53 protein-coding genes are annotated in these 55,942 nt (G+C 71.4%); 28 read left to right on the top strand and 25 right to left on the bottom strand.

Annotation, left to right across the window (positions count from 1 at the left end):
- The first annotated feature begins 444 nt into the window (after positions 1–444).
- The 3 genes from ACWEPL_RS29285 to ACWEPL_RS29275 all read left to right on the top strand — a co-directional run bounded on the left by ACWEPL_RS29285 (position 445) and on the right by ACWEPL_RS29275 (position 5,376).
- Entirely contained in the window at positions 445–1,728 is a 1,284-nt protein-coding gene (locus ACWEPL_RS29285) for a YcaO-like family protein (RefSeq protein ID WP_452438035.1), read from the top strand.
- Positions 1,729–1,796: 68 nt separating this feature from the next.
- The gene (locus tag ACWEPL_RS29280) at positions 1,797–3,971 is read left to right on the top strand and encodes an NACHT domain-containing protein (RefSeq protein ID WP_363982160.1); all 2,175 of its coding nucleotides are present in this window, start codon (positions 1,797–1,799) and stop codon (positions 3,969–3,971) included.
- 16 nt (positions 3,972–3,987) lie between these two features.
- Positions 3,988–5,376, top strand: a complete 1,389-nt coding sequence (locus ACWEPL_RS29275; protein WP_363982163.1) for an amino acid permease — start codon at positions 3,988–3,990, stop codon at positions 5,374–5,376.
- 50 nt (positions 5,377–5,426) lie between these two features.
- Here ACWEPL_RS29275 and ACWEPL_RS29270 read toward each other — a convergent pair whose 3' ends face one another.
- Positions 5,427–6,704: a poly(ethylene terephthalate) hydrolase family protein gene (locus ACWEPL_RS29270; protein WP_452438034.1), complete on the bottom strand. Its 1,278-nt coding sequence runs from the start codon at positions 6,702–6,704 to the stop codon at positions 5,427–5,429.
- A gap of 180 nt (positions 6,705–6,884) precedes the next feature.
- Between ACWEPL_RS29270 and ACWEPL_RS29265 the strand changes: the two genes are divergently transcribed.
- Positions 6,885–7,304: a CoA-binding protein gene (locus ACWEPL_RS29265; protein WP_350740982.1), complete on the top strand. Its 420-nt coding sequence runs from the start codon at positions 6,885–6,887 to the stop codon at positions 7,302–7,304.
- A gap of 19 nt (positions 7,305–7,323) precedes the next feature.
- On the opposite strand, the gene ACWEPL_RS29260 is transcribed toward ACWEPL_RS29265, so the two are convergent.
- Genes ACWEPL_RS29260 through ACWEPL_RS29250 form a run of 3 tightly spaced genes read right to left on the bottom strand, consistent with a single transcriptional unit; the run spans position 7,324 to position 11,281 of the window.
- Complete coding sequence (locus tag ACWEPL_RS29260) at positions 7,324–8,823, bottom strand: carboxyl transferase domain-containing protein (protein ID WP_452438033.1); 1,500 nt, start codon at positions 8,821–8,823, stop codon at positions 7,324–7,326.
- Positions 8,808–9,974 carry a CaiB/BaiF CoA transferase family protein gene (locus tag ACWEPL_RS29255; RefSeq protein WP_452438032.1) on the bottom strand — a complete coding sequence of 389 codons (1,167 nt, stop codon included), beginning with the start codon at positions 9,972–9,974 and terminating at the stop codon, positions 8,808–8,810. The genes ACWEPL_RS29260 and ACWEPL_RS29255 overlap by 16 nt, the downstream gene beginning before the upstream one ends.
- Positions 9,971–11,281: an SLC13 family permease gene (locus ACWEPL_RS29250; protein ID WP_363982175.1), complete on the bottom strand. Its 1,311-nt coding sequence runs from the start codon at positions 11,279–11,281 to the stop codon at positions 9,971–9,973. Before ACWEPL_RS29250 ends, ACWEPL_RS29255 begins: the two co-directional genes overlap by 4 nt.
- 99 nt (positions 11,282–11,380) lie before the next feature.
- Here ACWEPL_RS29250 and ACWEPL_RS29245 point away from each other — a divergent pair, with 99 nt between their 5' ends.
- The 6 genes from ACWEPL_RS29245 to ACWEPL_RS29220 all read left to right on the top strand — a co-directional run bounded on the left by ACWEPL_RS29245 (position 11,381) and on the right by ACWEPL_RS29220 (position 15,982).
- Positions 11,381–12,019: a FadR/GntR family transcriptional regulator gene (locus ACWEPL_RS29245; RefSeq protein WP_350740974.1), complete on the top strand. Its 639-nt coding sequence runs from the start codon at positions 11,381–11,383 to the stop codon at positions 12,017–12,019.
- Positions 11,970–12,554, top strand: coding sequence for an esterase-like activity of phytase family protein (locus ACWEPL_RS29240; protein ID WP_452438031.1), 585 nt, complete (start codon positions 11,970–11,972; stop codon positions 12,552–12,554). The genes ACWEPL_RS29245 and ACWEPL_RS29240 overlap by 50 nt, the downstream gene beginning before the upstream one ends.
- A 107-nt stretch (positions 12,555–12,661) precedes the next feature.
- Positions 12,662–13,549, top strand: coding sequence for a DNA-3-methyladenine glycosylase family protein (locus ACWEPL_RS29235; protein WP_452438030.1), 888 nt, complete (start codon positions 12,662–12,664; stop codon positions 13,547–13,549).
- Between the two features lie 65 nt (positions 13,550–13,614).
- Positions 13,615–14,139 (top strand): EXLDI protein, encoded by a 525-nt coding sequence (locus ACWEPL_RS29230; RefSeq protein WP_185072484.1) that lies wholly within the window; start codon positions 13,615–13,617, stop codon positions 14,137–14,139.
- Positions 14,140–14,231: 92 nt separating this feature from the next.
- On the top strand, positions 14,232–15,188 hold the full coding sequence (locus ACWEPL_RS29225) for an ATP-binding cassette domain-containing protein (RefSeq protein WP_363982184.1): 957 nt from the start codon (positions 14,232–14,234) through the stop codon (positions 15,186–15,188).
- On the top strand, positions 15,185–15,982 hold the full coding sequence (locus tag ACWEPL_RS29220; RefSeq protein ID WP_452438029.1) for an ABC transporter permease: 798 nt from the start codon (positions 15,185–15,187) through the stop codon (positions 15,980–15,982). The genes ACWEPL_RS29225 and ACWEPL_RS29220 overlap by 4 nt, the downstream gene beginning before the upstream one ends.
- A 28-nt stretch (positions 15,983–16,010) precedes the next feature.
- Here ACWEPL_RS29220 and ACWEPL_RS29215 read toward each other — a convergent pair whose 3' ends face one another.
- Positions 16,011–16,571: a helix-turn-helix domain-containing protein gene (locus ACWEPL_RS29215; RefSeq protein ID WP_363982190.1), complete on the bottom strand. Its 561-nt coding sequence runs from the start codon at positions 16,569–16,571 to the stop codon at positions 16,011–16,013.
- An 89-nt stretch (positions 16,572–16,660) separates the two neighbouring features.
- Between ACWEPL_RS29215 and ACWEPL_RS29210 the strand changes: the two genes are divergently transcribed.
- The 3 genes from ACWEPL_RS29210 to ACWEPL_RS29200 all read left to right on the top strand — a co-directional run bounded on the left by ACWEPL_RS29210 (position 16,661) and on the right by ACWEPL_RS29200 (position 18,840).
- Positions 16,661–17,410, top strand: a complete 750-nt coding sequence (locus tag ACWEPL_RS29210) for an SDR family NAD(P)-dependent oxidoreductase (RefSeq protein ID WP_355211140.1) — start codon at positions 16,661–16,663, stop codon at positions 17,408–17,410.
- A 78-nt stretch (positions 17,411–17,488) separates the two neighbouring features.
- Entirely contained in the window at positions 17,489–17,689 is a 201-nt protein-coding gene (locus ACWEPL_RS29205) for a ferredoxin (protein WP_350740959.1), read from the top strand.
- The gene (locus ACWEPL_RS29200; protein WP_452438028.1) at positions 17,686–18,840 is read left to right on the top strand and encodes an NAD(P)/FAD-dependent oxidoreductase; all 1,155 of its coding nucleotides are present in this window, start codon (positions 17,686–17,688) and stop codon (positions 18,838–18,840) included. Before ACWEPL_RS29205 ends, ACWEPL_RS29200 begins: the two co-directional genes overlap by 4 nt.
- A gap of 35 nt (positions 18,841–18,875) precedes the next feature.
- On the opposite strand, the gene ACWEPL_RS29195 is transcribed toward ACWEPL_RS29200, so the two are convergent.
- Positions 18,876–20,324 carry an MFS transporter gene (locus ACWEPL_RS29195; RefSeq protein ID WP_452438027.1) on the bottom strand — a complete coding sequence of 483 codons (1,449 nt, stop codon included), beginning with the start codon at positions 20,322–20,324 and terminating at the stop codon, positions 18,876–18,878.
- 138 nt (positions 20,325–20,462) lie between these two features.
- Between ACWEPL_RS29195 and ACWEPL_RS29190 the strand changes: the two genes are divergently transcribed.
- Positions 20,463–20,858 (top strand): MarR family winged helix-turn-helix transcriptional regulator, encoded by a 396-nt coding sequence (locus ACWEPL_RS29190; protein ID WP_452438026.1) that lies wholly within the window; start codon positions 20,463–20,465, stop codon positions 20,856–20,858.
- A 44-nt stretch (positions 20,859–20,902) separates the two neighbouring features.
- Here the strand turns inward: ACWEPL_RS29190 and ACWEPL_RS29185 are convergent, their stop codons facing one another.
- The gene (locus ACWEPL_RS29185) at positions 20,903–21,955 is read right to left on the bottom strand and encodes a zinc-binding dehydrogenase (RefSeq protein WP_363982201.1); all 1,053 of its coding nucleotides are present in this window, start codon (positions 21,953–21,955) and stop codon (positions 20,903–20,905) included.
- 28 nt (positions 21,956–21,983) lie between these two features.
- Positions 21,984–23,123: a mandelate racemase/muconate lactonizing enzyme family protein gene (locus ACWEPL_RS29180; RefSeq protein ID WP_452438025.1), complete on the bottom strand. Its 1,140-nt coding sequence runs from the start codon at positions 23,121–23,123 to the stop codon at positions 21,984–21,986.
- A gap of 191 nt (positions 23,124–23,314) precedes the next feature.
- Between ACWEPL_RS29180 and ACWEPL_RS29175 the strand changes: the two genes are divergently transcribed.
- From ACWEPL_RS29175 to ACWEPL_RS29150, 6 genes are read left to right on the top strand one after another with little or no spacing between them, the layout of a single operon-like run.
- Positions 23,315–24,436, top strand: coding sequence for a cellulase-like family protein (locus ACWEPL_RS29175; protein WP_452438024.1), 1,122 nt, complete (start codon positions 23,315–23,317; stop codon positions 24,434–24,436).
- A gap of 14 nt (positions 24,437–24,450) precedes the next feature.
- A complete protein-coding gene (locus tag ACWEPL_RS29170) occupies positions 24,451–25,734 on the top strand; it encodes an extracellular solute-binding protein (RefSeq protein ID WP_452438023.1) in 1,284 nt (427 codons plus the stop codon).
- Positions 25,731–26,600 carry a carbohydrate ABC transporter permease gene (locus ACWEPL_RS29165; protein WP_452438022.1) on the top strand — a complete coding sequence of 290 codons (870 nt, stop codon included), beginning with the start codon at positions 25,731–25,733 and terminating at the stop codon, positions 26,598–26,600. Before ACWEPL_RS29170 ends, ACWEPL_RS29165 begins: the two co-directional genes overlap by 4 nt.
- A complete protein-coding gene (locus ACWEPL_RS29160; protein WP_350740941.1) occupies positions 26,597–27,406 on the top strand; it encodes a carbohydrate ABC transporter permease in 810 nt (269 codons plus the stop codon). The genes ACWEPL_RS29165 and ACWEPL_RS29160 overlap by 4 nt, the downstream gene beginning before the upstream one ends.
- On the top strand, positions 27,403–28,530 hold the full coding sequence (locus tag ACWEPL_RS29155; RefSeq protein ID WP_363982216.1) for an ABC transporter ATP-binding protein: 1,128 nt from the start codon (positions 27,403–27,405) through the stop codon (positions 28,528–28,530). Before ACWEPL_RS29160 ends, ACWEPL_RS29155 begins: the two co-directional genes overlap by 4 nt.
- Positions 28,527–29,342 carry a FadR/GntR family transcriptional regulator gene (locus tag ACWEPL_RS29150; RefSeq protein WP_350740937.1) on the top strand — a complete coding sequence of 272 codons (816 nt, stop codon included), beginning with the start codon at positions 28,527–28,529 and terminating at the stop codon, positions 29,340–29,342. The genes ACWEPL_RS29155 and ACWEPL_RS29150 overlap by 4 nt, the downstream gene beginning before the upstream one ends.
- On the opposite strand, the gene ACWEPL_RS29145 is transcribed toward ACWEPL_RS29150, so the two are convergent.
- The 4 genes from ACWEPL_RS29145 to ACWEPL_RS29130 all read right to left on the bottom strand — a co-directional run bounded on the left by ACWEPL_RS29145 (position 29,314) and on the right by ACWEPL_RS29130 (position 32,539).
- A complete protein-coding gene (locus ACWEPL_RS29145; RefSeq protein WP_363982222.1) occupies positions 29,314–30,174 on the bottom strand; it encodes a glycerophosphodiester phosphodiesterase in 861 nt (286 codons plus the stop codon). The two genes, ACWEPL_RS29150 and ACWEPL_RS29145, sit on opposite strands and share 29 nt — an antisense overlap.
- Before the next feature lie 175 nt (positions 30,175–30,349).
- The gene (locus tag ACWEPL_RS29140; protein WP_452438021.1) at positions 30,350–31,195 is read right to left on the bottom strand and encodes a hypothetical protein; all 846 of its coding nucleotides are present in this window, start codon (positions 31,193–31,195) and stop codon (positions 30,350–30,352) included.
- 1 nt (position 31,196) lies between these two features.
- Complete coding sequence (locus tag ACWEPL_RS29135) at positions 31,197–31,697, bottom strand: SigE family RNA polymerase sigma factor (RefSeq protein ID WP_355211169.1); 501 nt, start codon at positions 31,695–31,697, stop codon at positions 31,197–31,199.
- A gap of 68 nt (positions 31,698–31,765) precedes the next feature.
- Positions 31,766–32,539 (bottom strand): FadR/GntR family transcriptional regulator, encoded by a 774-nt coding sequence (locus ACWEPL_RS29130; RefSeq protein ID WP_363982231.1) that lies wholly within the window; start codon positions 32,537–32,539, stop codon positions 31,766–31,768.
- A 124-nt stretch (positions 32,540–32,663) separates the two neighbouring features.
- Between ACWEPL_RS29130 and ACWEPL_RS29125 the strand changes: the two genes are divergently transcribed.
- From ACWEPL_RS29125 to ACWEPL_RS29110, 4 genes are read left to right on the top strand one after another with little or no spacing between them, the layout of a single operon-like run.
- The gene (locus ACWEPL_RS29125; protein ID WP_363982234.1) at positions 32,664–34,013 is read left to right on the top strand and encodes an ABC transporter substrate-binding protein; all 1,350 of its coding nucleotides are present in this window, start codon (positions 32,664–32,666) and stop codon (positions 34,011–34,013) included.
- A complete protein-coding gene (locus ACWEPL_RS29120) occupies positions 34,010–34,882 on the top strand; it encodes a carbohydrate ABC transporter permease (protein WP_350740925.1) in 873 nt (290 codons plus the stop codon). The genes ACWEPL_RS29125 and ACWEPL_RS29120 overlap by 4 nt, the downstream gene beginning before the upstream one ends.
- Complete coding sequence (locus ACWEPL_RS29115; RefSeq protein ID WP_363982240.1) at positions 34,869–35,750, top strand: carbohydrate ABC transporter permease; 882 nt, start codon at positions 34,869–34,871, stop codon at positions 35,748–35,750. Before ACWEPL_RS29120 ends, ACWEPL_RS29115 begins: the two co-directional genes overlap by 14 nt.
- Positions 35,751–35,770: 20 nt before the next feature.
- The gene (locus ACWEPL_RS29110) at positions 35,771–37,672 is read left to right on the top strand and encodes a hypothetical protein (protein WP_452438020.1); all 1,902 of its coding nucleotides are present in this window, start codon (positions 35,771–35,773) and stop codon (positions 37,670–37,672) included.
- An 8-nt stretch (positions 37,673–37,680) separates the two neighbouring features.
- Here the strand turns inward: ACWEPL_RS29110 and ACWEPL_RS29105 are convergent, their stop codons facing one another.
- A complete protein-coding gene (locus ACWEPL_RS29105; RefSeq protein ID WP_452438019.1) occupies positions 37,681–38,868 on the bottom strand; it encodes an SGNH/GDSL hydrolase family protein in 1,188 nt (395 codons plus the stop codon).
- A gap of 148 nt (positions 38,869–39,016) precedes the next feature.
- On the opposite strand from ACWEPL_RS29105, the gene ACWEPL_RS29100 reads away from it, so the two are divergent.
- The gene (locus ACWEPL_RS29100) at positions 39,017–39,940 is read left to right on the top strand and encodes a TIGR03619 family F420-dependent LLM class oxidoreductase (protein WP_452438018.1); all 924 of its coding nucleotides are present in this window, start codon (positions 39,017–39,019) and stop codon (positions 39,938–39,940) included.
- Between the two features lie 10 nt (positions 39,941–39,950).
- On the opposite strand, the gene ACWEPL_RS29095 is transcribed toward ACWEPL_RS29100, so the two are convergent.
- The 9 genes from ACWEPL_RS29095 to ACWEPL_RS29055 form a co-directional block, all read right to left on the bottom strand.
- On the bottom strand, positions 39,951–40,322 hold the full coding sequence (locus tag ACWEPL_RS29095) for a winged helix-turn-helix transcriptional regulator (protein WP_363982253.1): 372 nt from the start codon (positions 40,320–40,322) through the stop codon (positions 39,951–39,953).
- A gap of 98 nt (positions 40,323–40,420) precedes the next feature.
- Positions 40,421–40,648 carry a hypothetical protein gene (locus tag ACWEPL_RS29090; protein WP_452438017.1) on the bottom strand — a complete coding sequence of 76 codons (228 nt, stop codon included), beginning with the start codon at positions 40,646–40,648 and terminating at the stop codon, positions 40,421–40,423.
- A 349-nt stretch (positions 40,649–40,997) separates the two neighbouring features.
- Positions 40,998–41,690 carry a TetR/AcrR family transcriptional regulator gene (locus tag ACWEPL_RS29085; RefSeq protein WP_363982260.1) on the bottom strand — a complete coding sequence of 231 codons (693 nt, stop codon included), beginning with the start codon at positions 41,688–41,690 and terminating at the stop codon, positions 40,998–41,000.
- Positions 41,691–41,697: 7 nt separating this feature from the next.
- Positions 41,698–42,903: a cytochrome P450 gene (locus tag ACWEPL_RS29080; protein WP_363982263.1), complete on the bottom strand. Its 1,206-nt coding sequence runs from the start codon at positions 42,901–42,903 to the stop codon at positions 41,698–41,700.
- Positions 42,904–43,268: 365 nt separating this feature from the next.
- Entirely contained in the window at positions 43,269–44,777 is a 1,509-nt protein-coding gene (locus tag ACWEPL_RS29075) for a glycoside hydrolase family 43 protein (RefSeq protein WP_452438016.1), read from the bottom strand.
- Positions 44,774–47,050: a glycoside hydrolase family 3 N-terminal domain-containing protein gene (locus tag ACWEPL_RS29070; protein ID WP_452438015.1), complete on the bottom strand. Its 2,277-nt coding sequence runs from the start codon at positions 47,048–47,050 to the stop codon at positions 44,774–44,776. The genes ACWEPL_RS29075 and ACWEPL_RS29070 overlap by 4 nt, the downstream gene beginning before the upstream one ends.
- Before the next feature lie 20 nt (positions 47,051–47,070).
- Positions 47,071–47,901, bottom strand: a complete 831-nt coding sequence (locus ACWEPL_RS29065; RefSeq protein WP_452438014.1) for a carbohydrate ABC transporter permease — start codon at positions 47,899–47,901, stop codon at positions 47,071–47,073.
- Positions 47,901–48,848 (bottom strand): carbohydrate ABC transporter permease, encoded by a 948-nt coding sequence (locus ACWEPL_RS29060; RefSeq protein ID WP_452438013.1) that lies wholly within the window; start codon positions 48,846–48,848, stop codon positions 47,901–47,903. The genes ACWEPL_RS29065 and ACWEPL_RS29060 overlap by 1 nt, the downstream gene beginning before the upstream one ends.
- A 7-nt stretch (positions 48,849–48,855) precedes the next feature.
- Positions 48,856–50,139: an ABC transporter substrate-binding protein gene (locus ACWEPL_RS29055; RefSeq protein WP_452438012.1), complete on the bottom strand. Its 1,284-nt coding sequence runs from the start codon at positions 50,137–50,139 to the stop codon at positions 48,856–48,858.
- A 278-nt stretch (positions 50,140–50,417) separates the two neighbouring features.
- Between ACWEPL_RS29055 and ACWEPL_RS29050 the strand changes: the two genes are divergently transcribed.
- Entirely contained in the window at positions 50,418–51,449 is a 1,032-nt protein-coding gene (locus tag ACWEPL_RS29050) for a LacI family DNA-binding transcriptional regulator (protein WP_363982280.1), read from the top strand.
- A 36-nt stretch (positions 51,450–51,485) separates the two neighbouring features.
- Here the strand turns inward: ACWEPL_RS29050 and ACWEPL_RS29045 are convergent, their stop codons facing one another.
- A complete protein-coding gene (locus tag ACWEPL_RS29045) occupies positions 51,486–52,148 on the bottom strand; it encodes a dioxygenase family protein (protein ID WP_452438060.1) in 663 nt (220 codons plus the stop codon).
- Positions 52,149–52,364: 216 nt separating this feature from the next.
- Positions 52,365–52,910, bottom strand: a complete 546-nt coding sequence (locus tag ACWEPL_RS29040) for a MarR family winged helix-turn-helix transcriptional regulator (RefSeq protein ID WP_452438011.1) — start codon at positions 52,908–52,910, stop codon at positions 52,365–52,367.
- 122 nt (positions 52,911–53,032) lie between these two features.
- Here ACWEPL_RS29040 and ACWEPL_RS29035 point away from each other — a divergent pair, with 122 nt between their 5' ends.
- On the top strand, positions 53,033–53,407 hold the full coding sequence (locus tag ACWEPL_RS29035; RefSeq protein WP_452438010.1) for a DoxX family protein: 375 nt from the start codon (positions 53,033–53,035) through the stop codon (positions 53,405–53,407).
- A 15-nt stretch (positions 53,408–53,422) separates the two neighbouring features.
- On the opposite strand, the gene ACWEPL_RS29030 is transcribed toward ACWEPL_RS29035, so the two are convergent.
- The gene (locus ACWEPL_RS29030) at positions 53,423–54,457 is read right to left on the bottom strand and encodes a LacI family DNA-binding transcriptional regulator (RefSeq protein WP_350740890.1); all 1,035 of its coding nucleotides are present in this window, start codon (positions 54,455–54,457) and stop codon (positions 53,423–53,425) included.
- A 232-nt stretch (positions 54,458–54,689) separates the two neighbouring features.
- Here ACWEPL_RS29030 and ACWEPL_RS29025 point away from each other — a divergent pair.
- The coding region (locus ACWEPL_RS29025; protein ID WP_452438009.1) for an ABC transporter substrate-binding protein at positions 54,690–55,942 on the top strand (1,253 nt) is incomplete at its 3' end.

Genomic DNA, 55,942 nt, shown 5'->3' with positions numbered 1-55,942 from the left:
GCCAGATGTACTTCAAGGTACGGATGCGAAGAAACATCACGAATGGCGGGTTGACTCTTTGTCAGCACACGGTTCGTGACCGTAACGGCTGTCATCTCACTCAGAGTGACGATCTTGGGACTCCGGATGACAGGGGTGGGTACCCACCCCGGCCGCGGCCATCCCCCAGAAAATGTAAATAAGTCCGCAAATAGCCTTTCTAGGCTTTTGCAGAGGCGGCGCTACAATTAAGGCCGAAAGGAAGGGGGAGGCTCATGGGAAATGTCGTGGACTATATCGTGACCGAGTCGCTGGATCGCGCGACCCAGCACCTGACCCAGGCCGAACTCGACCGGCTGGGCGAGCTGCTGTCCGCCACGACCGGCGATGGCAGAAGGTAGGCCGCGTCGATTTCCGAAATCCCCGCGACGGGCGGGGCGGCCGTTCTGCGCGGCGGAACGAGCGGTGCCGCTGGACGAGGCCGGGAGGCGGGCGTCCGCGGCACTGACCGCGCTCGGCCTGCGGGCGGAGCTCGTGGACGCGGGCGACGGCCGCGACCCGACCGCCTGGTGGTGCCGCCTATTCGGCGACGCGGGGGAGCTCTCGCCGGTCGCGTGCGGGATGGGCAAAGGACGCCCGGACGAGGCCCGCGTGGGCGCTCTGTTCGAGGCCGTCGAGCACTACCTCACCGGCCCGGCCGGGTTCGACCCCGCCGCCGTGCGGCCCGTCGCGCCCGCCGCCCTCGCCACGGGCCCGCTGCGCGGGGACGCCTGCGCGCTGCTGCTGACCGGGACGCCCGGCCGGCGGATGGCCTGCCTGCGCTATCGCCTCCTCGACGGGCCGCCCCTCCCCCACAGGCGCGTCGACGCGCTGGTGCCGCTGTTCCTGTCGGCCCCCTGGTACGCCGAGACCGGCGCCGCGCCGCTGCGCGAGCTGGCCGGGGACGACTGCGACTACGCCGACCTGATGCGCTACAGCTGCAACAGCGGCTCGGCCGTCGGCATCACCGCCGCCGAGGCGCTGCTGCACGCCCTCAACGAGGCCGTGGAGCGGGACGCCCTGTCGCTGCTCCTCGTACGCGCCTTCCTGGGCGGGGACGGCTTCCGGCTCAGGCTGATCGACCCGGGGACGCTTCCGCACGGCCTCGCGCGGGCCTACGCGACGGCGGAGGAGCTGACCGGGTCACCGGTGCACCTGCTGGACATCACCAGCGACCTCGGCGTGCCGACGATGCTGGCGTACACGGCTCCGGCCGACCGCCGTCCGCACCGGCGCGGCGGCGGCACCTCGCTGGACCCGGCGTACGCCGCCTGGCGGGCGCTCACGGAGCTCGTCCAGGCCACGCTCGGCGAGGGTCTGCCGCACTCCGGAGCCGTACGCGGCGATCTGGCCGGGCTGGCGGCGCACCCCGCGTTGCACGCGTGCGGACGGTTCGACCTCACCGACGCCCTGCGGGAGGCGCAGGTGGTCCCCTTTCCGCAGGCCGCCGCGGCGGCCGGGACTCCCGGCGCCCAGCTGCGGAAGGTGGCCGCGATGCTGGCCGCGCGGGGCCACCCGGCCTACCACCGCATGGTGCGCGTCCTCCCCTGCGGGATCACCGCCGTGCACGTGATCGTGCCGGATCTGGAGCGGTTCATGCTGGTCACCGACGGCAACCTCGTCCTGCCCGGCCGCAGGGGGCTGGCCGTCGCGGCCGGACGGGTTTCCGAAACGCTGCCACAGGATTGGCGGCCCCCATCAATGAGGTGAATGGTTTTTCCGTTTTATCGACCTTGCGTGGAGAATTACCAGCCTCTTTATCCGCACATACTGGATTTATGGGCGCACGATATTGGCAGAATCGCCAGGCCAAGATGTCGGTGGTGCTCGGCGTTCTGCTCCTGGCCCTGGCCACCATGATCCTGACCGTGGCCACCCGATTGCCGAAGGACTGGGGGATCACGGCCGGATCCGCTCAGATCATCGCGGCGGTGACGGGCGCGATAGGGCTGGGCAACGGCCTGGTGCAGTTCCTGACCTGGTGGCGCAAGCGGGGCGCGGCCGCCGCCGCCCCCACCTCGGCCGACGTCGCCACCGCGAAGGACGTCCTCTCCGGGCTGGTGACCCAGCAGTGGCGCGACGAGACTGTCCTGCGCTCGCTGTGCGATCCCGAGCCCATGCCGCTGCCCTGGCACTCGACCGAGCGCCGCGAGCTCGCCGACCGTCCCGAGATCATCGCCAAGGGCACCGTGGCCTTCCCCGGCCTGGACGTGCACATCGCGGACATGGCACGCAACTTCCGCGCCCTGCGCTGCCGCCGGCTGGTCATCCTGGGCGGCCCGGGCACCGGGAAGACGACCCTGGCCGTGCAGCTCGTCCTCGAACTGCTGCGCACGCGGGAGCCGGAGGAGCCCGTCCCGGTGCTGCTGTCGGCCGCGCGCTGGGACGACCGCCTCTACGGGCGGCTGCAGGACTGGCTGGCCGCGAGCCTGGCGCTGGACTATCCGGCGCTGCGCGCGGAGGGCCTCGGCACGGACATGCCGGAGACGCTCGTGGCCCGGGGCGAGGTGCTGCCCGTCATCGACGGCCTGGACGAGCTGCCCGACACCGCCCGCGCCGACATGCTGACCTCGCTGAACCGGTCGATGTACGAGACCGACCAGCTCATCCTCACCTGCCGTACCGACCAGTTCGCCGAGTCCGTCGAGGAGATCGGCGACGCCCTCACGGCGGCGGCGGTCATCGAGCCACAGCCGATGTCCCCCGCCGCGTCGGCCGACTACCTGGAGGCGTGCCTGCCGCCGGTGCCCCACTCCGTCTGGCCCCAGGTCCTGGAGGAGCTGCGCAAGGGCACCGTCCCCGCACTGTCCGAGGTCACCTCGACGTCTCTGGGGCTCTGGCTGGTCCGCGCCACCTACATCGCGCCGCGGGTGGATCCGACGCCGCTGCTGGCGCTCGGGCGCGGCAGCGCGGCGACGTTGCACGACCATCTGTGCGACCAGCTCATCCCGGCTCTGGTGAGCACGCGTACGCCCGCCGAGGGCCCGCCGCAGCCCTTCCGGCCCCAGCACGCCTGGACGCCGGAGCAGGTCGACCGCTGGCTCACGTACCTGTCCCGCCAGCTCGAACGCAACGAGGAGGACCCGCGCGACGTCGCGTGGTGGCATCTGGCCCGCTACACCTCCAGCCGCACGGTCCGGTTCGGGGCCGCCGCCGTGATCGGGGTCGTGGTCGGGCTGGCCTTCGGGCTGCTGACGAAGTCGCTCTTCTTCAGCGCGATGGCCGGCCTGTTCTCCGCGCTCGTGGCCGAGACCCTGATCGGCTCCTGGTTCACCGAGTCGCCGGGCCACGCCGACTTCCACCTGCGCGGCAGGCTCGCCGAGCTCCTTCCCGCCCTCCGGGACGGGCTGATCGTCGGTGCCCTGGGGGCCATCGTCGGCTGGCTCATGGCCTACGCGAGCGGGAAGCCGGTCTTCGCCCTGAGATCCTCGGTGCAGATCGGGCTGCTGTCCTTCGTCGGGTTCGTCGCCCTGCTCAGCCTGATCCGCTGGGTCGAGAGCCCCACCGCCGACCTGACGGCCAGATCCCCGCGCTCGACCTGGCAGGCCGACCGGAACCTGACCGCCATCCGGATCATCGGCGGGCTCGTGGTCGGGCTCGCCACCGCGGGCGTCCTGCTGTATTCGGGGATCCCCCCGGACATGTCGATCCTGGTCGGCCTGGTGCTGGGGCTGCTGTTCGGGCTCGTCCTGGGCCGCCACCACGCCTGGCTGGCCTACAAGCTGACGATCCCCCGCCTGGCCACCCGGGGGAGCCTGCCGCTGCGGGCGATGGACTTCCTGGACGACGCCCACCGGCTGGGCCTGCTGCGCACGGAGGGGCCGTACTACCAGTTCCGGCATGTCGAGCTGCAGCAGCACCTCGCGGACGGGCGGCACGTGGCGCCCGTGACCCCGCCCACCAGGGCTCCTTCGCATAGGGACGGCCCTGGTGGGCAGGACGGACGCACATAGTCGCATCGGGGGCGTCATGACAACTTCAGGAGGCGTCTTCAGACGCAAACCGGTGGAGCTCATCGCCACCGAGCACGAGGGCGAGCTGGCCAGGTCGCTCGGGTTGTGGCAGCTCACCGCCATCGGCGTGGGCGGCATCATCGGCGCGGGCATCTTCGCCCTGGCCGGCGCGGTCGCCAACCAGACCGCGGGGCCGGCCGTGCTCGTCTCGTTCCTCATCGCTGGGATCGCCAGCGCCGCCGCCGCGTTCTCGTACGCCGAGTTCGCGGGCCTGATCCCGAAGGCCGGGTCCGCCTACACCTACGGGTACGCGGTCCTCGGGGAGGTCGTCGGCTGGTGCATCGGCTGGGACCTGCTGCTGGAGTACACCGCCATCGTCGCGGTCGTGGCCATCGGCATCTCCGGCTACTTCGGCTTCCTCGTGGAGCAGCTCGGCTTCACGCTGCCCGCGTGGATGCTCGGCGCGCCCGGTACCGGCGCGGGGCACGTGGTGGACCTGTTCGCGGCGATCCTGTGCCTGTTCATCGCCTTCCTGCTGAATCTCGGGATCCGCGCCGCGGCCAGGTTCGAGACGTCCGTGGTGGGCATCAAGGTCGCCGTCGTGCTGCTGGTGATCGTGGTCGGCTTCTTCTACATCAACCCGTACAACTACACGCCGTTCTTCCCGTTCGGGGTCGGCGGGGCGATCACCGGTGCCGCCACCGTGTTCTTCGCGGTGTTCGGCTACGACGCGATGAGCACCGCGGCCGAGGAGTCACGGGACGCGCAGCGGCACATGCCGAAGGCGATCATCTACTCGCTGGCCATCTCCATGGTCCTGTACGTGCTGGCCACGCTCGTGCTCACCGGCATGCAGAACTACCGGGAGATCGATCCCGAGAGCGGCTTCTCCTCGGCGTTCGCCTCCGTCGGGCTGCCCGGGCTCGCGTCCCTGATCGCGGCGGGCGCCGTGGTGGGCATCCTCACGGTCATGTTCACGTTCATGCTCGGCGTCACCCGGGTCTGGTTCTCGATGAGCCGGGACGGGCTGCTGCCGCACTGGTTCGCCAAGCTGCACCCGGTGCGCCGGGTGCCCACGCGGGTCACCTGGATCGTGGGCGTCGCGTCGGCGTTGATCGCCGGGTTCCTGCCCATCCGGGAGGCGGCCGAGCTGACGAACATCGGGATCCTGCTGGCGTTCGTGGTCGTGTGCGTGGCGGTGATCGTGCTCCGCTACCGGCAGCCCGACCTGCCGCGCCAGTTCCGCCTGCCGGGGATGCCGGTGGTGCCGGGCGTCGGGGCGCTCTTCTCGATCTGGCTGATCACGTTCCTGAGTCCGGTGACGTGGCTGCGCTTCGCCGTCTGGTTCCTGATCGGGCTGGTCATCTACTTCGCCTACAGCCGGCGCCACTCGGCGCTCAATTAGCCCGGGCCGGGCGCGGCCCCCTCTCGGGAGCCGTGCCCGGGTCACGTCGTTCAGAACGGGCAGGTGTCCGTCCACTGGGTCACCAGCGAGGTGTTGTTCCGGTCGGCGTCGCGCACGCTGCCGCACAGGAACGGGGTGAAGCGGGCGTCGTCGCGCAGCCAGCGGCTGAAGAACGACACGATCCACTTGCCCTGCTTGGCCTTGTTGCCGTAGCCGGTCATCGGGCAGAGGTGGTCGCCGGGGACCTCGATGTACAGCTTCTCGGCCTGCGTCATGCTGTTGTACCAGGGCCTGGCGTACGTGCCGCCGGGCGCGGCGACGTCGCTCGCGCAGGTCAGGAAGAAGGTCGGCTTGGCGACCCCGGCGAAGCTCCCGCTCTGGTGGTAGGGCGCCAGCGGCACGCCCGCCCTGAACCGGGCGTCGTCGCGCAGCGCCACCATCGTGCCGCCGCCGCCCATGGAGTGGCCCGCGGCGCCGAGCACGCCGTTCAGCTTGCCCGAGATGGGGTTGCCGGTGGCGTTGCCGAGGTTGAGCAGCTGGGTGCCGGCCGCCCTGATCTGGGTGCCCCGCTGGTCGGGGCTGTCGGACAGCGCGTTGGTGTCGACGTTGAGGACGACGAAGCCCCAGGACGCCAGGCGCGGGCCGAGCCAGCTCAGGTTCTGCTGGGTGCCCTGGTAGCCCGGCATGAGCACGATGCCCGGGTACGAGCCACTGGCCGTCGGGTACGTGATCGTGCCCGCCTTGTAGCCGCTGGGGTTGGGGACGGTGTAGGTCGCGGTGGCCAGCGGGCCGGTGGTCGCCTCCAGCGACTGGGTGGTCGGGTCGGGGATGGTGCCCCCTGGAGGTGGCGTGGTGCCGCCCATCGTGCCGTAGACCTGGAACTCGAACAGCGAGTAGCCGTAGGCCGTGCCGCGGGAGGTGCCGTACATCCGTACGTACCGCCCGTTCCCGGTCACGGCGAGGGTCTGCGTCCCGCCGGTGCCGGTGCCGGTCGCGTAGACGGTGGTCCAGGTCAGGCCGTCGGCGGAGGTCTGGATCTGGAACGCCCGGCCGTACGCGGACTCCCAGCTGAGCACCACCTGGCTGATGACGGCGGTGCCGCCGAGGTCGACCCGCAGCCACTGCGGGTCGCCGAAGGCGCTCGACCAGCGGGTGGCGGCGTTGCCGTCCACGGCCGCCGAGGCGGGCGTGCCGGCGTTCTCGGCGGACGACGCGGTGACGGGCTTGCCCTGGGACAGCAGCGGGTCGGCGACCGCCTGGGCGCTACCCGCGCCGCCGACCAGCGCGGCGGCGAGGGCCAGCGCGACGAAAACGAGAGAAGATCTCATGCTCTACCTCTGTGGAACGGGCGTGGCTTTCGCCAGCACGCGGACAGAAAGGCCGGTCGCGAGAGCGCTCTTCAACGCTCTGGACCATATGCGGCGGTCGACGGCGTCGAAAGCGCGGCAACCGCTGAGCGGAAGATGAATGCGGGAAGTTCCGGCGGGCGCGCCGTGTTGGTGCCGAGCATGGGAGACCGCTTCGCCGACGGCGACGTCATCAAGCGCCTGCTTCACGGGGCGCGGCACTGGGCCTTCGTGGGCCTGAGCGACAACCCGGAGCGCACGGCCTATGACCAGGCCCGGCTGCTCCAGGCCCGGGGCAGACGGGTCATTCCCGTCCATCCGGCCGCCGAGACCGTGCTGGGCGAGCCCGGGTACGCGTCGCTGGCCGAGGTGCCGGACCCGCTGGACGTGGTCGCCGTTTACCGGCGGGCCGAGCTGGCGGGGGAGTCGGTGGACGAGGCGATCGCGGCAGGGGCCAAGGCGATCTGGCTCCCGCTTGGCGTCATCGACGAGGCGGCCGCCGAACGCGCCCTGAGCGCCGGCCTCGACGTCGTCATGGACCGCTGTCCGGGCGTCGAATGGGCACTGCGCAGAGACGCCTGAATGAGCGGTTGGGGCGCTTCTAGCCGGCCGCCCGGGCCCGGTCGCGGGTGGTGCCGAGGGCGCGGTAGCGCCGGAGCCGTTCGGTGAGCAGGTCGGGGCGGCGGCGCGGCAGCATCACGGCGAGCTCCCGCTCCAGCTCGCGCCCGACGCGGCGGCAGAACGCCTCCGGTTCGTCGGCCGCGTCCGGGCGCTCGGGGACGATCCGGTCCGCGATGCCGTCGGCGACCAGGTCGGCGGAGCGCACACCCTGCGCGGCCGCCAGCTCCGGGGCGTGCTCGACGTCGCGGTGCACGATGGCGCTGGCGCCCTCGGGCGGCAGCGGTGACAGCCAGCCGTGCTGGGCGACGAGCACCCGGTCGCACGGGATCAGCGCGAGCGCGCCGCCGCCGCAGCCCTGGCCGAGCAGGATCGACAGCGTCGGCGCCTCAAGGGTGACGAGCTCGGACAGGCACCGGGCGATCTCGCCGGCCAGCCCGCCCTCCTCCGCCTCGGGGCTGAGCGCCGCGCCGGGGGTGTCGATGACGGTGACGAGCGGCAGGTTCAGCTCGTGCGCCAGGCGGAAGCCGCGCCGGGCGGCGCGCAGGGCCGCCGGGCCCATCGGCCCCACGTCGGTCTGGGTGCGGCGGTCCTGGCCGAGCAGCACGCACGAGACGCCGCCGAAGCGGGCCAGCGCCAGGTACAGCCCCGGGTCCTGCTCTCCCTCGCCGGTCCCGTTCAGCGGCAGGACGTCCGAGGCGGCGTAGCGGAGCAACTGCCGGACGCCGGGCCGGTCGGCCCGCCTGGAGCGGATGATCGACTCCCACGCGGGCACGTCCGGCAGCGGCTCGGACGGCGGCTCACCCAGAGCCGGCTCCACCGGTGGCGCGAGCAGGATGCGCAGCGCGCGGTCGGCGATCCCGGCCAGCGCCTGCGGCGGCAGCACGGCGTCGACCAGGCCGTGCCGGTACAGGTTCTCGGCGACCTGGACACCCTCCGGGAACGGCTCGCCGTACAGGGACCGGTAGACGCGCGGGCCGAGGAAGCCGATCATCGCGCCGGGTTCGGCGGCCGTGACGTGGCCGAGCGAGCCCCACGAGGCGAGCACGCCGCCGAGGGTGGGGTCGCGCAGGTAGACCAGGTACGGCAGGCCCGCGGCCTTGTGCTGCGTGACCGCGGCCGAGATCTTCACCATCTGCAGGAACGCCACCGTGCCCTCCTGCATCCTCGTGCCGCCCGAGGCGGGCGCGGCGAGCAGCGGCAGCCGCTCGGCGGTCGCCCGCTCCACGGCCGACACCAGGCGTTCGGCGGCGGCGACCCCGATGGACCCGGCGAGGAACCCGAACTCGCAGGCGACGACGGCCACCCGGCGGCCGCGCAGCAGCCCCTCCCCCGTGATCACCGCCTCGTCCAGGCCCGTGCGCTGCCTGGCGGCGGTCACGTCGGCGTCCTCCACCGGCCCGAGCGGCCGGTCCCAGCTGCGGAAGGAGCCGTCGTCGAGCGCGAGTTCGACGAGTTCGAGCGCGGTCATCCGGCCAGCCACGAGCGGATCTCCTCCTCGTCGGCATTCAGCACGGGAGGCGCGGCGTGGTCGGTCCGGGTGGTCTCGACCTCGCCTTCCGGCCCGGCCGGGTCGAAGAACCGCAGCGGCGGGCCGGGCAGCGTGATCCCGCCGATGCCCGCGTGCTCGACGTCGATGAGCAGGCCCTGCGACCTGGTCTGCGGCCAGTCGTACACCTCGTCCAGGCTGCGCACCCGGCCGGCGGGCACGCCCGCGGCGGCCAGCCGGCGCAGCAGCTCGTCCGCGCCGAAGGAGGCGAAGGCGGCCTCGATCAGCTCGACCAGCCGCCGGCCCGCGGCCACCCGCTCCGCGTTCGTCGCCAGGCCGGGCTCCCGCGGGTCCAGGCCGAACTCGGCGCAGAAGCGCTGCCACAGTCCCTCGCTGCCCACCGCGATCTGCACGTGGCCGTCCCCGCACCGGAACAGCCCGTACGGGGCGATGGAGGGGTGGTGGTTGCCCTGGGCGCGCCCGACCTCGCCGGCCACGGTCCAGCGGGTGCCCTGGAAGGCGTGCACCCCGACGATGCCGGCCAGCAGCGAGGTGCGCACGACCTGGCCGCGGCCGGTCCGCTCGCGTTCGAGCAGCGCGGACACCACGCCGTACGCGCCGTACATGCCGGCCAGCAGGTCGCCGATCGGCACGCCGACCCGCTGCGGGTCGTCGGGCCCGGACCCGGTGAGCGACATCAGCCCGGCCTCGCCCTGCGCGATCTGGTCGTAGCCGGCCCGCCCGGCCTCCGGCCCGTCGTGGCCGAACCCGGTGATGGACAGCACGACCAGCCGCGGGTTGAGTTCGAGCAGGCGGGCGGTGGTGAAGCCGAGCCGGTCGAGCACGCCGGCGCGGAAGTTCTCCAGCAGCACGTCCGCCTTGCGGATCAGGGCCTCGAGGGTGGCCCGGCCGTCCTCGTCCTTCAGGTCCAGGGCGATCGACTGCTTGTTGCGGTTGCACGACAGGAAGTACGTGGACTCGGAGCCGGCGAACGGCGGGCCCCAGCCCCGGGTGTCGTCGCCGCTCCCGGGCTGCTCCACCTTGATCACCCGCGCGCCCAGGTCGCCGAGCATCATCGCGGCGTGCGGCCCGGCCAGCGCCCTGGTCAGGTCGACGACGACGTAACCCGCGAGCGGGCCGCTCATGACAGGCTCCCCGGCACGACGAGGATCACCCAGCACAGCACCGGCGCGACCACCATGATGGTCATGCCCCAGGTCATCAGGCGCTTGAAGACGTTGTCGCGTTCGGACACGTCCGCGTTCGCGACGACCAGGGCCCCATTCGTCGAGAACGGGCTGCAGTCGACCACCGAGGAGGAGATCGCCAGCGCCGTGACCAGCCCGACGGCGCCGACCTGGCCGGTCTGCAGGAACGGCACGGCGAGCGGGATGAGCGCCCCGAGGATGCCGGTCGTCGAGGCGAAGGCGGAGACCACGGCGCCGATGAGGCAGATCAGGAACGCGGCCACGAGCGGGGCGCCGACGTGGGCGACCCCGTCGCCGAGCCACTTCACCGTGCCCTGGTCCTCCAGCAGGGAGACGTAGGTGACGATGCCTCCGACGAGGAGCACCGTACCCCAGCTGATCTTGTCGACGGTGCCGCGGGCCGCGGAGGGGAAGATCAGCGTGAGCGCGACCGCCACCGCCAGGGCGAGGAAGCCGATGTCGAGGTCGAAGACGAGCGCGCCCACGGCGAGCACGAGCAGGCCGACCAGCGTGAGGGAGCGCTGCGCGTCGAGGCGGGGCAGGGCGTCGTCGGCGGGGTCGGGGTCACCTGCGGATCCGGTGGAGGCGCCCGCGCGCGCGAGGGTCGCGACCTGCTGCTTCGGCGTCTCGCGGTCGCGCTGCAGCAGCTTCGTGCCGCCCAGGGTGAGGAAGCCGACCAGGCTGATCAGCGCGCAGGCGCCCATCGCGCTGAAGAACAGCACGGCCGGGTTGCCCGGAAGGTGGCTCTTGTCCACGACGCCGTTGGTGATCGCGCCGAAGATGCCGATCGGCGAGAAGCTTCCGCCGGTGGCGCCCTGCACCACCATCAGGCCCATCATGACCGGGTTGATCCGGTAGCGGGCGGCGAAGCCCATGGCCACCGGGGCCACGATGGCCACCGCGGCCGGGCTGGCGGCGCCGATCGCCGTGATCGCCGCGCACACCACGAACATCACCCACGGCATCAGAGCGACGCGCCCGCGTACCGCGACCACGGCCCGGTGCACGATCCAGTCCACGGTGCCGTTGTTCCTGGCCAGCGCGAACAGGTACGTGACGCCGACCAGGATGACGAACAGGTTGGCCGGGAAGCCGCCGAGGACGTCCGACACCTCCACGCCGAACACCGCGGTGCCCACGACGAAAGCCGCCACGAGCGCCAGCGCCCCCATGTTGATGGACCTGACGGTGGCTATCAGGAACACCAACACCAATACAACCAACGCAACGACTTCCGCTGACATCGGCGACTCCTCGGGTCAGGTGACTCTCCGGTTACGTGCGTGTTTCCGGATTGGCCTAGCCTCTGCGCCACTGCGCCGGATGTCAATAGACTGTCCCCCGTGACCAAGAAGCGCCCGCAGACCGCCGCGGTTCCCGAGCGGATGGAGCGTCCCCGCCTCTACGTGCAGCTGGCCGACCACATCGCGCGCTTCATCGAGGCTCAGGGGCTCTCCCCCGGCGACCGGCTGCCGCCCGAGCGTCGCCTGGCCGCCGAGCTCGGCGTCAGCCGGGCGACCCTGAGCCGCGCCCTGGTGGCGCTCGAGGTCCAGGGCATGGTCGAGGTCCAGCACGGCAACGGCGCCGTGGTGCTCGCGCCGGCGCTGCAGGAGACGCGGCAGGAGTCACCGCTGGATCCGGCGTTATCGCTGGCCGAGCGCGACCCGATGGAGCTCGCGCGGGCCCGCGAGGCGATCATGGCGGGGCTGGCGCGCAGCGCGGCGGCGCATCCCGACCGCAGCCTCCGGCTCGCCCTGCTCGACGCCGACGGCCGGCCGGTGCGCTTCTCCGACACCTGGCCCTGCGTGCGCAGGCTCGCGGGGGCGAGCCTGCTGGCCGATCTCGACGACCTGCTCTCGGAGGCCGCGCCGCTGGACGACGCCCGGGTCTCGGCCGAGCGCCTGACGGCTCTCGCCCGGGCCGTCGTGATCGGTGACGCCGACGCGGCGGCGGCCGCCTGCGCCTCCCTGCTCCGGGTCTGACCCACCGCGCGCCCAGGCGCCGTCACGCGGCGGCGCCTCAGGTTGCCGTGCGGTGACGTCAACGCGCGTTCATGTGCGCTTCGGCGGCTGGACATCGAACCTCTGTAGGTTCCACCCTTTCGACCCGGCCGCCGAGCAGGGCGATATGAAGATCTCCGCGCTCAGCGTGCTGAAGCCCGGCCGCCTGCTGCTCCAGGAGCGCACCGACGCCGTGGCCCGCCTCTACACCGTCGACCTCCGCAAGGCGACCGGCCTCCTCGGCGGCCGCCACGACGACCCGGCGACCACGCCGTCGCTGGAGGCTTCCCTTCCCGCGGACGTCACCGTGGCGGCCAAGTCGCTGACCGTGGACCTCGCGGCGATCGACGGGCTGCCCGGCAAGATCGAGGGTGTCGCGGTGCTCGACCCGAGGACCATCGCCATCGCCAACGACAACGACTTCGGCGTCGGCACCTTCGACGCGAACGGCCGCCTGGTGGACACCGGCATCCCCAGCCGCATCCTGACGATCCGCCTCCCCCGCCCGATCGGCTGAGCACCGCGGCCGGCCGTCCCGCTCGGCCCGACGGCCGGCCGGCCCGGACGCCTGTCATGCGGCCGCTCCGGTGCGTGACCGTCCTTGCCGCCGCCTACTATTCGCGCATGACCACGCACGGATTCACGCTCGCCGCCGAGGGCCCGTTCGACTTCGACGCCTCGCTGCGCTTCATCGAGGACTGGCCGGCCACCAGCGCGCTGCCCTCCGACGGGCGGGCGATGCGCTTCGCCTACAGCGCGGAATCCGACTGGCTGCCGATCGGCGTCACCGTGACGGGCGCGCCGGGCGGGGTCGCCGTGGCCACGACGCGGCCCGCCGGGCCGGGGATCCGGGGGGAGGTGGCGCGGATCCTGTCCCTCGACGTCGACGGCACCGGCTTCGCCAAGCTCGGCGAGGCCGACCCGGTGCTCGGCGACCTGCAGCGGCGCAGCCCCGGCCTGCGGCCGGTGTGCTTCTGGAGCCCGTGGGAGGCCGCGTGCTGGGCGGTGATCGTGCAGCGTTCGTCGATGCTCATCGCCTCGCGGATCAAGCAGCGCATCGCGGACCGGTACGGCGCGAAGGTCACCGTCGACGGGCAGGAGCAATCGGCCTTCCCCCCGCCCGTGTCGCTGCTGGAGGCCGGGGGTCTCGGGCTGCCGGCGCAGAAGGAGGAGTGGCTGCGCGGCCTGGCGCGGGCGGCGCTCGACGGCGTGCTCACCACCGAGCACCTGCGCGCGCTCGACCCGCAGGATGCCCTGGCCGAACTGCGCGCGCTGCCCGGCGTGGGGCCGTTCTCCGCGGGGCTGATCCTGATCCGCGGCGCGGGCGCGCCGGACGCGTTCCCCGGCGACGAGCCGCGCCTGTTCGCGATCCTGCGCGAGGCGTACGGCCTGCCGGAGGACGCGCCGCCGAGCGCGTACCGGAAGCTGGCCGAGGCGTGGCGGCCCTACCGGTCCTGGGCCTCCTTCCTCTTCAGGGCCTCCTCCTACGGGACCGTCGACGACCGCGACTGAGAGCCCCGTTGCCATCCGCTTCCCGTATACGTAGACTCATACGTATACGGGATGAGGGTGAGACGATGCCGAACAAAACGATCTACGTCTCGGACGAGGATCTGCCGATCTTCCAGCGGGCACAGGAGCTCGCCGGCGGCAAGCTGTCGACCGCCATCAGCGTGGCGCTGCGGCGCTACGTCGAGATGGAGGAGGGCCGCCAGGAGGGCTACGAAGAGATCATCGTGCAGGTCGGCCAGGGCGCCGGGCGCAAGCAGCGCTTCTCCGGCGTGCTGCTCGGCGAGTGGGGCCGCACCAGCCGCAGCGGGCGGGTGGAGATGTTCCGGGTGTACCGCTCGCGCAAGGGCAAGTTCGTCCTGCACGTCGACCGCTCGCCCGACTGGGTGAGCGGTTCGGAGTCCGACGACTGGGTGAGCACCTGGCGGGGCTACCTCGGCCTGGGCGAGACGAGATGGGGCTTCGTGCAGGGCGCGGCCACGCTGGACGTCTTCGACACGGTCGAGGAGCTGCGCGGCAAGATCCCTGACGAGTTCTACGACCTGATCGCCGACCTGGCCGAGCGGCCCGCCGTCGAGGACCTGGACATCTAGCACCCGCTGATCGAAGCGGGCGGGCGACCGTCCGCCATCCCGTCATGCCCATAAATCATGGTTAACCTCCCAATAAAAGGAGAAATCCCGCGATGCCCCCCGCCATTCACGCCGAGGGCCTGGCCAAGAAGTACGGCGACGTCGTCGCCCTCAACGGGATGGACCTGTCCGTCCCCGAGGGCACGGTGCTCGGCCTGCTCGGCCCCAACGGCGCAGGAAAGACCACGACGGTACGGATCCTGACCACCCTGGTGAGACCGGACGCCGGACACGCCACCGTCGCCGGCCTGGACGTCGTCACGCAGGCCGACCGGCTGCGCTCGCGCATCGGCGCGTCCGGCCAGTACGCGGCGGTCGACGACCACATGACCGGCGCCGAGAACCTGGAGATGGTCGGCCGCCTCTACCACCTGGGCGCCGGGCGCAGCAGGCAGCGCGCCCGGGAACTGCTGGAGCGCTTCGACCTGACCGGCGCGGCCGACCGCCCGGTGCGGGGCTACTCCGGCGGCATGCGGCGCCGGCTCGACCTGGCCGGCGCGCTGGTGGCCGACCCGCCCGTGCTCTTCCTCGACGAGCCCACCACCGGCCTGGACCCCCGGGCCCGCGCGGGCCTGTGGGACGTCATCTCCGAGCTCGTCGCGGGCGGCACGACCGTGCTGCTCACCACCCAGTACCTGGAGGAGGCCGACCGCCTCGCCGATCGGATCGCGGTGGTGGACCACGGTCACGTGATCGCGCTCGGCACCGCCGACGAGCTGAAGGACCAGGTCGGCGGCGACCGGATCGAGCTGACCGTGGCCGGCGCCGGCGACCTGGCGGCCGCGCGGCACGCCCTGGCCTCCTTCGGCGAGGTGCGGATCGACCCCACCGCGCTGCACGTGACGGTCCCGGTCACCGGCGGCACCGCCGCGCTCACCACCGCGCTCGGCCTGCTGGCCGCCGAACGCGTCACGGTCCGCGACGCCGGGCTGCGCCGCCCGACCCTGGACGACGTCTTCCTCACCCTCACCGGCCACGAGGTCACCGCCGAGAAGGAGTCCGCCCGATGAACGCCCTGCAGATCGCGCTCGCCGACGGCGTGACGATCACCAAGCGCAACGCGCTCAAGATCAGACGAGCCCCGGACCTGCTCGGCGGCGCGGTCATCCTGCCGATCGTGTTCGTGCTGCTGTTCGCGTACGTCTTCGGCAGCATGATCGAGCTGCCGGGCATGTCCTACCGCGAGTACATGATCCCGGGCATCTTCGTCCAGACCATCGTCACCAGCGCGCAGATCACCGGCTACACCCTCACCCAGGACCTGCAGAAGGGCATCTTCGACCGGTTCCGCACGCTGCCGATGGCTCCCTCGGCGGTGCTGGTCGGCCAGACCGTCTGCGACGCGCTCATGAACGTGACCAGCATCGTCGTGATGGCGCTGGTGGGCCTGGCCGTCGGCTGGCGGATCCACACCTCGCCGCTGGAGGCCGCGCTGGGCTTCCTGCTGCTGCTGTTCTTCGCGTACGCCTTCTCCTGGGTGACGGCGGCGGTGGCGCTGGCCCTGCGCACGCCCGAGGTGTTCAACAACGTCGCCACCATCGTGTCGATGCCGCTGGTCTTCCTGTCCAACGCCTTCGTCGACACCGGCCGCCTGCCGGGGCCGCTCAGGGCCGTCGCCGAGTGGAACCCCGTCTCGACCGTGATCCAGGCCGCCCGCGAGCTGTTCGGCAACGCGGCCGCGACCCGCCCGCAGGCCTGGCCGCTCCAGCACGCGGTGGCGGTGTCGCTGTCCTGGTCGGTGCTGATCCTGGTGGTGTTCGTGCCGCTGGCCACGCGCCTGTACAAGCGGGCGGTCAGCCGGTGACCCCTCCCGGCGACGGGCGCGGGCTCGCTCAGGGCGCGATGCCCTCGCGCAGCAGCGCCCACACCCGGTCGGCGGTGGCGCGCCGGTCGGGTGCCGGGGTCTTGGCCAGGACCCCGGCGAGCATGCCGATGGCCAGCACCAGGTCGTCGGCCGAGACGCCGTCACGGACGTCTCCCGCGCGCCGGGCGTCGCCGAGCACGCCCGCCAGGACTCCCGCCACGCGATCGCGTACGTCGATGATGCGGGGATCGGGCTCGCTCGGCCGCGCGCTGACCAGCTCGATGAACGCGGTCGAGGCGATGGCCTGCTCGGTCAGCAGCGCCAGCAGGTCGTCGAGCGTGGTGCCGGGCCGGGCCGCCAGCGCCTCCAGCTCCGTGACGCCGTCCTCGAAGACGGCCATCGCGAGGCTGATCCGGTCGGGGAAGTGCCGGTAGAGGCTGCCCTGCCCGACCCCGGCGGCGCGGGCGACCGTGCTCAGCGGCGCGTTGAATCCGGCGCTGGCGAACACCTCACGGGCGGCCGCGACCAGCGCCGCCCGGTTCTCGGCTGCGGCGCTCGGTCCTCTGTTCGGTCGACGTGACTCCGGCACAGCGGGTATCGTAGCAACCGGACAACATCGTCCGGTTGCCGTGCCGCAAGCATGGCGGGCCGGAGGACGGCTGGCGAAAGGACGGGCTCTTGAGCACATTCGACGATCGCGTCGCCCTGATCACAGGTGCGGGGTCCGGAATCGGCCGGGCGATGGCCGTGGCGTTCGCCAAGGCGGGCGCCCGTGTCGTGGCCTGCGACATCGACAAGGAGTCGGCCGGGCGGACCGCCGAGGAGATCGGCGAGGCGGCCGTCGCGGTCTCCGCCGACATCTCCGACGAGGCGTCGGTGGCCGCGCTGACCGAGGCGGCGATCGGCGCGTACGGCCGCATCGACGTGCTGTGCAACAACGCCGGGATCATGGACACGATGGCGCTGCCCGCCGACATCCCGGTGGAGCTGTGGGAGCGGGTCCTGCGGGTGAACCTGACCGGCACGTTCCTGGTCACCCACGCGGTGCTGCCGCACATGCTGCGCCAGGGATCCGGCGCGATCGTCAACACCGCCTCGGAGGCCGGCATCCGAGGCGGGGCGGCCGGCGCCGCCTACACCGCGTCCAAGCACGGCGTGGTCGGCCTGACCCGCAGCGTGGCCTGGGCGCACGCCAAGGACGGCATCCGCTGCAACGCCATCCTGCCCGGCCCCACCATGACCAACATCGCCACGAACGCCTCCTTCGACCCCACCGGCGCCGCCCGGCTCAGCCCTGTGCTCGCCCTCGGCGAGCGGCTGGCCCAGCCGGAGCAGATGGCCGACGCCGCGCTCTTCCTCGCCTCGGACGCCGCCTCGTTCGTCAACGGCGCGATCGTCCCGGTTGACGGCGGCTGGTCGGCGGCCTGACCGCCGAGGAGCTGAAGCGCCTCGAAGGGCTCGTCGTCGGCGGCCTGCGGCGCTGGTAGAACCGAAAGGAACCCTCTGATGAACGTCACCGTCGACACGGACAAATGTTGCGGGGCAGGCAGCTGCGTGCTGATCGCCCCCGAGGTGTTCGACCAGGGTGAGGACGACGGCATCGTGATCCTGCTGGACCCGTCGCCGGCCGAGCCCCTGCACGCCGCCGTACGCGAGGCGGCCGCCGTCTGCCCGGCCGCCGCGATCACCCTGGACGGGCAGTCTTGACGGACGTCCTGATCGTGGGCGCCTCCGCCGGCGGCCTGGCCGTCGCGGAGGCGCTGCGCCGCAAGGGCCACCAGGGCGGCCTGACCGTCCTGGGCGCCGAGCCGCACCCGCCCTACGATCGCCCGCCGCTGTCCAAGCAGGTGCTGGCCGGCATGTGGGAGAGCGAGCGGGCGCACCTGCGGGCCGAGACCGAGCTGGACAAGCTGGGCGCGACGTTCATCCTCGGCGACCCCGCGGTGCGGCTGGACCCCGAGGCGCGGGAGGTGTCCGCCGCCTCCGGGCGGACCCTGCGCGCGCAGGCCGTCGTGCTGGCCACCGGGCTGACCCCGTCCCGGCTGCCCGGCCAGGACGGGCTGGCGGGCGTGCACGTGCTGCGCACCCTGGACGACGCGCTCGCGCTCCGCGCCCACCTGCTCGAAGGACCGCGCCTCGTCGTCGTGGGCGAAGGCGTGCTGGGGGCGGAGGTGGCCGCCACCGCGCGCGGTCTCGGCCTGGACGTCACCCTCGTCGGCCTCGGCCGCGCGGTCCTGGCCGACCAGCTCGGCGACCCGGCCGCCGCGCTGCTCACCAGGAAGCACGCCGAGCACGGCGTCCGGCTGCGGCTCGGCATCGGGGTCCAGGGCCTGGCCTCCGAGGGCGGCCGGGTGACCGGGGTACGCCTGGCGTCCGGCGAGCTGCTGCCCGCCGACGCGGTGGTGGTGGCGATCGGCTCCCGCCCCGCGACCGGGTGGCTCGGCGACAGCGGGCTGGCTCTGCGCGACGGCGTGGAGTGCGACTCCCGCTGCCGCGCCGGCGACGGCGTCTACGCGGTGGGCGACGTGGCCTCCTGGCAGCACGAGGGGCTCGGCCGGCGGCTGCGGCTGGAGAACCGGACCAACGCCGTCGAGCAGGCCCAGGTCGTGGCCGCCAACATCCTCGGCGAGAACCTGGCCTACGCGCCCATCCCATACTTCTGGACCGACCAGTACGACGTCAAGCTCCAGGTCCACGGGCTGCCGTCGCCCGAGGCGGAGGTGAGCGTGGTCGAGGGCGACCCCGAGCAGAACCGCTTCGTCGCCCTCTACCGGCTCGACGGCGTGGTCACGGCGGTGCTGGGCTGGAACATGGCCAAGGCCGCCCGCCTGCGCCGCGGCCAGCTGGGCACGACGTAACCCGCGTGGGGTGGCGGCCTGCCACCCCACGTGGGTCAGCGGGTGCGGACCTGCTGGTCGGTGTCGGTGGGCAGGCCGGCCGGCTGCGGCTGCGCGGCGCGGCGGCCGGGGATGGTCAGCACGATGAGCGCCGCCACCACGGCGACCCCGCCGCCGATGAGGAAGCCGGCGCGGAACCCGGCCTCGGACGGCAGCGTCACGGACCCGAACGTGACCGTCAGGTTGGCCAGCACCGCCCCGAGCACGGCACTGGCACAGGACGTGCCGATCGAGCGCATCAGGCTGTTGAGCCCGTTGGCGGCGGCCGTCTCGGTACGCGGCACGGCGCTCATGATGATGGACGGCATGGCCGCGTACGCGAAGCCGATCCCGGCGCTGACCACGGACGAGAAGACGAGGACGCCCCACGCGTGCCCCATCAGGACGAGGGCCAGGAGGTAGCCGGAGGCGATGATGAGCGTCCCGAGCAGCAGGGACGTCTTGGGCCCGCGAGCCCCCGACAGGCGGGCGGCCACCGGCGAGATCGCCATCATGACCAGCCCGGCCGGGGCCATCCACAGCCCGGCCTCGACCATCGACCGGCCCAGGCCGTACCCGGTGGCCTCGGGCAGTTGCAGGAGCTGCGGCGTGATCAGCGACATCGCGTACATGCCGAAGCCGATGACGATGGAGGCCAGGTTGGTCAGCAGCACCTGACGGCGCGCGCTGGTGCGCAGGTCGATCAGGGGCGCGGACACGCGCAGCTCCCACCAGCCCCACAGCAGCAGGATCACCGCCGAGGCGGCGAACATGCCGAGCGTGGTGCCGCTCGTCCAGCCCCAGTCGCTGCCCTTGGAGACCGGCAGCAGGAACAGGGCCAGACCGGCCGCCAGCCCCACCGCACCCACGAAGTCGAAGCGCCCCGGCGACTTGACCGGCGACTCCGGCACGATCATGAAGATCAGCACGCTCATCACCACGCCGAGCGCGGCGGCCCCCCAGAACAGCGCGTGCCAGCTCACGTACTGGGCGACGAAGGCGGCGGCGGGCAGGCCCAGCGCTCCGCCCACGCCGAGCGAGGAGCTCATCAGGCCGATGGCCGAGCCGAGCCGCTGCGGCGGCAGCACGTCCCGCATGATGGCGATGCCCAGCGGGATCACGCCCATCCCGAGTCCCTGCAGCGCGCGGCCGATCACCATGGGGGCCAGCGAGTTGGCGGGGGCGCACACCAGGGAGCCGACGGCCAGCAGGACCGCGCTGACGATCATGACGCGGCGCTTGCCGTACAGGTCGCCGAGCCGGCCCGAGACGGGCATGGCGACCGCGCCGGCCAGGAGGGTCGCGGTGATGGCCCAGAAGGCGTTGGCGGCCGTGGTGTGCAGGAGGGTCGGCAGGGTCGCGATCAGCGGCACCATCAGGGTCTGCATCAGCGAGACCGTGATGCCCGCCGCCGCCAGCACGCTGATGATCGCTCCACTGGACGGTGCGGCACGCGTTGAACTCATGAGTTCTCCCGTATCTCGCAGAATTATATGCACGATGCATATGGTATGTATCCTACACATCACCATATAGAGGGATATTCTGACCGCCGTGGGGAGGTAATCATGCGCGAGGAGATCGTTGACATCGAGCGTGAGCTCATGCTCATCGGCCGATATAAGGAGCTGGCGTCGTCGGCCGCGCCTGCTTCGGAACGCCGCCTGGAGCGTGGCAGCAGCTACATCCTGCTCAGCCGGCTGGAGGCCGAGGGGCCGATGTCGATCGGCCAGCTCGCGCAGGCGTTCAGCCTGGACACCTCCACCGTCAACCGGCAGACCGCCGTCCTGCTCCGCGACGGGCTCGCCGAGCGCATCCCCGACCCCGAGGGCGGGATGGCCCGCAAGCTCCGCATCACCGAGGAAGGGCTGCGGCGGGTCGCCGGGGAGCGCGAGTACCGGATCCATGGGCTCGCCACGGTCCTGAAGGACTGGACCCCGGAGGAGCTGGCCGCGTTCGCCCGGGGCCTGGCCCACTTCAACGCCAGCATCGAACACTGAGCATCGAACGCTGACGGCGGCACGCGGGGCGGCGTGCCGTCCGCTCAGGCGCTTGTGACGGTGACGATGGTCTTCAGGACGTCGCGGGGCGGGTCGGCCAGGCCGCGCCGTACGGCGTCCTGGAGCGAGACGGTCTGGACGGGGAGCCGATCGACCCGAATGTGACCGGCGTGCAGCAGGGCGACGGCGGCGCGTACGTCGGTGTCCCATCGGTGCGAGGCCGACCCCACGATGCGCTTCTCCCCCAGCACCACGTCCAGCGTGGACAGGACGGCGGGCTCCGGGGTGACGCCGAGCAGGACCGTGGTGCCGCCGCGGCGGCACAGCGAGAGCGCGTCCGTCACCGCGGCGGGCGTTCCCGCGCTCTCCACGACCACGTCGGCCCCACGGCCGCCGGTCAGCTCGCGGACGGCGTCCGCCGCCTCGCCGGGCGCCGCGCCGGTGAAGCCGCACGAATCGGCCAGCGCGCGGCGGCCCGGGTCCGGGTCGACCGCGATGACGGCCGCCGCCCCGCGACAGGCGGCCACCTGGGCGACCAGCAGCCCGATGGCGCCGGACCCGACGACCGCGACCACGACCCCGGACACGTCACCGGCCTTGTCGAGCGCCCGTACGGCGACCGCCGCGGGCTCGGCGAAGACGGCGACCTCGGCGGGCATGCCCTCGGGCAGCGGGACGCAACGGTCGGCCGGCGCCACCAGGTACTCGGCCAGCCCTCCGTCGTCCTGCAGTCCGAGCGCCGCCCCGCGTTCGCACAGCGGGTAGTCCCCGCGGGCGCACCACCAGCACCGGCCGCAGCCCAGCACGACGTCCGGGACGACCGGGGTGCCCGGGGCCAGGTCGACGCCGGGGCCGGGGCGGGCGACCACGCCGACGACCTCGTGCCCCAGGGTGAGCGGGGCCGTCCGGCCGGTCAGCGGGTGCGGCGTGACCGGCACGACGATCGGTCCCGCCCGGTACTCCTCGACGTCGCTGCCGCAGATGCCGCAGAGCGTCACCGCGATCAGGACCTCGCCGGGACCGGGGCTGGGGATCTCGGTCTCGACCAGCCGCACATCGCCGCGCCCGTACCAGCGCAACGCCGCCATCCGCGTCATCTCCGCACCCCGCTCCGCCGGGCGCGGCTCATGGGCGGGTGCCGGTCAGGCGGGTGGTGACGCCCGGGCGGCTGGTGAGGCCGTCGGTGAGCTCCACGCCCAGGCCGGGCCGGTCCTCCAGGCGCACCCGGCCGTCCTCCACGAGCGGCAGGCCGGTGGCCAGCTCCCCGTACCAGGTGTGGCGGAAGGCGCGCACGCTCTCCTGCACCAGCGCGTTGGGCTGGCTCAGGGCCAGGTGTACGCACGCCGCGAACGAGATCGGCCCGGTGCAGTCGTGCGGCGCGAACGGCAGGTCGTACGAGTCCGCGAGCGCGGCGATCTTGCGGGCCTCGGTCAGCCCGCCCGTCCAGCCGATGTCCACGATGGCCACCCGGATCCCCGCGCGTTCCAGCAGCCCGCGGAACGCGCGCTGCCCGGTCAGCGTCTCGCCGGTGGCCAGCGGCACCGGCGTCGCGGCCTGCAGCGTGGCGTACGAGGCCAGGCTGTCGGACCGCAGCGGGTCCTCGACCCAGTACGGGCTGAAGCGTTCGAGCTCCTTGACCAGCCCGAGCGCGGCATGCAGGCTCCACAGGCCGTGCAGCTCGACCATGACGTCCATCTCGGGGACGGCGTTCTTGATGTCGTCGAGCACCTTCAGGCCGGCCAGCAGGTCGGCCCGCTCCAGCCGCATGCCGCCGGTGCGCTCGGCCGCCTGGTCGAACGGCCACACCTTCATGGCGCGCAGTCCCTCGTCCCACAGCTCCTTGGCCAGCTCGCCGGGCCGTTCGAGGAAGCCGCGCAGGTCCTCGTACCGTGACGTGTCGGCCAGGCCCCAGTTGGAGACGGCCTGGCGCGGCTCGTTCTTGACGTAGGAGGGGCCCGCGCAGGTGTTGTAGACGGGGAGGCTGTCCTGGTAGGGACCGCCGAGCAGGGTGGCGACGGGCTGCCCGGTGGCCTTGCCGAGCAGGTCCCACACGGCGATGTCGACGGCCCCGTTGCCCCGGGTCTCGACCCCGCTGCCCTGGAAGCCCACATGGCCGGTGAGCAGCCGGCGCAGCCGCTCGGGGCTGGGCAGCGGCGCTCCCACGAGGAGTGGTGCGACGGTCTCGTGCAGGTAGGCCTCGACCGCCTCCGCCCCGAAGAACGACTCGCCGAGGCCGGTGAGGCCGTCGTCGGCGTATAGCCGCATCAGGAGCACGTTGGGCTGAATCGGGCATCGGATGGTCTCCAGGCCGGCGACGGCTCGGGTGCTCATGGTCCAAGAACGCTAGCTGGTTAGACCAGTAACCCGCAAGGACCAAGAGGAGCCTTGACAGTCACGCTTCTGCCAGCCACGATCTACCAATCTGGTAAGACCAACATCGAACGGATGTTGAGACTATGACGTTGACCACCAGTCCCCTAGCGATCACCATGTGGGACTTCTCCTGGCTCGAACGGCGCTGGGACGGCGCCGGCTACCAGGACTGGGACCGCGCACTCGACGAACTGGCCGAACGGGGCTACGACGCGGTACGCATCGACGCCTTCCCCCACCTGGTGGCGGCCGATCCGGAGCGGACCTGGCGCCTGCTCCCCGTGTGGCACTTCGAGTCCTGGGGCGCCACCGAGCCGGTCTCCGTACGCGTGCTGCCCGGCCTGCTCGACTTCATCCGGGCATGCGCGGACCGCGGGCTGCGGGTCGCGCTGTCCTCGTGGTTCAGGAAGGACGAGCACGACGTCCGCTCGCGGATCAGGACCCCGGCCGACCTGGCCCGGATCTGGGATGTCACCCTCTCGGCGATCGAGGACGCCGGCCTCGCCGACGCCATCTACTTCGTCGACCTGGTGAACGAGTGGCCGCTCGCGATGTGGGCGCCCTTCCTGTACGGCAACGACGCGAGCGCCGAGACCCTGTCCCGGGGCGACACGGCCGTACAGACCTGGGCCAACGAGGCGATCTCCACCCTGCGCGCGGCCCACCCCCGCTACCGCTACACGCTGTCCGGCTGCACCGAGACCACCGGCGCCCCGGGCGAGGACCTGTCCGAGCTGGACCTGCTCGAACCGCACGTGTGGATGACACCGCAGGCCACCACCGACTTCTACGCGGAGATCGGCTACGACCTGCACCACTCCCAGTTCGACCCGCGGGCCTACGAACCGCTGTCCGGCCCGGCCGAGCGCCTGTACCGGTCCGACCCGCAGCGGTGGGCCGGCCGCCTGACCGAGCACATCGGGGAGGTCGCGGCGTGGTCGCGGGCGGCCGGCAAGCCGCTGGTGACCACCGAATGCTGGGGGATCGTGAACTACAAGGACGGCCCCGGCCGCGACTGGGGCTGGGTCAAGGAGCTGTGCGAGATCGGGGTACGGGCCGCGCTGGCCACCGGGCGCTGGGAGGCGCTGGCGACCAGCAACTTCTGCGGCCCCCAGTTCGACGGCATGTGGCGCGACATCGCCTGGCACCGGCGCATGACCGACGCCATCCACGCGGGGGTCACCGAATTCACGACCGTCCCCTGAGAGGAACCGGACACATGAGTGATATCCCCCGTCGAGACCTCCTACGCGGCGCCGCCCTGCTGAGCCTGGCGACCCCGCTGGCCGCCTGCGGGTCGAGCGGCGCCCCGGTCGGCTCCAAGGAGTCCGGGCCCCAGGGCACGGTCAACGTCTGGATGCACGAGGAGCAGGCGAACACCAAATACTTCAACGCCAAGATCGCCGAGTATCAGCGCCAGTTCCCGAAGGTCACCGTCAAACCGCTGTACATCCCCATCGCCAACCTCGACACCAAGCTCTCCACCGCGTTCACCACGGGCTCGCCACCGGACCTGATCAAGGTCGGCGCCTGGACCCTCGCCGAGCGGGCGTCCAAGGGACAGGTCGCGCCGCTGCCGCCGGCGGAGTTCGGAGCCGGCTCCATCGACGAGCTCAAGACCAGGTTCGACACGAACGCCTTCGCCGCCCTCACCTACAAGGACCAGGTCTACGGCGTCCCGATCGACTTCAACTCGGTCCACCTCTGGTACCGCCGCGACCGCTTCGAGCAGGCCGGGCTCGACCCCGACAAGCCTCCGACGACCTGGGAGGAGGTCGAGGAGTTCAACGCCAAGCTCACCACGGGCTCCCAGGTCGGGCTCCAGTGGCAGCTCGCCGACAACATCTGGGCGATGCTGAACTTCATCCCGCTGATCAACGGCCTCGGCGGGAAGATCGTGGACGGGAGCACGGGACGCGGCGGGCTGAACACCCCGGCGGGCCTGCAGGCGCTCGAATACTACGGCCGCCAGGGCAACCCCAAGCTGAACGACCCGGTCGGCGCGTTCGGCCTGTTCGCCAAGGGCACGGCGGCCATGCTGGTGTCCGGCCGGTTCACCTCCAGCCTCATCCCGGCGCTCAATGCCAAGGCCGAGCTGGGCAAGACCTTCGACAGCACCGTCGTGCCGAACTGGGCGGGCAGGGAGAAGGTGGCCTCCGGCTACTCATGGGGGTGGATGGTCGCCAAAAAGGCGAAAAATCCGTATACGGCTTGGCATTTCGTTAACTGGCTGTCCACGTCCGAGCATGTCGACCAGCAGCTGGCCGCCACCGGCCTGGTCACCCCGGCGGCCGGCTGGCAGAAGCTGCCGAGCGCCCGCGACAAGGCCAGCCAGCAGTTGGAGGAGCAACTCCCGTACACCGACTTCGGCCCGGTCCTGCCCCAGTGGACCGAGACGATGAAGGCGCTGCTCGACGCGCTGGAGTCGGTGATCCACAAGCAGCGGTCCGCCCAGGAGGCCGCGGCCGCCTTCGACGCCGCGGTGGGGCGGATTCTCAAATGACCGCCGCACGGCGGGCCACCATGGCCGGGGTCGAGGCCCGCGCGGGCGCGGGCCTCGCCGCCCCGGCGATCGTGTACTTCGTCCTGTTCTGGGCGCTGCCCGCGCTCGCGGCCCTCTACCTGAGCTTCACCTCGTACGACCTGTCGGGCACCCCGCAGTGGGTGGGCCTGGACAACTACCGCGAGATGGCGACCAGCGCGGAGTTCTGGAGCAGCGTGTGGGTGACCGTGCTCTACACGGTCTTCGCGGTGGGCCCGACCATCGTGATCGCGCTGGTCGTGGCCGTGCCGCTGGCCAAGCCCGGCCGGCTGCGGGCCTGGCTGCGCGGCCTGATCTTCGTCCCCGCGGTGATGCCGCTGGTCGGCGCCACCGTGCTGTGGCAGGTCATCTACTCCACCGGCGGGCTCGCCGACACCCTCGTCGGGGCCCGCCCGTGGCTCACCGACTCCGGCTACGCCATCTGGGCGCTGCTCGTGATGGTCATCTGGAAGTACGTCGGCCTCTATGTGATCATCTTCGTGGCCGGGCTGCAGGCCCTGCCGGCCAACGTCTTCGAGGCCGCGGCCATCGACGGCGCCCGCACGCTGCGGACGTTCTTCCTGATCACCGTGCCGCTGCTGCGCCGCACCTTCACCTTCGTGATCGTGGTGGCCGTCACCGGGGCCATGCAGTCGTTCGTGCCGGCCTACCTGCTCACCAAGGGCGGGCCCGTCAACGCCACCCAGGTGCTGCCGCTCTACCTGTACAACAACGCGTTCTCCTTCTCCCGGTTCGGCTACGCCTCGGCGATCGCGATCGTGCTGCTCGTGGTGCTGCTGGTCTTCGCCTTCACCCAGTTCAAGCTGATCAGGAGTGACGAGGAATGAGAATCCGCCGCTCGCTCACCGTCGTGGCCCTCGTCGGCTTCGTGGCGCTGATGCTGCTGCCGCTCTACTCCATGGTCGTGCTCGCCTCGGCACCCGACGACAGCGACCTGTCCGGGCTGCGCTTCCACGGGTTCGCGCTGTTCGACAACCTCGGCGAGATCATGACCGACGGCCGGTTCCCGCGCTACCTGCTGAACAGCCTCGTCATCGCCTCGGCGGTCTCCGTGCTGGACGTGGCGATCTCGGCGGCGGCCGGGTACGCGCTGGCCCGGCTGCGCTTCCCGGGGCGGGCCGCGCTGCTCAACCTGGTGATCATCGCGCTGTCGCTGACCCCGGCGGTCGTCATGATCCCCGTGTTCGTGGCGCTCAGCGAGATCGGCTGGCTCAACAGCTACCAGGGCCTGATCGCGCCGTTCGTGGCCAGCGCGCTCGGCGTCTTCCTGGTCCGGCAGTTCGCGCTGGGCATCCCCGCGCAGATGCTGCACGCCGCGCGGGTGGACGGCGCCGGCGAGCTGCGCATCTTCTTCCTCATCGCCGTCCCGCTGCTGCGCCCGGCCCTGCTCACGGTGCTGCTGCTGCAGTTCCTGGCCCAGTGGGACAACCTCATCTGGCCGCTGATCGCGGCCAGCGAGCAGGAGCTGTGGACGTTGCCGCTCGCGCTGTCGTCCTTCGAGGGGGAGCACGGGATCGTCTACCACCTGCAGACCGCGGCGGCGCTGCTGTCGATCCTGCCGCCGCTCGTCCTGTTCGCCCTGCTGCAGCGCTACTACGTCTCGGGCCTCACCCTCGGAGGAGTCAAGCGATGACCGACGGCATCCGCATCGAGCGGGTCACCAAGCGGTACGGCGGCCAGGTGCTGTTCGCCGACGTCGACCTGCACGTCCGCGACGGGGAGTTCCTGGTGATCGTCGGCCCGTCGGGGTGCGGGAAGTCCACGCTGATGCGCATCGTCGCCGGGATCGAGCCGGTCAGCGCCGGCCGGGTCACGGTCGGCGGCAAGGACGTCACCCACGCCCACCCAGGCGACCGCGGGATCGGCATGGTCTTCCAGGACTACGCCCTCTACCCGCATCTGAGCGTCGAGGGCAACCTGGCGTTCGGGCTGCGTGCCCATCACGTGCCGAAGGACGTCATCCGGCAGCGGATCGAGGACACCAGCCGCGTGCTCGGGCTCGCCGACCAGCTCAGGAAGAAGCCGGGCCAGCTCTCCGGCGGCCAGCGGCAGCGGGTCGCGCTCGGGCGCGCCATGATCCGGGAGCCGGCCGCGTACCTCATGGACGAGCCGCTGTCGAACCTGGACGCCGCGCTGCGCGTGCAGATGCGGGCCGAGCTGATCGAGTTCCACCGCCGCACCAAGGGGACCGTCCTGTACGTGACCCACGACCAGGTCGAGGCCATGACCATGGGCGACAGGGTCGCGGTGCTCAACGAGGGCGAGTTCGCGCAGATCGGCACCCCGACCGAGATCTACGAGCAGCCGGCCACCGTGTTCGTCGCCACGTTCCTCGGCAGCCCGCAGATGAACCTGATCGAGGCCACCGCGCGGGCGGGCGCGGACGGGGTGGAGCTGATCAGCGGCGACCTGCGCTGGCGGCTGCCCCGGTTGCCGGACGGACTGCCGGAGTCGGTGCGCGTCGGGTTCAGGCCCGAGTCCGTACGCGTACGGGCCGACGACGGGGCCGCCCTGCCCATCGAGGCGACGCTGTCGTACCGGGAGAACCTCGGCAACGAGAGCATCCTGCACCTGCGTGACGACACGGGCCGGGCGATCGTCGCCCGCGTGCCGCCCCGCACCGGGCCGCGCGACGGGGAACGCGCGACCTTTTATGTGCCGTTGACCGATCTTCACCTGTTCGGCCCGGATGGGCGGGCGTGCTGGCACGGAGCGCGGCTCGGCACCGGCGGCGAGCCGCTACCGTGGTCGGCATGACCGCTGAGCGCGGGAGGAAACCGTCACTCGAGAGTCCCGCCGAACCCAATATCGGGGGAAAGCCGCCGACCAGTCCGGGTGCGCTGATCGCCGTTCTCGAAGACCGGATCCTGACCGGACACTGGGCCCCCGGCGTGCGCCTGCCCTCCGAGCGGGACCTGGCGACCGAGTTCGCGGTCAGCCGCCCGGTCATCCGGGAGGTCCTCAAGGCCCTGCAGGAGCGCGGGCTGATCGAGGTCTCGCCGCAGCGGGGCAGCTTCGTCCGCCACTACACGGCCGAGAACCTGATGCGGCCGATGAACCTCGCGGCCCGCGCCGCCGGGGTGACCGCCCGCCAGCTCATGCGGGCGCGGGTGATGCTGGAGACCGAGGCGGCGAGCCTGGCCGCGGCCAACGCGAGCAAGCGCGACCGTACCGACCTGCTGCGGGTCCACCAGCTCTTCGCCCGGCCGGGCGACGTGCACGCCAGGGCGCGGGTCGATCTCGCCTTCCACGAGACCATCGCCAGGGCCTCGGGCAATCCGGTCATCCACATGATGTTCACCGCGATCCAGGACCTCACCTACGGGCTGATGCTGCGCAGCCTCAGCGACCGCGAGGTCCGGGAGGCCGGCGAGCCCCTGCACACCGTGATCCTGGAGGCCATCCTCGACCGCGACCCCGACGGGGCCCGCGAGGCGATGCGCCGCCACCTCGACCTCGCCGAGGACTTCTACGGGCCCGACATGGACACCGACCTCGCCGACGTCATCGAGCACCGGCTCGCGGCCTCCGGCGACGACCTCATAGCCGACCTCCGCCAGCCCTCATGACCACGCGCATGGCCCGGCGCTTGACGGCGTCGATCTGGTCGGGCCGCCCGGTCATGATGCCGTCCACGCCGTACGACATGAGGCGGCGGATGACGGCCCGCCGGTCCGTCGTCCACGTGTAGACCCGCATGCCGTGCTCGTGGACCTGCCTGACGTAGGTCGCGGTGAGGCCGCTGTGCGGCACCGTGACCGCGGCGGCGAACCCGGCCAGGTCCTCCAGCCGGGAGGCGTCCGGCTTGCCCATCAACGAGACGGGGAGGTCGGGCATCATCTCGTGCAGGTTCCGCATCGACTCCCAGTTGTACGCCTGCACGGCCAGCCGCCTGCCCTTCCACAGGGATCGGTACTTCCTCAGCTCGGCGGCCACCCGTTCGTCGATGTCCGTGCTGGCCGGATCGTGCTTGATCTCCAGCAGCATCCCGACCCCGCTCCTGCTCATCTCCCGCAGTCCCTGTTCCAGGGTGGGCACCTTCTCGCCCTGGAACTGGGAGGAGAACCACGAGCCGGCGTCCAGGCGCTGGATCTCCGCGAGCGTGAAGTCGGCGACCCGCCACGGGGAGCGGCCGGGGAAAACCTGCTCGACGTTGGTGGTGCGGGCCAGCGTCTCGTCGTGCATCAGGATGAGCCGCTGGTCCTTCGTCTGCTGGACGTCGTACTCGCACATGGTGGCCCGCTTGGCCCGGGCCACCTCGCAGGCCACGATGGTGTTCTCGGGCGCGTACCCGGATCCGCCCCGATGCGCGATGTTGTCGACCTCCCACGGCGCGGCAGCGGCGGGCCTCGCCATGACGGCCAGTGCGGTGATGACGACGGCACCCAGCAGACGGTACATGAGCGATCCTCCGGCCCGGCCCTTCTTGTCCCCCGAACCCGACACGGACCTCTTATGTCGAGTTACGTCGAAAAGTGCCCACTAATGCCAGCAAAGAGCGGTTCGCTACGGCGTGTCGCGGACGTCCGCACGAACTTTTTGCCGACGACCGCCGGCGATCTCAGGAGCCGCTCCCCTAGCCCAGGGGGCCGAACTTCACGTCCTTCTGCCGCCCCAGCACCTGGTCCTGCGAGCCGTACGCGGTGACCGTGACCGGCGGGGAGTCCAGCAGCGTCATCGACCCGTCCTCGGGATCCCGCGCCAGCTTCCCCGGCACCCGGGCGATGAAGAAGCCGCCCGCCAGCCGCGCGTCGGTGCGCCGCCCGTCCGCCCAGTCGATCTCCACCCGGCGCACGCCCGAGGTGACCCGGCCGACGACGACCCGGTACATGTCGTCGTGCTGGATCCGCTGCGGCCCCGTCGCGTACGAATGCGTGTGCGAGGTGTACGCGTCCACCTGGAGATCCCCTTGGAAGCCGGTCAGGTCCCCGGGCGGCTTGAACCCCCAGTACGTGAAGACCGCCCGCTCCGCCATGTCCTTCTGCGTGGTCGGGGTGCACAGGACGAAGCCGGCGAGGCTGCCGACCAGGGCGGTCATGCCCTTCTTGTCCCGGTACTCGGCCAGCACCCGGAAGTCCTCCACCGAGCCCTGCTCGGGGAGGCGCAGGTTGCCGTCCATGTTGTGGACGGGACCGCCGTTGGGCATGCACTCGCGTACGACCTGCAACTGCTCGGGAGTGTTCTCCGGCAGCCGGGCGACCTCCGCCGCGGTGTCCGGGCCGGAGTCGCCGGAGGGAAGCACGACGATCACCGCCGTGACCAGGGAGGCGGCCGCCGCGAGCCCGGCGAGCGACCACGCCGCGCGCCGGCGCCGCAGCGCGCCGGTCCGCGCCCGCCGGGCGTGCGCGAGGGCGTCGACGGGCCTGGCCTCGGCGGCCATCCGCCGGAACTCCGCGGCGATCCGCTGTTCGTCGATGGTCATCTCAGGCCTCCAGGGTGACGTTCTCGCCGACCAGCTCGCGCAGCCGGGCGACGGCTTGGTGGGTCTGGCTGCGCACGGTCCCCACCGAGCAGCGCATGATCTTGGCGACCTCGGACTCCGGAAGGTCCTCGTAGTAGCGCAGCACCAGGACGGCCCTCTTGCGCGGCGGCAGGGCGCGCAGCGCCTGATCCAGGCTGAGGCGGGTGTCGACCTCGCCGGTCCGGTCGCCCGTGGCCCGATCGGGCGGCGCCTCGACCACGCGTTCGCGGCCCCAGCGCGGACTTCGCCATCGCCCGACCTGTTCGTGGTACATGACGCGGCGCACGTACGCCTCCGGGTTGTCCCGGATCCGCCGCCAGTGTCCGGCGGTCTTCGCCAGGGCCGTCTGCAGCAGGTCCTCGGCCGCGTGCTGGTCGTTGGTCAGCACGTACGCGAGCCTGATCAGGCTGTCCGAGCGCGTGGCGACGAACTCGGTGAAATCTCGCTGCTGGTCGGGGTGCAAAAGGGCTCTCCTCTGGTCTCACCCGTCCAGATGGAGCCGGACCCGCGGATCTATGGCGTCAGGGCTTATTACGGGCGGCGGCGGTTCCAGGAATCGGTGATGTGCTTGCGCATCGCGGCCGCCGCCCCCTCCTGGTCGCCGGCCGCGATCGCGTCCTTGATGGCCTGGTGCTCGGCCAGCGTCTGGCGCATCACGGCCTCGTTGTACTCGCCGTGGTAGAGCATGCTCGTACGGGCCTTGTCGTGGATGCTGTTGACGATGGCCCGCCCCAGCCGGTTGCGTGACGCGGCCATGATCATGTCGTGGAAGCGCACGTCGGCGGCGGCGAAGTTGGGCGTGGAGGCGAGGTTGGCGCGCATGACGGCCAGCTCGGCCCCGATGCGCTCCTCGTCGTCGGGGGTGCGGGCCAGTGCGGCGGCCGCGGCCATCTCGGCCTCCAGCGCGGTGCGCACGGACACCAGCTCGTCCAGGAACGTCACGTTCTCGTCGTGCGCGATGACGGCGGTGAGCACGACGTCGTCGAGCAGGTTCCACTGCCGGGGGTCGGTGACCTGGGTGCCGCGGCCGTGCTCGATCCTGACCAGGCCCTTCTCCTGGATCACCTTGACCGACTCGCGGATCACGGTCCGGCTGACCCCGAACTCCTCGCAGAGGTCGGCCTCCGGCGGGAGCGCCGTGCCGGGCGGCAGCGCCCCGCGCACGATGTCGTCGACCAGCTGCTCGACCACGGTGGTGCCCAGCTTGGCCCCGCGGACCCGGCGCGGTGGCCGCTTGCCGGCCCGCTCGGGCGGCTGCGGATCCCGCGTCGAATCCCACGGCCCCGTAGTCGCGTGCTGAGTCAACGCATCCTCCCGTCCGCCTGAACGCCCTTCAGTGTAGGGCATTGTGAATACGTCACACGTATGATGTCATATCCCGAAACACGGCGTTTACGTACCTCAAGCCGCCTTGTCCGAAGGAAGCCCCATGAGACGACGCACCCACCTGGCGGTCACCGCGGCAGCGGCCCTGCTCGCCGTCGCGGCCTGCGCTCCCCCCAACGCCCCGACCCAGGCGAAGCCGACCGGCTCCGCCGGATCGCAGTACGGCTTCGCCCCCGCCGAGCAGAAGGCCGGCAAGCTCCTGGTGTGGGTGGACTCCACCCGGCTCGACGCCGCGAAGGCGTACCAGAAGGCACACCCCGACGTGCAGCTGGACATCGTCACCTACGACGGCAACGCCAACGGCTCCAACACGCTCAAGACCAAGGTGCAGCTGTTCGACCGGGCCGGCGAGGGCTGGCCGGACGTCGTGTTCACCACGGACAACAACACCGCGTCCTGGGCATCGCAGGGCGACAACGCGTTCGTCGCCCCGCTCAACAAGGGCCTGCTCGACGACGCCACGCTGAGCGGCTTCGCCAAGGGCGCGCTCGACGTGTGCACCGTGGACGGCACGGTCTACTGCCTGCGCAACGACCTGGCCCAGGTGGTGCTCTGGTACAACAAGAAGCTGCTCGACAAGTTCGGCTACACCTTGCCCACCACCTGGGAGGAGTACCAGGCGCTGGGCGAGAAGGTGGCCGCCGAGCACCCCGGTTACATCATCGGCACGGCCGGTGACGCGTGGGCGCCGGAGATCTACATGTGGGGCGGCGAGTGCCCGGCCAACCAGGTCACCGGGCCCAAGGCCATCACCGTCAAGGCGACCGACCCCAAGTGCGTGCGCACCGCGAAGATGATGGACAAGCTCGTCGCGAACAAGACCATGTCGATGCTGTCCCTGTTCGGTCCCGAGTTCGCCAAGAGCCAGGGCGACAAGGTGCTCATGCTGCCCGGCCCGGCGTGGTACGGCGGCGCGGTCTTCCAGGGCACGCTCAAGACCCCGAAGGGCGAGCTGGCCGTGGGTGACGCCCTGCGCTGGTCCGACCAGAGCACTCCGGTGACCGGCAACGTCGGCGGCGGCACCTGGTGGCTGTCGCGGCACAGCGCGCGCCTCGACGCGGCCAAGGACTTCATCGGCTGGGTCGCGACGGCCGACGCGTACCAGGTCGAGCTCTCCCCCGGCTATCCCGCGTACGCGCCCGCCGCGACCAAGTGGATCAAGAAGCAGCAGGACAGCGGCTACTACGCCGGCGACCTCGCCGGCCCGATCTCGGCCGCGGCCGGGCAGGTGTGGCCCGGCTGGGGCTCCCCCGAGTTCAGCCAGGAGGCGGTCTGGGCCAAGACCGTCATCCCCGGGCAGACCGCGGGCAAGACGGTCGAGTCGCTGCTGCCGGAGTGGCAGACGGCCATCGAGCAGCAGGCCCAGGTCTTCGGCTACCAGGTCACCAAGTGACCGGATCGAGACTGCGGCTCTCCGCCGGGCACGTCTTCGTCTCCGGGTACGTGGTGCTGCTGGTCGCGTTCGGCATCGTGCCCACGGTGTACGCGCTCAATCTGGCCTTCACCGATGCCCGCGGCGTCTTCACCGGTTTCGCCAACTTCGTCAGGACCGCTCAGGACTTCCGGTTCCTGGCCGCCGTCGAGCACGTGGCGACCTACCTCGTGCTCTGGCTGGTCACCCTGACCGTGCTGGTCCTGCTGCTCGCGCTGCTGGTCCACCGGCTCACCGCGGGCTGGTCGCGGGCCGCGCTGCGGTTCGTCTACTACGTCCCCGGCGCGCTGGCGGGCGCGTCGAGCGTGCTGCTCTGGCTGTTCATGCTGGACCCGTCCGTGAGCCCGGTGGACGACCTCGTCCGCGCGCTCTGGGGCGAGACCTTCGTGCAGGTGATCTCGCCGGGTCACCTGCCGTGGATCTTCACCCTGATCGCGTTCTGGACCGGCGCGGGCGGCTGGATCGTGGTCATGTACGGCGCGCTCAACACGATCCCCCACCAGCTCATGGAGGCCGCCCGGGTGGACGGCGCCGGGCCGGTGAAGATCGCGCTGCGGGTGCAGCTGCCGATGCTGCGCAAGTGGATCGTCTACATGCTGATCCTGTCCCTGGCGGCGGGCACGCAGCTCTTCGTCGAGCCGCAGCTCATCTCCCAGGCCAGCTTCGGCGTGGTGGGCAACGACTACTCGATCAACCAGCTCGCGTACCTGTACGCCTTCAACCAGAACGACTTCAACGGCTCCGCGGCGATCGCCGTCGACCTGCTCATCGTGGCGCTGTGCTGCGCCGGGCTGTTCGTCGCGCGGGGAGGTCTCTTTGACACGGACTGACCCCGCGCGGGCTGTCGCGAAAGTGCTCGTCACCGCGTTCCTGCTGGTATTCGCGGTGTTCTTCGTCCTCCCCATGCTGTGGCTGGTGCTCGCCTCGACCAAGAGCCCGGCCGACCTGATCCACGGGAACCCGCTGTCGCCGGGCTCGCTCGGCTCGCTCGTCACCAACTGGCAGCACCTCATGTCCTTCCAGGACGGCGCCGTGCTGACCTGGATGGGCAACTCCGTCACGTACGCGGCGTTCTCCGTGGCGCTGACCCTGCTGGTGAGCATCCCCGCCGGCTACGCGATGGCGCTCATGAGCTTCACCGGCCGGCGGCTGCTGCTGATCGTCACGCTGGTCGTGATGCTCATGCCGGGGACCGCGCTGGTGCTGCCGATCTTCCTGGAGCTCAGCTACGTCGGCCTGGTCAACCAGGCGGCCTCGGTCGTGCTGCCGATGTCGTTCTTCCCGTTCGGCGTCTACCTGACGTACATCTACTTCTCCACCAGCGTCCCCGGCGAGCTGCTCGACGCGGCGCGGCTGGACGGGTGCGGGGAGAGCGCGACGTTCCTGCGGGTGGCGCTGCCGCTGGCCAAGCCGGTGGTCGCGCTGGTCGCGTTCTTCAGCTTCGTGACGAACTGGAACAACTTCTTCCTGCCGTACGTGATGCTGCCGGACAGCGACAACTACCCCATGCAGGTCGGGCTCACGCAGATGCTGGCCGCGACCCCCACGTTCAACCCCGTCGTCGGCGCCAACGCCGAGGTGCAGCCGCCCGAGCTCGTCCTGGCGACCCTGCTGTCCATCGCTCCCGTGCTGCTGGTATTCCTCTTCTCCCAGCGCTTCCTGGTCGCCGGGCTGACCGCCGGCGCGACCAAGGGATGACCGCCTCTCCTAGGAGTTACATGACCGTCGTGAAAGCCAGCGTCCCCGTCCTCGACCCCCCGGCGTGGGCGCTGGCCCAGCGTGCCCTGCTCGACCTGCTGGACAGCGGGTGGCGGCTGTTCTCCGACCGCTACACCAGGCCGGACGGCTCGCTGCGGTACTCCGGCCGGCTGTCCTCCCGCGACGGCGCGGACGACTTCTTCGAGCCGTTCTTCAACTGGCCGCAGCTCTACCTGCTGGGCGGCGCGGACGACCTGCTCGACGGCAGCGCCCGGCACTGGCACGGCGTCGTCGGGCAGATGACCGAGCTGGGCATGTTCGCCGACGAGTTCGAGATCGGCTACGACTGGTTCCACCAGGGCGAGAGCCTGCTGTTCACGTACTTCCTGACCGCCGCCGACCCGGCGGCCTGGGCCGGGCGGGCGACCAGGTTCGCCGACCTCTACCTCGACCCGGCCAAGGGCAACTACGACCCGGCGCACCGCATCATCAAGGCCCCGCACAACGGCAGCCGGGGCGCGCGGGACGGGGTGTCCGAATCGCCCTCGTACCCGTGGACTCCGGCGGAAGCCGCGCAGTACGGCTACCCGCTGGACTGGCTCGTCCCCGACGGCGAACCCGTGCCGCCGCTCGCCGACGACCCCCGCCTGGGCGCCGAGATGCAGCGCCGCCTCGGCCGGGGCGACGCGGTCGGCAACCTCAGCGTGGCCGGCCTGGTCTGCAACGCCTACCTCGTCTCGGGAGACGAGCGGTACGCCGCCTGGCTGCGCGAGTACGTCGGAGCCTGGCGGCGCCGGGCCGAGGAGAACGGCGGCGTCGTCCCCGACAACGTCGGCCTCGACGGTGTGGTCGGCAGCCTGCTCGACGGGCGCTGGTACGGCGGCCACTACGGCTGGACCTGGCCGCACGGCGTGTACAGCATCGGCCAGGCGACGGCCGTCGGCGCCCTCAGCGCCGCCCTGGCCACCCGCGACGACGGCTACCTGGACCTCATCAGGTCGCTGCTGGACGCGGTCATCGCCAGGGGCGTGAAGCTGCCGTTCAGCCAGAGCGACTCGGCCAACCAGGGCCGCTGGCGCGCCCACCTCGGCTCCGACGTGGACGTGCCGACGCTGCTGATCCCCTACCGGCACAGCGACAAGGGCTGGTTCGACTACAACCCGGTCCAGACCTCGGTACCGCTCGCGCTCTGGCACCACACCGGCGCCCCGGAGGACCGCGCCCGCCTGGACGCGCTGCGCGCCGCGACCGGCTACGACTGGGCCACGGTGCGGCCGTTCCGCGACAAGGAGGAGGCCGGGCACGAGGAGCCCTGGTACGCGTACCTGTGCGGCGACAACCCCGGCTATCCCGAGCAGATCCTCGCCGCCGCGCACGCCCAGGCCCGCCGCCGCATCGCCCTGCTGCTCGACAACGCCGACCGCGACCTGCCCGAGTCGGACATCCACCTCTGGCAGAACGTCAACCCCGTGGTGACCGAGGCCCTCACGCAGCTCATGTGGGGCGGGCCGCAGGTCATCTACAACGGGGGCCTGCAGCAGGCCAGGGTGCGCTACTTCGACGCCGTACGCCGCCGTCCCGGCGTGCCCGAGCAGGTGGCGGCGCTGGTCAGCTCGATCGAGCCCGAGACCACGGTGGTCACGCTCGTCAACCTCTCCGCCACCGCCGACCGGGTGCTGGTCGTGCAGGCGGGGGCGTTCGGGGAGCACGAGATCGCCGGCGTCACGGCCACGGCCGCCGAGCCGGGCTGGACCGGCCACGACACCGAGTACGTCCACCACGAGCCCGTGCGGTCGGTCACCGAGACCCCGGTGAACGGCCCGCACCTGACGGTGGAGCTGCCCGCCGGCACCACCGTCACCCTCACCCTGCGCCTGCGCCTGCACGCCTACCAGCCGTCCTACCGGCAACCCTGGGACTGACGCCCGCGCTACCGGTGCAGCAACCGCGCGGGCACCGCGTCCGCGAGCGCCTTGTAGCCCGTCGGGTTCAGGTGCAGATGGTCGCCCACGTCGAAGATCGCGAGCATCCGCCGGGGATCGGCCGGGTCCCGCAGCGCCCGGTCGAAGTCGATCACCGCGTCGAACGCGCCACTCGTGCGGATCCAGTCGTTGACCGTCTGCCGGGCCGCCTCGCGGTAGCCCTGGGCGTCGTCGTAGAAACTGCCGCCGAAGGGCGTGATCGTGGCCCCGTACACCCGGATGTCCTGCGCGTGAGCGCGCGCGACGATCTGGTCGTAGGCGGCGATCAGCTCGTCGGCGATCCTCTTCTGGGCCTCCTGGGTGGCGTCCGCGGTGCCGATGTCGTTGACGCCCTCGAAGAGGATCAGCCACTTCACGCCGCTCTGCGCGAGCACGTCGCGGTCGAGGCGGGCCAGGACGTTGGGACCCAGCCCGTCGTTGAGCACGCGGTTGCCGCCCGCCGCCTGGTTGGCGAAGGCGGCGCCCGCGGTGCGGCGGTCGGCCTGCAGGCGGTCGAAGAGCTGGTCGGGCCAGCGGTCGTTCTGGTTGGTGGTGGAGCCCCTGCCGTCGGTCAGCGAGTCGCCGACCAGGGCCAGCGTCGCCGTGGCGGGCTTGGCCCAGACCTCGAGGCCGCTGAGGAAGTACCAGTGGTCGACGGGGGTGGCGCCGGTGAGGTCCGCCGCGTCGGCCTGGTTGCCCCTGGCGAGGTAGGAGGTGGTCCGGGAGCCGGGGTGCGAGGTGACGGCGGTGGAGGCCTGGCCATCGGCCAGGTAGAGGGTCACGGTCAGTACGGTGCCCGCGGCCAGCGTGAGGTCGAGCGGGTCGGACACGACCTGCGCCCCGACCGGAACGACCGCCGAGGGCCGGCCGAAGAACGTCACCGGGCGGACGCTCTCCGGCCGGATCGCGCTCACCCCGGCCTTCCCGCCGCCCGGGAGCGCCACGGTGACGCGGGTGACGGGCAGCGGCGCGCCGCCGAACGCGTTGGACAGGCGCAGCCGGAACCGCTGCCCGCCGACCGACACCCGCAGGGTCTGCCGTACGGTGCTGTCGGCCAGGACCAGGTTCTCCTGCGTGTACGGCGCGGGCGGCAGGTTGCCCGGCTCGGTGAGCTGCGGCATCGCCGTCCACGTGGTGACCCAGTGCCCATCGGGCATAGATCCGGCCTCCAGAAAGTTTCGGTCAAGCTTCGAACATTTCGGAGGGAAAGTATGACACGCCGCCCTCGCGCATGAAAGCGCTACAACTCCCGCAGTTCACTCATCACTACCTAGCAAACTACGAAAAATAGAGTACGCTTCGGGCATGGAACTAGGTATCGCCCTGCCCACGTCGGGCCCGCTGGCCGGCCCGGAGAACATCGGCCGCGTCGCACGCGAGGCCGAACGGCTCGGGTACGACTCGGTGTGGACCTACGAGAGGCTGCTGCGGCCCGTCGCGCCCGTCTCGATGGGCGGCGGGGAGCCGCAGCCCGTGCCCGAGGTCTACCGGCAGACCTACGAGCCGCTGGAGACGCTGAGCTACGTGGCCGCGCTCACCTCACGCGTCAAGCTCGGCACCAGCATCATCGACGCCCTGCTCCACCCGGCCGCCGTCCTGGCCAAGCGCTTCGCCACCCTCGACCAGTTCAGCGGCGGGCGGGTCGTCGCGGGGCTGGGCCAGGGGTGGATGCCGCAGGAGTTCGAGGCGGCCGGGGTGCCGATGAGCCGGATCGGGCCCGGCATGGACGAGGTCGTCGCCGCCATGCGGGCCTGCTGGGGGCCGGACCCCGTCTCGTACGACGGGAAGTTCACCCGGATCGCCGAGTCGGAGATCAACCCCAAACCGGTGCAGGCGCGGGTGCCGATCCTGCTGGGCGCGATGACGCCGGGCGGGGTGAGGCGGGCGGCCCGCATCGCCGACGGGCTCAATCCGGTGGCCGTCTCGCGTGACGCGCTGCTCGGCCTCGGCAAGGCCTTCCGGGCGGCGGTCGAGGAGTCCGGCCGCGACCCGGAGTCGGTCACCGTGGTCGCCAGGGCCAACGTGCCGATCATCGCCGAGCCGATGGGAGACGACCGGCCGTTCCTGGGCGGCTCGCCGCGCCAGATCGCCGACGACCTGGCCGGGCTCGAAGGCACCGGCGTGGACCACGTCCTGTTCGCCACGTCCGGCCGCAGCCCCGAGAGCGAGCCGGGCATCGACGAGACGCTCTCCCTCTACGCCGAGCTCATCGACCTCGCCCGGCGGTGAAGCCCGCCGGTCAGGGGGCGCACTGCTCGTGGATGTTGTTGCGGGCGGCCCAGGCGTGCAGCTCCTGGAAGGCGCCGCGCAGGTCCTCGCCGATGGGGGTGAGCCGGTAGAGGACCGCCGTGGCGGGGCCGTCGGCCAGCTGGCGCTCGACGAGGCTCGCCGCCATCAGCTCCCGCAGGCGATCCGACAGGATGCCGTCAGTGATCCCGGAGATCGACTTGGCCAGCTCGCCGAAGCGCGCGGGCCGCTGCATCAGCGCGACGAGGATCATGCCGTTCCAGCGCTTGCCGAGCACCTTGAACACGTCGACGAACTGCACGTCGCACGAGATGCCATGCGGGCTCCCGTCCGTCACGACGGTCTCGGAGAGGTGTTCAGCCATGGTGACCAGCCTACCTTCCGGTACCACCCGGAACCGGGCGTGCTATTGATTCCATAGCACACTAGCTCATTACGAGCTCAGCCCCGTGACCTGCCCTCTCACGCGCCGCCGCCGCCGAACAGCACCCAGCCGAACACGTACATGACCGACCCGAGCACGGCCAGCGCCGCCCACAGCAGCGCGGACATCAGGCCCCTGAGGTACGGGTTGCCGTGCGGCGCCGTCCGGCCGTCGGCGATCTCGGCCCAGCGGGGTTCGAGCAGCACGGTCATCCGCTCGGCGCGCGCGTTCCCGTCCGCGGTGAGGATGAAAGTCTCGCCTGGCATCTGCGGCCCCTCCCGGGAGAAGTCGGATGAGCACCCCGCCGCTCGGCGGGGGTCCGGATGCCCTGCTGGGCGTCCACGGGGCAACGTTAGGCAGGCGCACTTGTCGCGGACTTCGCGACTTCTTGGACGCGCGCCGAGCCGCGCCCAACCCGCGGCCAAGTCACGGACAAGCGCGCCGCCCAGCCTTGCCCGGTGGCCGGCCCTGGACGGCGGTCACCCCCGGACGGCGGTCAGCTCTTACCGGCTGGTCAGCGCCGGACGGAGGTCGGCCTTGGACGGGGTCAGCGCTGGACGGCGGCCAGCGCAGGTCGGCCGTCAGCGCCGGTCGGCCGTCAGCGCAGGTCGGCGGTCAGCGTGGGTCGGATCGCAGAGCGCCGAGGAGGCCGCAGACCGCCGTGACGAGGTCGTCGCCCAGCCGCCGCCAGGCCGTCGCGGCGGACGCGGCGGTGGCGTGACCGGTGGCCAGATCTCGTCCCGATGCGGTGGTGTCGCCTGCGGCCAGGTCGCGTTCCAGTTCGGCGCACATGTGCACGATGAGCACGCGGGTCATGGCCTCCCGCCGTGCGGCCCGGCCGGGATCGGGCTCGCCCGGCTCCCGCGTGGCGTCGTACAGGCGGCGCAGGGACGGCCGCTCCAGGTGGACGCTGACGGCGTACTCGCGCAGCGCGGGCTCGACGACAACCTGGGCGAGGAAGCGGCCGTACCAGGAGGGGACGCCCAGATCGACGTGGCGTTCGATGTGGGGCAGGACCACGCAGCGGATCCGGTCGCGCGGCGACATCTCACCGGGATCGCCGAGCCGGCTCATCATCGCCAGCCGGTGCACCTCCATGGCCTCGGCGTGCTCGGCCAGGATGGCCTTGACGAGTTCGTCACGGGAGGTGAAGTGATACTGCACTGCGGACTTGTTGCGCTGCCCGGCGGCTTCGCCGATCTGCCGGATCGACACCCCGGCGAAGCCTTCGGTGGCGTACAGGCGTTCCGCCGCACGCATGATCGCGCTCCTGGCGGTCACCGCGCGCGCGGACGCCTGAACGGTCATCGCGAGCTCACCATGTGACCCACACGTCCTGGAGCCCGCCCGACAGCAGCCCGGTGCGCAGCTTCAGCTCGTCGGCGCTGTCGCGCAGGCGCAGGGTGGGCAGCCTGCGGGCGAGCGTGCCGAGCACGACCTGCAGCTCCAGCCTGGCCAGCGGCTGCCCGAGGCAGTAGTGCGGGCCCGCGCCGAACGTCAGGTGCTGGTTGGCGTTGTCCCTGCGCGGGTCGAACGCGTCCGGATCGGCGAACTTGCGCGGGTCCCGGTTCGCCGCGGGCCGGCACGGGATGACGGTGCTGCCCACGCGCACCGCGGTGCCGGCGAACTCGGAGTCCTGGGTGGCGACCCTGGGGAAGCCGACCACGCTCAGCGTGCTGTCCAGCCGCAGCACCTCCTCGACGGTGCCGGGGATCAGCTCCGGGTCGTCGACGACCGCCTGGTAGCGCTCCGGCTCAGCGAGCAGCATCGCGGCCATGATGGCGATCATGTTGGACGTGGTCTCGTGCCCGGCCAGCAGCAGCGCCATCACGGTGGTGATCAGCTCTTCGTGGCTGAGCCGGCCGTCCTCGCTGTCGGAGATCTGGGTCAGCTCGCTGAGCAGGTCGTCGCCGGGGTCCGCCCGCTTCTCCTCGACGAGGGCGGAGGTGTACGCGCCGAACTCCTCGTACGTCTTCAGCACCTCCTCCTGCGTGTAGCGCGTCAGCGTCAGCATGACCTGGGACCAGTGCGCGAACTTGTCCTGGTCCTCGCTGGGGGCGCCGACGAGGGCGCAGATGACCCGCACCGGCAGCGGCAGGCCCAGCTGGACCGACAGGTTGGCGGGCGAGCCGGACTTGAGCAGGTCGTCGATGAGCTCGTCGGTCATCTGCTGCACCCGGGGGCGCCAGGACTCCATCTTGCGGATGGTGAAGGACTTGCTGAGCAGCCGCCGCCACCGCAGGTGGTCCTCGCCCTCCCGCATGCGGGTGGTGCTGCTGCGGGAGAAGATCCCGCCGTCGTCCGTCGTGGACACCCGCGCCGCGCCCTCGCCTCCGCGCTGGAAGCTGGTGTCGGTGAGCAGCGCGCGGACGTCGTCGTAGCGGGTCAGCAGCGTGGCGGCGTCGCCGCTGGGCAGCCGCACGTGGGCCACGGGGCAGCGGTCCTGCAGCTCGGCCCACTCCTTCGGCGGCTCCAGTGCCGTCGTGCGCGGGAAGGGGTAATCGGGCATGGTTTCGGTCATGACGCCCCCATTGTCGTTGACGAGTCGCCCTCAACCCTAAGGCGACTGCCTTAATAAGGGAAGCACCTTAAACGCCCGTCCCACCGCACGGGGTTGCCGTCCTTTCGGGGGGAGATGAGGGGCCACCGCACGGAGTTGCCGCCCTTCCGGGGGAGATGAGGGGCCACCGCACGGAGTTGCCGTCCCTCGGGAGGAGGGGGCCGCCACACCGGGTTGGCATCCCTCGGGGGCTCGCCGCACGAGGTTGGCGCCCCTCGGGAGGAGAGGACCCCGTACGGCGTTGCCGTCCTCCGGGGGGCGGAGGCAGCCCGCCTCCGCCGCCCATCACGCCCTGAGCCGCTCCTCCCGAAGGGTGGGCGGTCCGGTCAGTGGTCGGCGGGCTGGTAGTCGAACCAGTCGAAGCTCGCGCTCCCCTCCGTCGCGTACATCCCGATCACCCGCCCCGTGAACCCGGTGGCCACCTCGGTGGACAGGTAGCGCCCGTCCAGCTCGGCCAGGAGCGTGCCGTCCGCCGAGAAGGCGATGGTGTCCGGCCCCCGGCCGTCCACCCCCACCGGCTCGTCGGCCGGTGAGATGACGGACGGCGGCAGGATGTCGCGGGTACGGATGTCGAGAGCGAGCGTGAGCGGCCCAGGCGGCACCGGACGCTCGGCCAGGCACTGCCGGAGCGGGCCGATGCGCGCGACCACCCGCACCAGCCCCCCTTGGACCTCCAGGTCGTAGTGGTGGGCCTCGTCCATCCGGACCGACACCCCGGCCGTGCCCGCGCCCGGCTCCAGCAGGGCGGTGACGCGGCAGTCGTGGTGCTGCTGGCGGCGGCCGACGAAGGTGTGGCCGGGCCGGTCGAGGGTCGGGCCGGTGGCGTGCAGGGTCAGCCGGCCGGGCCGCTCGGTCAGCGACCAGGAGCCGTCCGGTCGGCCGCGCGGCGAGATCCAGCAGGGCCGTAGCGAGGGCTCGTCGAAGTCGTCACGGGAGGGCTCGGGCGGGAGCGGGTGCCAGGCGGCGGGCGCCGGGTGGCGTTCCTCGACGGGGCCCACGACCGGCCAGCCGTCCTCCCACCGTACGGGCGTGAGGAACGTCTCCCGCCCGAGCACCTGGTACTCGGGGGTGTAGCCGCGCGGGCGGGTGCCGAGCAGGACCATCCACCAGGTCCCGTCGGCGGCCTGAACGAGGTCGGCGTGGCCGGTGCTCTGGATGGGCCGGTCGGTGCCGCGGTGCGTCAGGATCGGGTTGACCGGGCCGGGCTCGAACGGGCCGCGCGGCGAGCGGGCGCGGGCGATCGAGACGGCGTGGCCGCGCTCGGTGCCGCCCTCGGACATGAGCAGGTACCACCAGCCGTCCACCTGGTAGAGGTGCGGCGCTTCCGGATATTTCCCGCCGGTGCCGGACCAGACCTGGTACGGCCCCTCCAGCATCCTGCCCTCGGCCGGATCGACGCGCGCCACCTGCGTGCCGGAGAAGGCGCACCAGCAGGCGCCGTCCTCGTCCCAGGTCAGGTCGGGGTCGATGCCGGGCAGGTCGATCCAGACCGGCTCGGACCAGGGGCCTTCGGGGCGTTCGGCGGTGACGATGAAGTTGCCGCCGGCCCTCACGTTGGTGGTGATCACATAGAAGCGCCCGTCGTGGTGGCGGATGGTGGGCGCGTAGATGCCGCCGGAGGCGGGCACGTCCGGCGGCAGGTTCAGTTGCGAGGGCCGGTCGAGGACGTTGCCGATCTGGCGCCAGTGCACGAGGTCGCGACTGTGGAAGATCGGCACGCCCGGGAAATACTCGAAGCTGGAGCACACCAGGTAGTAGTCCTCGCCGACCCGGCACACGCTGGGGTCCGGATGGAAGCCGGCGACGACGGGGTTGCCGTACGTACGCACGTTCACCCCTCCTTCGCGGGATCGACGACCAGCCGAATGGACGCGCTCAGCGGCAGGTCGGCGGCCGACGGCCCGGAGGACAGCACGATCTCCCCCGGTTCGACGAGCCGCCGCCCGCCGAGCCCGGTGAACGAGAACGCCTCGGCGGGCACCTCCAAGACCACCTCGCGGCTCTCCCCCGCGTCGAGGGGCACGCGGGCGAAGCCGACCAGCCACTGGACGGGCCGGGCGACCTGGGCCACCGGGTCGGTGGCGTAGACCTGCACGACCTCCTCGGCGCGCCGGTCACCGTCGTTGCGCACGGTCACCCGCACGTCGACCACGCCGTCCGTGCCGTATTCCGCCCTCGACGTCCGCATGGCCTCGTACGTGATCGCCGCGTACGACAGCCCGTGCCCGAAGGGGAAAGCCGGGGTCGGGTCGAGCACCGTGATGCCCTCCGCCTTCTGCCCCAGGGGTGGCTGGAGGTAGGTGGACGGGTTCACGAACGGCGAGTACGGGATCTGCACGGGCAACCGCCCGGACGGGTTCACCCGGCCGCTGAGCACGCCGGCGACGGCGGTCGCACCCTCGACCCCGGGGAAGAACGCCTGGACCGCGGCGGCCACCCGGTCCTGGTAGGCGCCGAGCGCGTAAGGCCGCCCCGACACCACGACCAGCACGGTCGGCGTGCCTGTGGCCAGGACCGCCTCGACCAGGTCGGCCTGGCGGCCGGGCAGCCGCAGGTCGGCCGCGTCGCAGCCCTCGCCCGACGTGCCGCCGCCGAACATCCCGGCCCGGTCGCCGACGAACAGCAGCACCAGGTCGGCCTGGGCGGCGACCTCGGCGGCCTCGGGGATCCCCGACGCGTCGTCGCCCGACACCTCGGCTCCGAGGCAGTGGCGCACGTCGGCGTGGGGGAACTCGGCCGTCAGGCCCTCCAGGATCGAGGCGACCGGCAGGCCCATGCCGCTCTCGGGGAAGCGGTCGAGCACGTGGTTGGGGAAGGAGTAGCAGCCCATGAGGGTACGCGGGTCGTCGGCGCACGGCCCGATGACCGCCAGCCGCCAGGTCACGAGCGGGTCGACGGGCAGGGCCCGGCCGGGGTTGGACAGCAGCACGATGGAACGTTCCGCGACCTCGGCGGCCAGCTCGCGGTTGCGCGCGCTGTCCAGGTCCACGTCCTCGGCGCCGTCCGGGACGAGCGGGCCGCCGTCCAGCAGGCCGAGGTCGACCTTCTGCCGGAGCACGCGGCGTACCGACTCGTCCACGAGCGCCTCGTCGACGTGGCCCGCCTTCACCTGCTCGACCAGGTTGCGGCCGTACCCGCGGGTGTCGGGGAGTTCCACGTCGATCCCGGCCGACAGCGCGATCGCGCCCGCCGCCGCGACGTCCTCGGCCACCCGGTGCATGGAGGCGAGGAACGGGACGGACCAGTAGTCCGACACCACCGTCCCCTCGAACCCCCACTCGTCCCGCAGCAGCCGCCGCATCAGGTCCGCGCTGGCGGCGGCCGGGACGCCGTCGAGGTCGGTGTAGGAGTTCATCACCGAACGCGCGCCGCCCTCGCGCAGCGCCGTCTCGAACGGCGGGAGGATCACGTCGGCGAGCTCGCGCGGGCCGATGCTGACGGGTGCGTGGTTGCGGGCCGCGCGCGAGGCCGCGTAGCCGGCGAAGTGCTTCAGGGTGGCGATGATCCCGGTGTTTTCCAGCCCGCGCACGTAGGCCGCGCCGATCTTGCCCACCAGGTACGGGTCCTCGCCCAGCGTCTCCTCGACCCGCCCCCAGCGATAGTCGCGTACGACGTCCAGCACCGGCGACAGGCCCTGGTGCACGCCCGCGTCCCGCAGATCGGCGCCGATCGCCGCCGCCATGCGCTCGACCAGACCGGGGTCGAACGTCGCCGCCCAGGCCAGCGGCGTCGGGTACGCGGTCGCCCCGAACGTCGCGAACCCGGTCAGGCACTCCTCATGGGCGATCGCGGGCACGCCGAGCCGGTTCGAGGCCACCACGCGCTCCTGCAGCTCCCGCAGCCGGGCCGCGCCCTCGGCCGCGGACAGCGGCGCGGTGCCGTACACGCGGGTGAGATGCCCGACCCCGTCGCGCAGCCGCTCCTCCAGCCCCTCCACCGCGGCGAAGCGGTCCTGCAGGGGCGCGACGTTGCCGGGGTCGTCGGTCTGGATCCACACGGAGCCGAGCTGCGCGACCTTCTCCTCCAGCGTCATCTCGGCCAGCAGGGCCTCGACGCGTTCGGCGGACGGGCGGCCGCGGTCACGCCACGGCTCATTCACGAATGTCATGACTTCCTTAATGTGAGTTCTCAGCCCTTGAAGGCGCCGTCCATGATCCCCGCCACCATCCGCCTGCCGACGAACACGAACAGCACCAGCAGCGGCAGGGTGGCCAGGAAAGAGCCCGACATGGCCAGGCCGAGGTCGACGTCGAGGCTGTTCTGCAGCGCCTTGATGGCGATCTGCGCGGTGTACATCTCGGGCGACTTCAGCACGATGAACGGCCACAGGAAGTCGTTCCACGAGGTGACGAAGCCGAGCAGCCCGAGCACGAACGCGGCCGGCCGCACCAGCGGGAACGCGATGCGCCAGAAGATCTGCCAGGTGTTCGCCCCGTCGATGCGGGCCGCCTGCAGGATCTCGTCGCTGATCGTCGTGGACAGGTGCTGGCGCATCCAGAAGATGCCGAACGCGCTGGCCAGGCCGGGCACGATGAGGGCCTGCAACGTGTCCACCCAGTCCAGGGCAGAGATGATCATGTACTGCGGGATGACCGCGAGTTGCGTGGGCACGGTCATGGTGAGCACGACGATCAGGAAGAGCACGTTGCGGCCGGGGAAGCGCAGCTTGGCGAAGGCGAACCCGGCCAGGGAGCAGAGCACCGCGTGCCCGACGGCGATCATCCCGGCCACGATCAGGCTGTTGACGATCGAGCGCACGAACGGCACGGTCGTGAACACCAGCTCGGCCAGGTGGAAGAAGTTGCCGCCCGGCGTGATCTTCGGCGGCAGCTGGGTGGCGGTCGCCGAGTCGGTCGTGGCCACCACGAACATCCAGTACAGCGGGAAGATGCAGGCGAACGCCGCCAGCCCCAGCAGGAGGTAGGTCCACCAGGGGACCCGATTGCTCTTGGAGGTCATCAGCGCTCCGGGCGGATGCGGGTGGACAGGAGGTAGTTGACCGTCGCGGCGACGATGACGAGGACGAACAGGGCCACGCCGATGGCCGCGCCGTAACCGAACTGGAACTGGCCGAAGCCCTGCTCGTACAGGAACAACGTGAGCGTCTGGCACTGCCGGATCGCCCCGCAGGTCTGCGACCGGGAGATCAGCAGCGGCTCGGTGAAGATCTGCAGCCCGCCGATCGTCGAGGTCACGACCGTGAAGACGATGACGGGACGCAGCGACGGGATGGAGATGTGGCGGAACTGCTTCCACCCGCCCGCGCCGTCCACCGACGCCGCCTCGTAGATCGCGCGCGGGATCGCCTGCAGCGAGGCCAGGTAGAGCAGGGTCGTGTAGCCGAACCAGCGCCAGGTCACCATCACGGCGATCAGCAGGTGGCTGCCCCACACCGACTGCTTGAAGTCGATGGGCTCCACGCCGACGAACCCGAGCAGCCAGTTGAGCAGGCCGTAGTCGCGGTCGAACATCTGGGCGAAGACGATCGTGGTGGCCGCCACCGAGGTGATGTACGGCACCAGCATCGACATCCGGAAGAAGACCGCCAGCCGCAGCCGCGCGTGGTTGAGCAGGTGGGCCAGGAGCAGCGCCAGGACCAGCTGCGGGACGGTGGACAGCACCCAGATGCTGATCGTGTTCTTGAGCGCGTTCCAGAACCGGGCGTCGGCGAGCAGGCGGCTGAAGTTGTCGAAGCCGATGAAGACGTGCTCGCCGATGGGGTTCCAGTCGAACAGCGCCACGTAGAACGTGAACAGCAGCGGAACCAGGCCGAAGACCGCGAAGATCAGAAAGAACGGGGCGATGTAGAAGTAAGGGGCGATGCGCTCGCCGATGCTCTGCCGCACCCGAGTCGTGAGCGCGGGCGGCGTCTCCACCGCCCGCGGCGTGCTGAGGCTCGTCGTCACGCTGATCCTACTTGCCGATGGCCGTCTTGACGTTGGCCAGCGCCGTGTCCCACGCCTTGGCCGGATCGCCCTTGCCCTGCTCGACGTTCGTGATCGCGTTCTGCAGCTCCTGGCCGATGGCGGAGCTGTCCGGGCCGATGTAGAACGGCTTGAGCCCGAGCAGCGAGTTCGTGTAGATCGCGCCGATCGGCGCGCCGGAGAAGAACTCGTCCTTCAGCCCGGTGAGCTTGGCGTCCTTGTAGACCGACGGGGTCGTGGGCAGCGAGCCGGAGTCCAAAAAGTGCGTCAGCTGGCCCTGCGGCGACTGGGTCTTGGTGATGTACTCCCAGGCCGCCTTGGCGTTCTTGGCGCCCTTGGGGATCGCCAGGTAGCTACCGCCCCAGTTGCCCGCCCCGCCGGGGATGGTGGCGACGTCCCACTTGCCCTTGGTGTCGGGGGCGTTCCTGCGGATCGCACCCAGCATCCACGACGGCGCGGAGATCACCGCGAACTGGCCCTTGCCCATGCCCGCGGTCCAGCCCTCGGTGAACGAGCCCTGCTTGGCCGTGATCCCGGCCTGCACGGCCTTGAGCGACAGGTCGAAGGCCGTCTTGACCTGCGGGCTGGTGCTGTAGACCACGTTGCCCGAGGGGTCGTAGTACTTCTGCGGTCCCTGGTTGACCGCCTGGTAGAACACGCTGGTGGCCGCGTTGTCCATGAACGCCTTGCCGGTCTTGGCGGTGTACTTCTTGCCGGTCTCGATGAAGGCGTCCCAGGTGGACCAGAGCTTGCCCACCTCCTCGCGGTCGGTCGGCAGCCCGGCCTCCTTGAACAGGTCGGCCCGGTAGGCGACGGCCATGCCGCCCACGTCCGTCGGGATGCCGATGATCTCACCGCCCTTGGCGGTGCTCGCGCTCATCACCCAGTCGAGGTAGTCGCCCTTGATCTTGTCGGCGCCGAGCTGGCGCAGGTCGTAGAAGTTCTGGGGCTGCTGGACGAACTTGGGCAGGTCGTCGCCCTGGATGAGGACGAGGTCGGGCACCTTGCCGCCGGCCAGTGCCGTGGTGAGCGCCTGCGCCGTCTCGACCGAGCTGCCCACCTCGGTGAGCTTGATCTGCCAGCCGGGGTTCTGCTTCTGGTAGTCGTCGACGGAGGCCTTCTGGTCGATCCCGGAGAACGACCAGAACTCGAACGACTTGCTGTCGCCGCCCGACGGCTGGGACGGGGTGCCGCCACCGCCGCCACCGCAGGCGGCCGTGGACAGGGCGAGGGCCGCGGCGAGCACGACCGGGGTTACGTTGCGGAGCTTCACGTCGGTCTCTTTCGGTGGGGGCCGGCGCTCAGGAGCGGAGCGCTGGGGCGATGTCGTAGTAGGCGGGCGCGGCCGTCACGCCGCGTTTGGAGACAGGTCGATGCATGCCGCGCTCCTTCGAATGGGGGGTTCGCCAGCGCGTCGGAAAGTTTCGGTCCAAGGTCCGATCGTTAAGCCCGGACTCTAGGTCGAATTCCCGAAACCCGTCAAGAACCTCCTCGTAAGACCGCCGAAACAATCGGTCCCACAATCCGAAACCCTCCCGTTAGACTGCGGCCATGACCGCCACCGAGGAGCCGTCCGCCACGCCACAGCCGCTGACCATCACGCAGCTCGCCGAGCTGGCCGGCGTGTCCACCGCGACCGTCTCCAAGGTGGTCAACGGCCGCTCCGAGGTCGCCCCCGAGACCCGCGCCCTCGTCGAGGGCCTCATCCGCCGCCACGGCTACCGCCGGCAGCGCCGGCGCGTCAACGCGTCCGCCCTGGTGGAGGTGGTGTTCCACGCTCTGGGCGGCGACTATCCGATCGAGATGATCAAGGGGGTCGACCAGGTCGCCCGCGAGCACCACCTGGCCGTGGTGATCTCCGACATGCAGCAGCGCTCCGGCCCCGGGCACGGCTGGATCGAAGGCGTGCTGAGCCGCCGCCCGGCGGGCGTGATCGCGGTGTTCTCCGGACTGACCAAGGAGCAGCGCGACCAGCTCGTCACCCGCGACATCCCCATCGTCCTGCTCGACCCGTCGGGCGATCCCGGGCCCGGCGTCCCCTCGGTCGGCGCGGGCAACTGGAGCGGCGGCCTGTCGGCCACCCGCCACCTGCTCGACCTCGGCCATCGCCGCATCGCCGTCATCACCGGGCCCGACTGGGCCCTGTCCAGCCGGGCCCGGCTCGACGGCTACCGCACCGCGCTCGACCTGGCCGGAGTGCCCGTCGACCCCGAGCTGATCGGCTCGGGCGACTTCATCATCGAGGGCGGCCTGGCCCAGGCCCACCGGCTGCTGCGCCTGCCCGACCCGCCGACCGCGATCTTCGCCTGCAACGACGGGGAGGCCGTCGGCGTCTATCGCGCCGCCTACGAGCTGGGCCTGCGCATCCCCGGTGACCTGAGCGTCGTCGGCTTCGACGACCTGCCCTCGGTGCAGTGGGCGGTCCCGCCACTGACCACGGTCCGCCAGCCGCTCACCGAGATGGCCGCCACGGCCACCACCATGCTCATGAAGCTCGCGCAGGGCGAGCCGCTGGCGCAGACCCGGGTCGAGCTGGGCACCGAGCTGATCGTCCGGGCCAGCACCGCGCCGCCGTCACGCTGACCGAAACTTTCTGGATTCTTGCCGTACGTATCGGCGCTACGCGACCGTCTGGAAGGACCGCTTGGAGAATCCGATCATGTAGCCGTCGATGATCGTCGCCACCGGCCGGTCCACCCGGCCGCTCGCCCCCAGCGTGACGAACAGCGGGATGTAGTGGTCGACGGTCGGATGCGCGTACGGCATGCCGGGCGCGCGGGTCCGGAACGCCGCCAGCTCCCCCACGTCACCCCTGGCCAGGGCGTCGGCCGCCCAGGCGTCGAAGTCGGAGGACCAGGCGGGGACGACGCCCCGGTGGAGCATCTCCGAGGTGACGAAGGGGAGCCCGTGCGTCATGAACCCCGAGCCGATCACCAGCACGCCCTCCTCCCGCAGCGGGGCCAGCCGCGCCCCGAGCTCCAGCAGCCGGTCGGGGTCGTGGGTCGGCATGCTGAGCTGCAGCACCGGGATGTCGCCGAGCGGGTACATGGCCATCAGCGGCACCCACGCCCCGTGGTCGAGGCCGCGGCTGGGGTGCTGGTGGACCGGCTCGCTGTCGGGCATCATCGCGGCCACCCGCCGGGCGAGCGCGCCGGCGTCGGGGGTGTCGTACGTCATGGCGTAGTAGCGCGGGTGGAAGCCGCCGAAGTCGTAGACCAGCGGGGTGCCGGCGGCGGGCGCGGACAGGGCCAGCGGCGCGGCCTCCCAGTGGGCGGAGACGATGAGGATGCTCCTGGGCTTGGGCAGCGACTGCGCCCAGGCGAACAGCTCGCCGATCCAGGGCCCGTCGTCGAAGAGCGGGGGCGCTCCGTGGCTGAGGTAGAGAGCGGGGAGCGGGCCGTCGGCGGGCGTCCAGGGGCGCTGGGCCCGCGCCCGGGGCAGCGCCGGGCAGGAAAGCGTCGTAGGCCCCGGCTGGGATGTCCGGGTTGAGGATGGACGTCATGAGGGCTCCCGGTTGGGGATGGGGTCGGGGTCGGGCTCCGGGCGCGCCGTGGCCGGGTGCCGGTCGAGGCAGCCGTCGCCGGGGTCGATGGCGTGGGTGATGCGGCGGCCGATCTCGCGCAGCTGCCGGATCTGCGCCTTGGTGAGGGGGTCGAAGACGAAGCCGCGTACGGCCTCGACGTGCCCGGGGGCGGTCTCGACGACCTTCTCCCAGCCCTCCCCGGTGAGGATGGCCAGGGTGTAGCGGCCGTCGTCCGGGTCCGGCGTGCGGCGCACCCAGCCGCGCTTCTCCAGCCGGTTGACGACGTGGGAGAGGCGGGAGAGCGACCCCTCCGAGATCACCGCCAGGTCGCTCATGCGCATGGTGCGTTCGGGGGTCATCGACAGCCCGGCCAGCACCTGATACTCGAAGTGGCTGATCCCGGCGTCGCGCAGCAGCTGCCCGTCCAGCGCGGCCGGCAGCTTGATCAGCACGGTGACCAGAGCCAGCCAGCTCTCCATCTCCTCGGCGGTCAGCCAGCGCGGCTCCTGAGGGTGCTCCATGTTCTCCACTCTAACTTGATGAATCAAGTGATCACGCGTCGACTCACGCTTGACGCTTCAAGTACGACGTGCGTATCTTCCGGTTGAAGCTTTAAGTCATCTCGCCATCGATCGGACTTCCGATGAACGTCGTTTTGTGGATCATCGCCGGCCTCCTCGCCCTGGCCTTCCTCGGGGCCGGGCTGATGAAGCTGTCCCAGCCGAAGGAGAAGCTGGCCACCTCCGGCCTGGCCTGGACGGAGGACTTCTCCGCTGGCGCCGTCAAGGGCATCGGCGCCCTGGAGGTCCTGGCCGGCATCGGGCTCATCCTGCCCGCGGCGCTGGGCATCGTCCCGGTGCTGACGCCGCTGGCCGCCGCCGGCCTGGTCATCGTCATGATCGGGGCCGCGGTCGTACACGTCCGCCGCAAGGAATACCAGGGGATCGTCGTCAACGCGGTGCTCCTCCTGCTGGCCGCCGTCGTGGCCTGGGGCCGCTTCGGCCCGTACTCCTTCTGACCTGACGCCCGCGCGTCAGGCGGGCGGGGCGGTGGAGCGGCGGGTCACCAGGGTGGGCGTGACGGAGAAGCGCACCGCCGTCGTGCGGCCCTCGATCCGCTCCAGCAGCAGCCGCCCCGCCGTCTTGCCCATGATGACCCCGTCCTGGTCCACGCTGGTCAGCGAGATGTGTGAAAGGGCCGCCGCGCGGGCGTTGTCGTAGCCGACCACGGAGACGTCGCCGGGGACGGCCAGCCCGGCCTCGTGAATGGCCGCGAGCGCGCCGAAGGCCGCCTGGTCGGCACCGGCGAAGATGGCCGTGGGCCGGGGCGTGCGGGCCAGCAGCTCGCATGTCCCCTGGTGGCCGCCCTCCTCGGTGTAGGCGGTGGCGGCGAGAGCGATGTGCTCGGCCAGGCCGTGCTCGGCCATCACCCGCTCGTACGTCCTGGCCCTGATGGTGTGCAGCAGCGTCACGGAGCGGACGGCCCCGACGTCCTTCTGCGTGATGTGCGCGATGCGGCGGTGGCCGAGCGCGATGAGATGCTCGACGGCGAGCTCGGCCCCCGCCTCGTCGTCGTCGAGCACGGAGTCGTAGACCGCCGAACGGTCGTGGCGGCCGAGCACGACGGTGGGCGTGTTCCTGGCCATCTCTTCGAGGCGGGCCCTGGCGATGACGGCGGCGACGACGAGGATCCCGTCCACCTGCCGGTCCACCAGGGCGTCGATGGCGCGGACCTCGGCCTCGGCGTCCCTGCCGCTGCCCTGGACGATGATGGCCTGGTAGCCGGCGCCCGCGATCTGCTCGTCGAAGCCGTCGAGGATGTCGGCGAAGAACGGGTTCCTGATGTGCGGCAGCACCACGCCGAACGTGAACGTGCGCCCCCGCATCGCCCGGGCCGCGGCCTGCGGCCGGTAGCCGAGCTCGTCGATGGCGGCCTGCACTTTGACGCGCATCGCCTCGCTGACCCCGTACGCATTGCGCAGCACCTTCGACACGGCGGTGGTGGAGACCCGGGCGTGGCTCGCCACATCGGTGATCGTCACCCGTCGCCGCCCGTCGCGCGTGACCATGTGACGCACCCCGTTCGACTCGACGCGACCCGATTGTACGAGCTCCAGGCCGGTGCCGCGATGAATAACGTTACCCATTCAAGAGATCGGATATCCAAGAGTCCACCCGCTCCACGTGGATCACGATTGGGGACCGTTCCTCAAATCGAGCCTTGACCGCCAGGCCCTGTAACGCTTACGTTAACTCGCATCGGGGGGCGTTAAAACGATTCAACGGACCCGGAGGGGCGTTGTGAAGACCTCTCACCGCGCGCTGGGAGCGGCTCTGGCCGTTCTCACGATGACGGCCCTGACCTCCTGCGGCTCAAGCTCGGGCGCCGAGCCGGCAGCCGACGGCACAGTCACCCTGAAATACCTCGTGGACAACGGCCAGGGCTCGGTCGACACGGCCAAGGCCATGACGGAAGCCTTCATGAAGGCCAATCCCAAGATCAAGATCGAGATGGAGACGCGACCGCCCGGCAGCGAGGGCGACAACATCGTCAAGACCAGGCTCTCGACGGGCGACATGACGGATGTGTTCGCGTACAACTCCGGGTCGCTGCTGCAAGCGCTCAACCCGTCGCAGACCCTGGTCGACCTGGCCGGCGACCCGGCGATCCAGAACGTCCAGAAGGACTTCCTGCCGGTGGTGAGCCAGGGCGACCACGTGTTCGGCGTGCCCTCCGGCACCGCCCTGGGCGGCGGCATCCTCTACAACCGCAAGGTCTACGAGAAGCTCGGCCTGCAGGTCCCGAAGACCTGGGACGAGTTCATGGCCAACAACGAGAAGATCAAGGCGGCCGGGATCGCGCCGGTGATCTCGACGTTCAAGGACACCTGGACCTCGCAGTTGTTCGTGCTCGGCGACTTCTACAACGTCCAGGCCGCGGTCCCGAGCTTCGCCGCCGACTACACCGCGGGCAAGGCCAAGTTCGCCACCACGCCGGCGGCGCTGGCCGGGTTCCAGCACCTGGCCGACGTCAAGGCCAAGGGCTACCTCAACGAGGGCTTCGGCTCGGCGACCGCCGACCAGGGCATGAAGATGCTGGTCGAGGGCAAGGGCGCGCACTACCCGATGCTCAGCGCCCAGGTGCCGCCGCTGGTGGACACGATGCCGCAGGCGGCCACCGACGTCGGCTTCTTCGGCATCCCCGGCACCGACCCGGCCAAGAACGGCGCCACCCTCTGGGAGCCGGGCGGCGTCTACATCCCCAAGACCACCAAGAACCTGGACGCGGCCAAGAAGTTCCTGGCCTTCGTCGCCTCGCCGGCCGCGACCGAAGCGGTCAGCAAGGTCGTGCAGCCCTCGGGGCCGTACCGGATCACGGGCGCCAAGCTGCCGGACGACGCCGTGCAGGTGGCCAAGGACCTTCAGGCGTACATCGACAAGAGCGCCACCGCGCCGGCACTGGAGTTCCTGTCCCCGGTGAAGGGCCCGTCTCTGGAGCAGATCACCGTCGCGGTCGGCTCGGGGCTGACGCCGGCCGCCGAGGGGGCGGCCCA

The organism is Nonomuraea sp. NPDC004186, from assembly GCF_053603495.1.
The sequence above is the reverse complement of the archived record's forward strand: the minus strand, read 5'-3'. Positions and strand labels throughout refer to the sequence as shown.

Bases quoted from the DNA above. Each gene is read 5' to 3' on its own strand.
- ACWEPL_RS29190 (WP_452438026.1), top strand. From the start codon at position 20,463: ATGCTCATCGGCCGATATAAGGAGCTGGCGTCGTCGGCCGCGCCTGCT.
- ACWEPL_RS29275 (WP_363982163.1), top strand. From the start codon at position 3,988: ATGACAACTTCAGGAGGCGTCTTCAGACGCAAACCGGTGGAGCTCATC.
- ACWEPL_RS29070 (WP_452438015.1), bottom strand. From the start codon at position 47,050: ATGACATTCGTGAATGAGCCGTGGCGTGACCGCGGCCGCCCGTCCGCC.
- ACWEPL_RS29090 (WP_452438017.1), bottom strand. From the start codon at position 40,648: ATGCCAGGCGAGACTTTCATCCTCACCGCGGACGGGAACGCGCGCGCC.
- ACWEPL_RS29160 (WP_350740941.1), top strand. From the start codon at position 26,597: ATGAGAATCCGCCGCTCGCTCACCGTCGTGGCCCTCGTCGGCTTCGTG.
- ACWEPL_RS29250 (WP_363982175.1), bottom strand. From the start codon at position 11,281: ATGTCAGCGGAAGTCGTTGCGTTGGTTGTATTGGTGTTGGTGTTCCTG.
- ACWEPL_RS29035 (WP_452438010.1), top strand. From the start codon at position 53,033: ATGAACGTCGTTTTGTGGATCATCGCCGGCCTCCTCGCCCTGGCCTTC.
- ACWEPL_RS29220 (WP_452438029.1), top strand. From the start codon at position 15,185: ATGAACGCCCTGCAGATCGCGCTCGCCGACGGCGTGACGATCACCAAG.
- ACWEPL_RS29205 (WP_350740959.1), top strand. From the start codon at position 17,489: ATGAACGTCACCGTCGACACGGACAAATGTTGCGGGGCAGGCAGCTGC.
- ACWEPL_RS29110 (WP_452438020.1), top strand. From the start codon at position 35,771: ATGACCGTCGTGAAAGCCAGCGTCCCCGTCCTCGACCCCCCGGCGTGG.
- ACWEPL_RS29080 (WP_363982263.1), bottom strand. From the start codon at position 42,903: ATGACCGAAACCATGCCCGATTACCCCTTCCCGCGCACGACGGCACTG.
- ACWEPL_RS29100 (WP_452438018.1), top strand. From the start codon at position 39,017: ATGGAACTAGGTATCGCCCTGCCCACGTCGGGCCCGCTGGCCGGCCCG.
- ACWEPL_RS29125 (WP_363982234.1), top strand. From the start codon at position 32,664: ATGAGACGACGCACCCACCTGGCGGTCACCGCGGCAGCGGCCCTGCTC.
- ACWEPL_RS29230 (WP_185072484.1), top strand. From the start codon at position 13,615: ATGCCGAACAAAACGATCTACGTCTCGGACGAGGATCTGCCGATCTTC.
- ACWEPL_RS29255 (WP_452438032.1), bottom strand. From the start codon at position 9,974: ATGAGCGGCCCGCTCGCGGGTTACGTCGTCGTCGACCTGACCAGGGCG.
- ACWEPL_RS29095 (WP_363982253.1), bottom strand. From the start codon at position 40,322: ATGGCTGAACACCTCTCCGAGACCGTCGTGACGGACGGGAGCCCGCAT.
- ACWEPL_RS29155 (WP_363982216.1), top strand. From the start codon at position 27,403: ATGACCGACGGCATCCGCATCGAGCGGGTCACCAAGCGGTACGGCGGC.
- ACWEPL_RS29065 (WP_452438014.1), bottom strand. From the start codon at position 47,901: ATGACCTCCAAGAGCAATCGGGTCCCCTGGTGGACCTACCTCCTGCTG.
- ACWEPL_RS29185 (WP_363982201.1), bottom strand. From the start codon at position 21,955: ATGACGCGGATGGCGGCGTTGCGCTGGTACGGGCGCGGCGATGTGCGG.
- ACWEPL_RS29170 (WP_452438023.1), top strand. From the start codon at position 24,451: ATGAGTGATATCCCCCGTCGAGACCTCCTACGCGGCGCCGCCCTGCTG.
- ACWEPL_RS29165 (WP_452438022.1), top strand. From the start codon at position 25,731: ATGACCGCCGCACGGCGGGCCACCATGGCCGGGGTCGAGGCCCGCGCG.
- ACWEPL_RS29225 (WP_363982184.1), top strand. From the start codon at position 14,232: ATGCCCCCCGCCATTCACGCCGAGGGCCTGGCCAAGAAGTACGGCGAC.
- ACWEPL_RS29140 (WP_452438021.1), bottom strand. From the start codon at position 31,195: ATGACCATCGACGAACAGCGGATCGCCGCGGAGTTCCGGCGGATGGCC.
- ACWEPL_RS29150 (WP_350740937.1), top strand. From the start codon at position 28,527: ATGACCGCTGAGCGCGGGAGGAAACCGTCACTCGAGAGTCCCGCCGAA.
- ACWEPL_RS29195 (WP_452438027.1), bottom strand. From the start codon at position 20,324: ATGAGTTCAACGCGTGCCGCACCGTCCAGTGGAGCGATCATCAGCGTG.
- ACWEPL_RS29050 (WP_363982280.1), top strand. From the start codon at position 50,418: ATGACCGCCACCGAGGAGCCGTCCGCCACGCCACAGCCGCTGACCATC.
- ACWEPL_RS29235 (WP_452438030.1), top strand. From the start codon at position 12,662: ATGACCACGCACGGATTCACGCTCGCCGCCGAGGGCCCGTTCGACTTC.
- ACWEPL_RS29105 (WP_452438019.1), bottom strand. From the start codon at position 38,868: ATGCCCGATGGGCACTGGGTCACCACGTGGACGGCGATGCCGCAGCTC.
- ACWEPL_RS29180 (WP_452438025.1), bottom strand. From the start codon at position 23,123: ATGCGGCTATACGCCGACGACGGCCTCACCGGCCTCGGCGAGTCGTTC.
- ACWEPL_RS29280 (WP_363982160.1), top strand. From the start codon at position 1,797: ATGGGCGCACGATATTGGCAGAATCGCCAGGCCAAGATGTCGGTGGTG.
- ACWEPL_RS29040 (WP_452438011.1), bottom strand. From the start codon at position 52,910: ATGGAGCACCCTCAGGAGCCGCGCTGGCTGACCGCCGAGGAGATGGAG.
- ACWEPL_RS29030 (WP_350740890.1), bottom strand. From the start codon at position 54,457: ATGGTCACGCGCGACGGGCGGCGACGGGTGACGATCACCGATGTGGCG.
- ACWEPL_RS29175 (WP_452438024.1), top strand. From the start codon at position 23,315: ATGACGTTGACCACCAGTCCCCTAGCGATCACCATGTGGGACTTCTCC.
- ACWEPL_RS29085 (WP_363982260.1), bottom strand. From the start codon at position 41,690: ATGACCGTTCAGGCGTCCGCGCGCGCGGTGACCGCCAGGAGCGCGATC.
- ACWEPL_RS29270 (WP_452438034.1), bottom strand. From the start codon at position 6,704: ATGAGATCTTCTCTCGTTTTCGTCGCGCTGGCCCTCGCCGCCGCGCTG.
- ACWEPL_RS29265 (WP_350740982.1), top strand. From the start codon at position 6,885: ATGGGAGACCGCTTCGCCGACGGCGACGTCATCAAGCGCCTGCTTCAC.
- ACWEPL_RS29145 (WP_363982222.1), bottom strand. From the start codon at position 30,174: ATGTACCGTCTGCTGGGTGCCGTCGTCATCACCGCACTGGCCGTCATG.